At 56.7% G+C, this 57,671-nt stretch carries 40 protein-coding genes; 12 read left to right on the top strand and 28 right to left on the bottom strand.

The window, feature by feature from the left end; translation table 11 throughout:
• Positions 1-353: 353 nt before the first annotated feature.
• Entirely contained in the window at positions 354-1,928 is a 1,575-nt protein-coding gene (locus tag ACR0AG_RS17510; RefSeq protein WP_480841271.1) for an arylsulfatase, read from the bottom strand.
• Between the two features lie 142 nt (positions 1,929-2,070).
• On the opposite strand from ACR0AG_RS17510, the gene ACR0AG_RS17505 reads away from it, so the two are divergent.
• The gene (locus tag ACR0AG_RS17505) at positions 2,071-2,970 is read left to right on the top strand and encodes a LysR family transcriptional regulator (protein WP_480841269.1); all 900 of its coding nucleotides are present in this window, start codon (positions 2,071-2,073) and stop codon (positions 2,968-2,970) included.
• Between the two features lie 305 nt (positions 2,971-3,275).
• Here ACR0AG_RS17505 and ACR0AG_RS17500 read toward each other — a convergent pair whose 3' ends face one another.
• The 5 genes from ACR0AG_RS17500 to ACR0AG_RS17480 all read right to left on the bottom strand — a co-directional run bounded on the left by ACR0AG_RS17500 (position 3,276) and on the right by ACR0AG_RS17480 (position 12,376).
• Positions 3,276-3,455 (bottom strand): helix-turn-helix domain-containing protein, encoded by a 180-nt coding sequence (locus tag ACR0AG_RS17500; protein WP_480841267.1) that lies wholly within the window; start codon positions 3,453-3,455, stop codon positions 3,276-3,278.
• A 148-nt stretch (positions 3,456-3,603) separates the two neighbouring features.
• The gene (locus tag ACR0AG_RS17495) at positions 3,604-3,759 is read right to left on the bottom strand and encodes a hypothetical protein (RefSeq protein ID WP_480841265.1); all 156 of its coding nucleotides are present in this window, start codon (positions 3,757-3,759) and stop codon (positions 3,604-3,606) included.
• A 484-nt stretch (positions 3,760-4,243) separates the two neighbouring features.
• Entirely contained in the window at positions 4,244-7,522 is a 3,279-nt protein-coding gene (locus ACR0AG_RS17490; protein ID WP_480841263.1) for a hypothetical protein, read from the bottom strand.
• A complete protein-coding gene (locus ACR0AG_RS17485) occupies positions 7,519-9,594 on the bottom strand; it encodes a trypsin-like serine peptidase (RefSeq protein ID WP_480841261.1) in 2,076 nt (691 codons plus the stop codon). The genes ACR0AG_RS17490 and ACR0AG_RS17485 overlap by 4 nt, the downstream gene beginning before the upstream one ends.
• Before the next feature lie 10 nt (positions 9,595-9,604).
• Positions 9,605-12,376, bottom strand: a complete 2,772-nt coding sequence (locus ACR0AG_RS17480; protein WP_480841259.1) for a S8 family serine peptidase — start codon at positions 12,374-12,376, stop codon at positions 9,605-9,607.
• A 193-nt stretch (positions 12,377-12,569) separates the two neighbouring features.
• Between ACR0AG_RS17480 and ACR0AG_RS17475 the strand changes: the two genes are divergently transcribed.
• Both ACR0AG_RS17475 and ACR0AG_RS17470 read left to right on the top strand, forming a co-directional pair.
• Complete coding sequence (locus ACR0AG_RS17475; RefSeq protein ID WP_480841257.1) at positions 12,570-14,012, top strand: tyrosinase family protein; 1,443 nt, start codon at positions 12,570-12,572, stop codon at positions 14,010-14,012.
• On the top strand, positions 14,009-14,785 hold the full coding sequence (locus ACR0AG_RS17470; protein ID WP_480841255.1) for a copper chaperone: 777 nt from the start codon (positions 14,009-14,011) through the stop codon (positions 14,783-14,785). Before ACR0AG_RS17475 ends, ACR0AG_RS17470 begins: the two co-directional genes overlap by 4 nt.
• Before the next feature lie 298 nt (positions 14,786-15,083).
• On the opposite strand, the gene ACR0AG_RS17465 is transcribed toward ACR0AG_RS17470, so the two are convergent.
• The 6 genes from ACR0AG_RS17465 to ACR0AG_RS17440 form a co-directional block, all read right to left on the bottom strand.
• Positions 15,084-18,221 carry a toll/interleukin-1 receptor domain-containing protein gene (locus tag ACR0AG_RS17465; RefSeq protein WP_480841253.1) on the bottom strand — a complete coding sequence of 1,046 codons (3,138 nt, stop codon included), beginning with the start codon at positions 18,219-18,221 and terminating at the stop codon, positions 15,084-15,086.
• A 289-nt stretch (positions 18,222-18,510) separates the two neighbouring features.
• Entirely contained in the window at positions 18,511-20,220 is a 1,710-nt protein-coding gene (locus ACR0AG_RS17460; RefSeq protein ID WP_480841251.1) for a RyR domain-containing protein, read from the bottom strand.
• Between the two features lie 147 nt (positions 20,221-20,367).
• Positions 20,368-21,462, bottom strand: coding sequence for a patatin-like phospholipase family protein (locus ACR0AG_RS17455; protein WP_480841249.1), 1,095 nt, complete (start codon positions 21,460-21,462; stop codon positions 20,368-20,370).
• 156 nt (positions 21,463-21,618) lie between these two features.
• The gene (locus ACR0AG_RS17450) at positions 21,619-23,220 is read right to left on the bottom strand and encodes a hypothetical protein (protein WP_480841247.1); all 1,602 of its coding nucleotides are present in this window, start codon (positions 23,218-23,220) and stop codon (positions 21,619-21,621) included.
• Entirely contained in the window at positions 23,157-23,387 is a 231-nt protein-coding gene (locus ACR0AG_RS17445) for a hypothetical protein (protein WP_480841245.1), read from the bottom strand. Before ACR0AG_RS17445 ends, ACR0AG_RS17450 begins: the two co-directional genes overlap by 64 nt.
• Positions 23,388-23,541: 154 nt before the next feature.
• Positions 23,542-24,666, bottom strand: a complete 1,125-nt coding sequence (locus ACR0AG_RS17440) for a DUF1036 domain-containing protein (protein ID WP_480841243.1) — start codon at positions 24,664-24,666, stop codon at positions 23,542-23,544.
• Positions 24,667-25,011: 345 nt separating this feature from the next.
• Here ACR0AG_RS17440 and ACR0AG_RS17435 point away from each other — a divergent pair, with 345 nt between their 5' ends.
• Positions 25,012-25,803 carry an inositol monophosphatase family protein gene (locus ACR0AG_RS17435; RefSeq protein ID WP_480841241.1) on the top strand — a complete coding sequence of 264 codons (792 nt, stop codon included), beginning with the start codon at positions 25,012-25,014 and terminating at the stop codon, positions 25,801-25,803.
• Between the two features lie 15 nt (positions 25,804-25,818).
• On the opposite strand, the gene ACR0AG_RS17430 is transcribed toward ACR0AG_RS17435, so the two are convergent.
• The 3 genes from ACR0AG_RS17430 to ACR0AG_RS17420 are packed head-to-tail and all read right to left on the bottom strand — an operon-like array spanning position 25,819 to position 30,128.
• Positions 25,819-26,889: an ABC transporter ATP-binding protein gene (locus ACR0AG_RS17430; RefSeq protein WP_480841239.1), complete on the bottom strand. Its 1,071-nt coding sequence runs from the start codon at positions 26,887-26,889 to the stop codon at positions 25,819-25,821.
• Positions 26,886-29,102 (bottom strand): ABC transporter permease, encoded by a 2,217-nt coding sequence (locus tag ACR0AG_RS17425; RefSeq protein ID WP_480841237.1) that lies wholly within the window; start codon positions 29,100-29,102, stop codon positions 26,886-26,888. The genes ACR0AG_RS17430 and ACR0AG_RS17425 overlap by 4 nt, the downstream gene beginning before the upstream one ends.
• Positions 29,103-30,128 carry an ABC transporter substrate-binding protein gene (locus tag ACR0AG_RS17420; RefSeq protein WP_480841235.1) on the bottom strand — a complete coding sequence of 342 codons (1,026 nt, stop codon included), beginning with the start codon at positions 30,126-30,128 and terminating at the stop codon, positions 29,103-29,105.
• A 274-nt stretch (positions 30,129-30,402) separates the two neighbouring features.
• Between ACR0AG_RS17420 and ACR0AG_RS17415 the strand changes: the two genes are divergently transcribed.
• Both ACR0AG_RS17415 and ACR0AG_RS17410 read left to right on the top strand, forming a co-directional pair.
• Entirely contained in the window at positions 30,403-30,996 is a 594-nt protein-coding gene (locus ACR0AG_RS17415) for an HAD family hydrolase (RefSeq protein ID WP_480841233.1), read from the top strand.
• Positions 30,997-31,226: 230 nt separating this feature from the next.
• Positions 31,227-34,178: an NAD(P)-dependent oxidoreductase gene (locus ACR0AG_RS17410; RefSeq protein ID WP_480841231.1), complete on the top strand. Its 2,952-nt coding sequence runs from the start codon at positions 31,227-31,229 to the stop codon at positions 34,176-34,178.
• A 188-nt stretch (positions 34,179-34,366) separates the two neighbouring features.
• Here the strand turns inward: ACR0AG_RS17410 and ACR0AG_RS17405 are convergent, their stop codons facing one another.
• Entirely contained in the window at positions 34,367-34,984 is a 618-nt protein-coding gene (locus ACR0AG_RS17405) for a TetR/AcrR family transcriptional regulator (protein WP_480841229.1), read from the bottom strand.
• Between the two features lie 101 nt (positions 34,985-35,085).
• On the opposite strand from ACR0AG_RS17405, the gene ACR0AG_RS17400 reads away from it, so the two are divergent.
• From ACR0AG_RS17400 to ACR0AG_RS17385, 4 genes are read left to right on the top strand one after another with little or no spacing between them, the layout of a single operon-like run.
• Entirely contained in the window at positions 35,086-36,234 is a 1,149-nt protein-coding gene (locus ACR0AG_RS17400; RefSeq protein WP_480841227.1) for an efflux RND transporter periplasmic adaptor subunit, read from the top strand.
• Positions 36,235-36,237: 3 nt separating this feature from the next.
• Positions 36,238-39,366: an efflux RND transporter permease subunit gene (locus tag ACR0AG_RS17395; RefSeq protein WP_480841225.1), complete on the top strand. Its 3,129-nt coding sequence runs from the start codon at positions 36,238-36,240 to the stop codon at positions 39,364-39,366.
• The gene (locus tag ACR0AG_RS17390) at positions 39,363-39,782 is read left to right on the top strand and encodes a DUF2141 domain-containing protein (protein ID WP_480841223.1); all 420 of its coding nucleotides are present in this window, start codon (positions 39,363-39,365) and stop codon (positions 39,780-39,782) included. The genes ACR0AG_RS17395 and ACR0AG_RS17390 overlap by 4 nt, the downstream gene beginning before the upstream one ends.
• 6 nt (positions 39,783-39,788) lie before the next feature.
• On the top strand, positions 39,789-40,637 hold the full coding sequence (locus tag ACR0AG_RS17385; RefSeq protein ID WP_480841221.1) for an ABC transporter six-transmembrane domain-containing protein: 849 nt from the start codon (positions 39,789-39,791) through the stop codon (positions 40,635-40,637).
• A gap of 144 nt (positions 40,638-40,781) precedes the next feature.
• On the opposite strand, the gene ACR0AG_RS17380 is transcribed toward ACR0AG_RS17385, so the two are convergent.
• The 9 genes from ACR0AG_RS17380 to ACR0AG_RS17340 form a co-directional block, all read right to left on the bottom strand.
• Positions 40,782-41,651: a hypothetical protein gene (locus ACR0AG_RS17380; RefSeq protein ID WP_480841219.1), complete on the bottom strand. Its 870-nt coding sequence runs from the start codon at positions 41,649-41,651 to the stop codon at positions 40,782-40,784.
• Positions 41,648-42,790 carry a dTDP-4-amino-4,6-dideoxygalactose transaminase gene (rffA, locus tag ACR0AG_RS17375; RefSeq protein WP_480841217.1) on the bottom strand — a complete coding sequence of 381 codons (1,143 nt, stop codon included), beginning with the start codon at positions 42,788-42,790 and terminating at the stop codon, positions 41,648-41,650. Before rffA ends, ACR0AG_RS17380 begins: the two co-directional genes overlap by 4 nt.
• A 234-nt stretch (positions 42,791-43,024) precedes the next feature.
• Entirely contained in the window at positions 43,025-44,014 is a 990-nt protein-coding gene (locus ACR0AG_RS17370; protein WP_480841215.1) for a C45 family autoproteolytic acyltransferase/hydolase, read from the bottom strand.
• Positions 44,015-44,022: 8 nt separating this feature from the next.
• Positions 44,023-45,471, bottom strand: coding sequence for a biotin carboxylase (locus ACR0AG_RS17365; RefSeq protein ID WP_480841213.1), 1,449 nt, complete (start codon positions 45,469-45,471; stop codon positions 44,023-44,025).
• 22 nt (positions 45,472-45,493) lie between these two features.
• Complete coding sequence (locus ACR0AG_RS17360; RefSeq protein ID WP_480841211.1) at positions 45,494-48,220, bottom strand: aminotransferase class I/II-fold pyridoxal phosphate-dependent enzyme; 2,727 nt, start codon at positions 48,218-48,220, stop codon at positions 45,494-45,496.
• Positions 48,221-48,267: 47 nt separating this feature from the next.
• Entirely contained in the window at positions 48,268-49,236 is a 969-nt protein-coding gene (locus ACR0AG_RS17355; protein ID WP_480841209.1) for a carbon-nitrogen hydrolase family protein, read from the bottom strand.
• Between the two features lie 126 nt (positions 49,237-49,362).
• Complete coding sequence (locus ACR0AG_RS17350) at positions 49,363-49,713, bottom strand: hypothetical protein (protein WP_480841207.1); 351 nt, start codon at positions 49,711-49,713, stop codon at positions 49,363-49,365.
• Between the two features lie 70 nt (positions 49,714-49,783).
• A complete protein-coding gene (locus tag ACR0AG_RS17345; RefSeq protein WP_480841205.1) occupies positions 49,784-50,305 on the bottom strand; it encodes a VOC family protein in 522 nt (173 codons plus the stop codon).
• Positions 50,306-50,443: 138 nt separating this feature from the next.
• Positions 50,444-51,010 carry a cupin domain-containing protein gene (locus tag ACR0AG_RS17340; RefSeq protein WP_480841203.1) on the bottom strand — a complete coding sequence of 189 codons (567 nt, stop codon included), beginning with the start codon at positions 51,008-51,010 and terminating at the stop codon, positions 50,444-50,446.
• 150 nt (positions 51,011-51,160) lie between these two features.
• On the opposite strand from ACR0AG_RS17340, the gene ACR0AG_RS17335 reads away from it, so the two are divergent.
• Together ACR0AG_RS17335 and ACR0AG_RS17330 are read left to right on the top strand one after the other, a co-directional pair.
• The gene (locus tag ACR0AG_RS17335; RefSeq protein WP_480841201.1) at positions 51,161-52,438 is read left to right on the top strand and encodes a 4-aminobutyrate--2-oxoglutarate transaminase; all 1,278 of its coding nucleotides are present in this window, start codon (positions 51,161-51,163) and stop codon (positions 52,436-52,438) included.
• A gap of 2 nt (positions 52,439-52,440) precedes the next feature.
• On the top strand, positions 52,441-53,916 hold the full coding sequence (locus ACR0AG_RS17330) for an NAD-dependent succinate-semialdehyde dehydrogenase (protein ID WP_480841199.1): 1,476 nt from the start codon (positions 52,441-52,443) through the stop codon (positions 53,914-53,916).
• A gap of 71 nt (positions 53,917-53,987) precedes the next feature.
• Here the strand turns inward: ACR0AG_RS17330 and ACR0AG_RS17325 are convergent, their stop codons facing one another.
• The 3 genes from ACR0AG_RS17325 to ACR0AG_RS17315 all read right to left on the bottom strand — a co-directional run bounded on the left by ACR0AG_RS17325 (position 53,988) and on the right by ACR0AG_RS17315 (position 57,610).
• Positions 53,988-55,259 (bottom strand): type III PLP-dependent enzyme domain-containing protein, encoded by a 1,272-nt coding sequence (locus ACR0AG_RS17325; RefSeq protein ID WP_480841197.1) that lies wholly within the window; start codon positions 55,257-55,259, stop codon positions 53,988-53,990.
• A gap of 85 nt (positions 55,260-55,344) precedes the next feature.
• Positions 55,345-57,093, bottom strand: a complete 1,749-nt coding sequence (ggt, locus tag ACR0AG_RS17320; protein WP_480841195.1) for a gamma-glutamyltransferase — start codon at positions 57,091-57,093, stop codon at positions 55,345-55,347.
• A gap of 85 nt (positions 57,094-57,178) precedes the next feature.
• Positions 57,179-57,610 (bottom strand): universal stress protein, encoded by a 432-nt coding sequence (locus tag ACR0AG_RS17315; RefSeq protein WP_480841193.1) that lies wholly within the window; start codon positions 57,608-57,610, stop codon positions 57,179-57,181.
• Positions 57,611-57,671: the final 61 nt, after the last annotated feature.

The following is a 57,671-nucleotide window of genomic DNA, read 5'->3' as shown; positions in this document are numbered from 1 at the left end:
CAAATTCAGCTAAGGCCTCAATTGAGCTGGCAAAACGTGTCTGTGTTCGGTATTTTGTGTTCGCGGCTATTGATGCACAGTGCGCAATCGCAGCTTCGCTACCGGTGCTACCGAATGCGGGTGCTGCAATCAAAGATTCGACAATCCTCTGGCGCCCTTCATTCGCTTACACTGTATTATCTTCATGATGGCATGGAGCTGACATTTGGGAGCGGCGAACCCATGTTGACGAATTCTGCGTCAGGTCCAAACCGCACGTTAGATACGAAAACGGGGCCGCCTCAATATGTGACATCCCGCGAGTTTTTGTATGGATCGGGAGGCAAGGCTTGTTGCCTCCCGAGTATCGCTTGCTACTGTGACATTCTACCTTCGGTCGAGATTTGCTCTTCAACGTGAGACTGATTGGTGATGTCCGAGCCGCGTGGAGGATAGTCCTTGAACGTAGACAGGTGGTTTTGGACGATTTTGGCCGCAGGACCAAAGGCCCACATCTTGTTGCCCATCCAACGGGTATACATCCCCGATTCTTCGGCCGCTTTTTCATAAGGATCGCGACGCAGGTTGAACAGGAGGGGTGCGTTCAACTCCTCTTTAGGGCCCGCCCAACCTTCGGTTTGGACGGTGAAATGTGCTTTCCAATCACCATGGCGGACAGCTTGCAGGTCCGGACCTTCGTAATAGATGATTTCGTCCCGGTTGCTTTCGTCGTCGCCAGACAGGAATGACAATTGGTTATACCCATCCAGATGTACCTGATAGCCCTCGTAGCCCTCCAACAAAGACGCAGGCAGGTCATCAGGTCCCCCGGCAGCGGCGACAAGCGTGGGCATCCAGTCAAGACCGGCAAAAATCCCGTTGCTCACGGTTCCGGCGGGGACTTTGCCGGGCCAGCGAATGATGGCGGGAACGCGGAAGCCGCCTTCCCATGTCGTGCCTTTTTCGCCGTGGAATGGGGTCGTTCCACCGTCCGGCCAAGTCATGGTTTCCGGGCCGTTATCGGACGTAAAGACAACAATCGTGTTGTCTGCGACGCCCAGTTCGTCCAGTCGCGCCATGACTTTGCCCACGTTGTCGTCGAGCTCTTTCATGACGACATCCTGCAAACCGCGCCCGTCACCCAGCATGGCCTCATATTCGGGGCTCAGATGCGTCCAGACATGCGCCCGCGCCGGGGCCATCCAGACAAAGAACGGCGTATCACTGTCGACCGCGCGGTTGATGAAGTCCAGCGTGTGGGCCGTTACCTCGTCGTCCAGCGTCTTTTGGCGCTCAGGCGGGGCCGGGCCATCGTCGATGATGCGCTGCTTGCCAACCAGACCCCAGCGCGGGTCCACAGTTTCATCGATTGTATCCGTGGCATAGGCGTGAATGATGTTCCGAGGGCCAAATGTGTCGTTGAATTTCTGATCTTTTGGCCAGTCCGGGTCGGATGTGTATTCCATCGCGTTCAGATGATAGAGCCAGCCCCAATATTCATCAAAGCCCTTCACCGTTGGCAGGAATTTATTCATATCACCCAAGTGGTTCTTGCCGAATTGACCGGTCGTATAACCCAGAGATTTCAGCATGTTGGCCAGGGTGGGGTCCTCCTGGCTAAGGCCTTTTGCCGGATCTCCGGGCAGGCCGACCGTGTGCATTCCGGTACGAACCGGCAATTGTCCGGTGATAAAGGCCGATCGTCCGGCGGTACAGCTTGGCTGCGCATAGTAGTCCGTCAGACGCATACCATCGGCGGCCAGCTGATCAAGGTTGGGGGTTTTGATGCTTTTCATACCCTGATGATAGCTGCCAAGACTGGCCCAACCGACATCGTCGGCCATGATGACAAGGATATTGGGTTGGTCGGTTTGGGCCAAAACCGGCATGGCACAGACTGTCGCCGTGGCCAGCGTGGCAGAAGCCGCAATAGATCGAAAAATGAACATATGTACCTCTGTGGACGTAAAAGACGAAATCGAAGGGTCCATCAGGGATAGCGACTGAGACTTTCGCGCCGCAACAGAGCTTTACCATGATTTCATATTGTGAAAACTAAAACACGAAATTTGAAATGAGATCGCCCGAATGATGAACGAAAACGCTCTGACCGCTTTTCTTGCACTGGCCGAAACCGGCAGTTTCCAGACTGCGGCCCGTGCAATGGACGTGTCCAATGCGTCCTTGTCCCGCTATGTCGCGCAGGCTGAGGAGCACACTGGGCTTGTTCTGTTCCATCGCAGCCGCAACAGCAGCACGTTGACACGCGCGGGGCAGGAGTTCCTGCCAATTGCTCAGGCGCTGCGCGAAGACCTGGACCGCTACGCGACCCGTGTGGCTGGCCTGCGCGAAACCGGGCCGGGAACCTTGCTTATCGGTTGCGGGCCGCTCACCACTCGGACACTGATCCTGCCTGTCTTGCGTGCGGTGCGGCGAACGATGCCTGACCTGCGCTTCAGAATTCTGGTGAGCGCCTATGCGCGTCCACTCGATCTGTTGCAGGCAGGGGAGTTTGATGTGTTCCTGGGCGATCTGACCTATACGCCCGAAGCCGAAGATGTCGAGATCATGGTGATGGAGAAGCAACCCATTCAGTTCGTTGCTCATCGAGATCATGAGATTCACCAGCGTGGGCCACAAACCATGGCGGGTATTTTCGATTTTCCCTTTGCATCACCCCATCTCCACAAACATTGGAAAGCCGCTTTGACAAAAGCGCTTGGTGACGATGCTGACGCCGCCGAAAAAGTCAGCGCACAGCCGCATATCGAATGTGACGACTACAACCTCCTGACTGGACTGTTGGCGGAGCCTGATTTCATCGTGGGAGGGATGACGGACACATTCGCAGAGCTGGTTCGTGCAAAGATCGTAAAGCCCGTATTGATGAAACAGAACCTTACATGGAACATTTGCGCAGCACGCAAGTCGCAGAACACGTCTACCGCGGTTGAGTTGGTTTGGAATCAACTTGCCAAGTATCGAGCCTGATCGGTGCGGAGAGGTGCTACGAGACCTGTAATGAAACAGTTTCTGATCCGGGTTGGATCCTTGGGCCCGATACACCTGCCAAGATTTTAATTCACACCCGAAGCCGTTTTTTAGAATGCAAATGACCAATGTCAAAAAATGTAGTTGAGATTCCTCTGTCAGAGCGCCTTCGTCTTCGAGGAATTGCTCCCAAGGTTAACCAGTGCGCCTCTGAATTAGAAGTTTTAACATAACTAACCTTATCACGGTTTCCCGCTGTGTGGTTCGTCATCCAGATAACCGCGCAATGCATCGATATCGGAAATTTACGCGTGGTTGCGGTTGATCCGCACGCCATCCGTTTTGAATCCAGAAAACGCACGGCTGAGACTTTCGGAATTCATCCCCAAACGTCCGGCGATGAGTATCTTGTCATAAGGCAGCGATACATCGCAGTCACAAAGATTCAACAGGAACTCTGCAACCCGCTGTGCGCGATTGCACATTCAGTTATTCCAGTTGGGCGACCAGAGAATGTAGTTGCGTAAACGTGGCGGCCAGAATCGAAATTTCGATTTCTTGGTCCTCTTTTTTCAACGAGATCAGAATCGGACTATGGATATGCATCACGTCGCAGATCTACACAGTCTTGGCTCAACCGCAGGGTATCACGCGAAACAGTTTGACCCACCCCGCAAACAGGACGTGCACGGCCTTGGCGGTTTCTTCCTGCAAGAAAATCGCCTCGCCGCGATCATACTGTCGCCAAATCGCGTGGCTCAGCAGCGTTTCGACATGCTGTTCCGGCAAGCTGCGCAGCAGCAGCCATTGGCGTGCAATCGCTTTTGTGCTTCGTGCAGCACGAAAATACCTTCCCCGTATCCCTTTCGCGGTCGGAAAAACACACCCCGACCCTCCTGTCTTTATGCTTTGTCAAACCTGTTGCGCTCGCGGCGCAGTATCGGCGCCGCCTCAACTTGACAATAGTCATGGCGTGGTGCGGTGGCCTGACCGATCCTCGGTCCAAAGGCCAGTTATCCGGGTAGACGGGCTATCGAACACATTGTGCGTAACCCCGACCGAGCAGATCTCTTCGGTCATGTCACGGTTCCCGAACGCAAAACTTGAAATGTTGGTTTGAGAAACGGAGCGTAGCAAAGTTCAGCTGAATTCATTTCACCATTTGCGTGGCCGCGTCAGGTGCAGGAATTTTACCCATTGGATGGTTGCCGAGTGCCAGTCTATGAGTTTCTTAACACGATCTAAAATCAACTATATCCATGCGAAATCAATACTATAGTCGCGCTTGCAATCGACCAAAGAACCATCCGGAAATCGTTTCGTGGATCCTCTGAATCTGCTGCAATTCTTCGCTGACCGGGGCCAGGGATTGCAGGAAGGGTGCCATCAGCCCGACACGATCAGTTGTCTCGATAATCGTTGATAGAACTTCGGCAACCTCCTTGTCGGATCGCAGTTCTCTAAGTTCCCGCGGCCAGAACCGCGCCTTTTTATCGAGCATGGACAACACCGGCGAAAAATCCACCTCCGAAGCGTTGATCAGGACATTTTCCAACGGATCATACACCTCGGGTGTCAGCCCTCGGAACAACCGCGCAATATACTGGCCGGACCTTATCCGGGCAAAGGCACCTGCGCGCAGCTCAAAGTCCTGACGGTTACCCACGCTGTAAAGCGTATTGATGTTCCGCAGCGTGACCATCGGGACGTCAAATCCTTCCTCGATATCGTGCGGGACGTCGGCCAGTTCCCAGAAATCTTGCAAAATTCCGGCGATTTGGGGCCAGTGTTCAATAAGATGGTCTGACATTTCCTCGGGCCAACCGCTTGCGGCAAGTGACAATTGGCCAAATCGACCCCTTAGTTTCAACCCGGTGTCGACCGAGGCCTGAATTTTTGAATCCGACCTCCAGAACTCCGGGCTGCGAAACCTGTACCCATCCAGGGTCAGCGCTTCGCCCATGCCGGTGAATACCTGCGTGAAATCGTTGATGGGAACTTTGGTCCCCAATGCAATGCTGTTGGCGATGCGGTAGATCACATGGCTCAGGGGATTTTCCGCCACCGAAGGCCCCAAAGGCAGATCGCCTTTCTCTGGACGAGGCCCCAAAGCAGCCGCAGACAAAACAATTTGCCAGGCGGGTGTTTGCCACAAGGCTTCGGACGCCATCTGATGCAGGCGCATCTGTGCTTTCTCGTCTGCCGCCAGCGCCTCCAGATAGTTGGGTGCGGCAGCCATAACATCTGCGAAACGTGCTTGTGCATACAAACCGGAAATCATCCGTTCCTGAGCGGCCGCGGATTGAGCCGCAGCTTGTTGGGAGGACGCGTCCGAAAATTGAGCATCAAATGCTTTGCTGAATTCCGCTGAAAACGCGCTGCCGCGACCGGTCTTTGTTTCCGCCTGATAGGCCTTGGCCTGAACACTTTCATAAAGATCAGCAGACAGGTTTCGAAGGTCCTCTGGCCTGATCGGCCGGTTTTGCAAGCCGTCAATCTGGATACGCCACCTTGTTGGCATCAAAGAAATCTCCGCCGCTCCGAGTTCCTCGTCAAAATCACTGGCGATGTCCTTGCCAAATTCAGGGGGTGAGATTGGCGTCAGAAAGGACAAATAGTACATCGCATGCGTGCGCCTGAACCGCGGCGGTAAATTGGCCCAGCGGGCGCGTGCCTCTGCGTCTTCGGCTGGTGGACCTTCGGCGAAATAGGCATATGCCGCCCGACAGACATCAAGCGCTTTGTCGCGCAGATTCTTCTTGCGGGCGGCCTCTGCGGGGCCATCATCTTGTTGCGGTTCCGCCAGCAACGCCGGCAGCATCTTTTCGCGCAGATCGGGCCGGTGGTTCAGGTTTTCCCCTTGGTCAGAGGTTTCGACCAGCCAGTATTCCGACGCCAGCTTGTCGCACAGACTCTCAGCTTCCGCCTCAGACGGCGGCTCTTGGCGGTTCAGGCACGGGGTTGCCAGAACATATCGGATCATATCCGCGTTCACGGACCGCAGCATAAGGCCGGGGTGGGCCAGCGCACGCACCTCTTGGTCTTCGATCCGATCCAGAACGCGCTCGTACAAAAACACCTGGGCCACCTCGGCCGAAAAGGCACTTTGGCCGCCCAAATCGTCAACCAACTGGTTCAGGGCACCCGGGTGTGTATGGATAAACTTCACCGCCATCAGCAAGGTCATGGGATGATGTTTCAGGGCTTTGGTGATACTCTCGCAGACGTCCGTATCCGCCAATAACGGGGCAACCCCTTTGGAACTGGCATGGTTGCGATCTGCGTGTTGCAACAGTACGATCCCGTCCTCGGGCAAAAGCCCATCCAGTTTCATGCGCCGCTCAAGCGGGCCAAACCTCTTGGCCATGTCATCGGGTTTCAACGGTTCGGCGCGCCCCGAAAACACCGATCGCACATTTGGCAGGACATTCGGGCTTCGAAGCATGTCTTCAAACCCCAAAACGGTCTCGACATTGGTGCCACCGCGCCGGTCCAAAGCTTCGAAACTGTCGAAGATCATTGCAATCGGCAGGTCCTGCAAGGGTCTGGCCCAATCCTGCTGGAAGGCACTTCTGAGCTGAATGGTAAGCGTTTCAAGCTGGCTGTGATAATCAGCGGCTTGCCCGTCCGTTCCCACCGCACCAACGTCGCGGCGCAATGCCGACAAACCAGATGCAACCGTGTGGGCCTGTTCTTGCGCCAGGTCTTTGTGATGGATACCCGCCGCCATTTGTCGCAAAACTTCACGCATCATCTCGTCCGGTGACCCGGTGTTGAGCTGACGTCGGTCGAAATCCAGAACAATGGTCAGGGGGCCATCGCTGCGCCGCTGCCACCTGTGAAACAGGCGCGCCATCAGGGCCGACTTTCCGACGCCACCGATACCCGAAACAAAAACCGGCGACCCCAAATCGAAAGGTGGTTCATCACCTTTGGCACTGTCAGGTAAGACGTCAAAATCAGACTTCTTGCCACGCAGAAAAGCAGACAAGGCAATCCTTTGATCGTCATATCCAAAATGCTTGTCCGGCAGCACCACCAGCATGTCTTGTCTGCGCTGCGTCTCGATAATGAAATTCTTGGTTTGCAGAACCAGGTCTTCAAGACCGTCGCTGTCGAGATAGGGCACAAGCTGAGCGAATTGCAAAGCTTCAAGCAAAGACCCCGCCTGCGTCAGAGCCTCACGCAACCCGCTGAGAGAGTCGCTATGATCAAGGTGATCCGCGTGCAAGACCTCTTGTTGCAGAAGCTTCCGCAGCGCGATGGCAAAGTAGTCTTTGGCATGGTGGTCCGGCGCCTGTTCAATGGCCAGACGGGTGTCGCTTTGCGAAACCAATCGGCGCAAGACGGCCTTTCTGGTGTCCGGGCGCAAGCTCCAGCCATACCCGTTTGACAACCCTTCGACCACGCTCGTGCTCAGCTCTGCAAGCATCGCATCTTGTGCTTTGGGCAGATGGTTCGCCAATCCGACAGCCTGTGCCAGGGCCAGTGGATCAAAAACCCCGGATACGGCAGCCAGGCGACGTGCGTGGTCAAGATGCAGTTTGCTCATGTGCCATCCTCCTGCGGTGAGAGTGCGGACCCGAACATGTCCTCGGCGACATCCGACAGGTGATCCTGCGCAAATGCAGCGGCCCGCTCTAACGGAGTTTCATCACCGGCGTAAGAAACCAGCATCCTTTCGATCAGTTTAAACCCTTCGTCGGTGATATTTGCGTCCCGGGCCCCGCGTTGTTTCAGCCAATCCGTCAAAAGCGCGCCCAGATTGTCGATTTCGTCAGAGGTGATGAATGTCGTCATCACATCCTCATCTTTCATTCCGCTTATGGCGGCATCCGCAGGCAGGCCAATCAGGACGATGCGCAGGAAAGGCATGCTGGAAACCTGATTGTACAAGGTGGCAAGGAATTCCCTGCCGGACGCATCCGAAAGATCGTATTGATCCAGATCGTCCAGCACGATCCAGACATTGTGATTGGGCAGTCTGTCCCGCATCGCATTTGCAAAGAATGTCACAAGCCGACGCACATAAGCCGGTGACGTCGTATCCGGGTCCGCTGGAATGTTGGGCACAAGATCTTCGGCAAAAGTGGCAAGCGCATCGCTGGCAACGCGCAGGGCGTCCACTTTGATATCAGCCGCGCTAAAGCGGATATGGTGGTGCTCGGGGCCCTTGAAAACACCCTCCAGGATCGAGCCGGAAAAGGTCTTGCCTGGGCGGCGACCTTTCAGGGACTGATCCAGTAGATCCACGCGCAGAATACGGCGGTCATTCGTCCAGAACTCATGCAGCTTGTCGAGGAATTCAACCCGGCCAAAAACCGGTTGTTTGCCATCAAGACACCCGCGGTAAGGTCTGATTGCAGACACGTCTTCGAGCCGATCAAGAACACCTTCTTCCTTCAAGGCCTTCGCGATCAAAGGCAACGGGATTGCAACGTTTATCCTTTCGTTCTTCTGCCAGGATTGGTCCGGATCAGGTTCCGCCTCGGCTTGCAGCCCCAGATAGTGCAGCGCGGCGGGTTCGCCATTTTCGTTCAGTATCAATCCTCCCGAGGATCCGGTCGTGGTCGAAGCGGCATGAAACAAGCGCGCACCACCACCGCCCACCGAAGCCGAGATCGGAACCGGGCCCCGTGTGATCGTTTGCTCATCAATCGTGGGGTGGTGCATTGCCCAGACCCCGATGGGTTCGCTGATATCGTCGGTGGAAAGGCGATACCAACCCCGTTGCAAACCTGGTGTGCCGTCAATCTGCAAGACCGCATAATCCAGTGTATCTGCCACCAGTGACAACCACGCGACACGCTTCGTACCGTTGTCCCACCAATAGTCCTCTGCCGGGCCCTCATGGCTTTGGTCCCCCAAGCCCCCGCGCGCAAGGCACCAGTTTTCATGCAAATGGAAAGTCGAAGCGGTGTCTGTCTTACGTCCGGTTGTTTCCGAATAATCGAACCGCAAGCGCACGCAGGCTTTCCGAACTTCGGTATCCGGTATTGCATCGGGCAGGCTATCGACAACATGCAGGTTGGTCAGAAGCTTGGAGGGCCCGACCAGAAAACCGGTGCCGCGTTTGATAACTTCGAACGAGTTTTGATCGCAGATCTCGATCCGGCACAACCGCCGACGGGCCACCGTAATCGCAGGCAAAATATGCCCAAGGTCGGTCCAGAAATCCAACTTGTCGACAAGGACTTCGCGGCTGGACAAGGCTTGCCTCACCGCCCGCGGGCTGTGATCGCCGAATTCGGCAAGTACCCTTTGCGACAGAGATTTTCGCCAGACAGCCAAGCCGTCCTTTGCGTTCTCGGGATCAAATATCCCTGCCGCTATGGCCGCGACAACGCAGCCATAGGCGGTATCTTTGCTTCCCAGTGCTGCAAGCGCCAACCGAACCGCATCGGTCGTGTTCTCTAACCGCGGCTTTGGGTTCACCTCCGCGCAAAGTCGAGAGCTGGACCAAACCGCGTGAATGAAGTTTTTCGGCTGCTCGGATGCATCGACGGATGGCGTATCGAATTCCAGCCAATCGTTGAAAAAGGCTTCAAACCGACTGCGCGAGACACGCAGATCAGCCAGCGGTCTGGCAAGAAGCTCATAGATGGGTGCTGCTGTGTTTGACATTGACTTGAAGCTACTGATTTTGGCCCGGAAGCAAAGTTGTATCAAACGTGCCATCGGCCTCAGCTCTTACGCGCGTCAGGTCGTGCGCAAGGTTGCGTGTCAAAGCAGAACCGCCAAAATGAATACCCGCTAGCTGAACCGACCCATGCAGAGCAACCACAACAGATCCAGAATTCCCCCCCAGCGTGGTCGCATCATGCGAAAAGCTCCAGCCGCGGGGGTCATCCGTCAGCGTTCCCGGACGGCTCATGACATAGCCCGGGCTGATATATTTGACGCCATATTCTTCGCCGTAAATCTCGTCGATCCGATTCCAGAAGGTGCTTGAGTTCTGGTCTTCCTGGTCCGGGCGCACGGGCTCTGCCGGGTAACCTGCAACCAGCAAACTGCTGATCTGAGCGTCACCGGGGCTTACCAGGCCGCGACCTGGTGGCGGCGGCGCAGGATTTCCGGTCCCATTGTCCGGGTTGATCTGCAACACCGCAAGATCCAGGCGCGACATGTCCACAAAGCGACCAATCCGGCGCGCACCCGCACTGACAATCGGGCCAAGTGTGTAACGGCTGCTATCGTCCTGCGCATCCGGTGAGAAATTGATCGATACTGGCCGCCGAAGACGAAATTCCTGACGTCCATCCGGAGTTGGCAACGGCGCGGCGAACAGATCAATGACATGTCGGTTCGTGATGACATGCGTGTCCGAGATCCGAAAACCCGTTCCCGCATGGACCCATTCCTGCGGTCGCACCTCGACATCGATCCGACCGACGGCATTGACATAGGCGTTCCAGCGATTGCGGATCGGGCGCAGATCCTCAGCCCATGACCCAAGAAGCGGGTCATCCAGTTCGGACAAATTGCCTTGAACCCGGACCGCTGGGCGCCCTGTCAGGCGCACAAGGGCCTCAAGCGCCGCCCGGCTTTCACCGGTTCCAGAGGACAGATCGGGCCCGGTGTCCAAAATTTCACTGAGTACGGGCGCAAACCGGTCTAGGGCCTGTTGTTGAGTTGCCGTATCCACAAGATCAGGCGCGGCATCCGCGCGGCTGGTCAGGGCATCTGTCACGCGCCTGAGGATGGCGTCTTCTCCCGCGTTGCGTATCCGCTCCAGCGCGGCCTCTGGCGTCAGGGTTTCAGCGGACTCGCGCGTTGCGATATCTCCCGAGGCCAGCCGGCGAAACGCGTCGCTGAGCTGTTTCGGCGGCGTAGCGGGTTCCGCGATCAAGGCTGGGCTGGCAACCGGGGCCGGTGGGCTCGTATCCAACAGGGCAGCCAGTTGCGGGCTAGGTTGCGGGGCCAATCCGACCTCAAGCATCGCAACTGAGCCCGGCGTGCTGCGCAATTGCCAGTCCGTGGCAAGCATTCCAGCCTCGGTTTGCAGGTGCAACGGAATGTCTTCGGGCATCAGTCCGCTGATCAGCGGGCTTTCCGGTTTGTCCGCGGTGGTGGGAATTGCATTAAGCGGCATATTCAGCAAACGGTCGGCATCGACGATCCCGGTTCCCATATTCGCACTGTCCCATCCGGGCGGGGTTTCGGCGGTTGCCCTCAGGGCCGCGCGAAACAGCTCTTGAACGACGGTGCCGCGGCGGCGTGCCTCTGCGATCACATCATCGCGGCCATGTTTTTCCAACCACAAGGCCGCCACCCCTGCCGTCAGGGCCACAGCATATGAGGTGCCCTGGCTACGGCGTTCGACAGCGGACTTCGCCGCGTCTCCACCTCCGTCATCGGGCACACGGGTGGCGGTATGGACATTCTCGCCCGGTGCAGAGACGTCGACGGCGGAACCGCGGCATGATCCGCGCCACCGCTGGCCGTATTGATCTACCGCTGCGATGGCGATCACATCGCTGCGCGATGCCGGATAGGTGACCCTGCGCACGCAGTTCCCGGCCGCGGCCAGAACGATCAGATCTTCGGCCACAGCCTTTTCGATCGCGCGCCCAAGATTCCAAAGCGGCCATCCTGCGCCAAGGCTCATGGTCACCACAGGGAAGCTGTTCAAACGGGCGTGGTCGATCGATCTCGCCACCGCACGACCGCCCAGCAGAACAACGGCGTTCACCGCCCGCAGCGGCACAAGCTCGGCACCCGGTGCCGACCCGGTGACGATGTGTGAGGGACGGCTGATCACGGTGCTGCCGGTGCGTGTGCCGTGACCGGGCGCGCCCATGGACGGCTCAAGAGGGTCCGTCGGGTCGCTGGTTCCGTCAAGATAGTTGTGCCCCAGATCCTTGCGCACACCCTGCGCCAGTTCACGATGCTCTGCCACGCCCGTGTCAGGCTGCGCCACGCGCACACCCGATCCATCGACACCATGGTTTGACCAGGCCTGATCGACGCGGATCATCTGAATGGCCCATCGCGGATCGTCCGGTTCAGTGGCCGCAGACAGACAGACCGCCTGCATCACCTCTCCGAGCGATTCCGTTGTCTCGGAATAGGCCACGAACTCACCGTCGGAATATAACGGGGGGACCTCGGGCAAAACCGCAACCAGGTCGAGTTCCTGCCTCAACGCTTCCGCTTGTTCCAGAATATAGTCGGGGGGCTGCTCCAGGCGGATGCCCGGGAAATTCAGGATCAATTGATTTGGGTCCGCGTCCCCATAGGCAAAAAGATCAAATCCATCCGCACCCAATACTTGCTGCAGACGAATGCGTTCCTCGGCAAGATCGGGCGGCGTTTCATAAAGCAGGGAAAACCCAAGTTCATTATCCGGCAACGCCTCTCGGCCGGTTGGGACGGCGACCTCGGCCGCTGCGCGCAGCAACTCCATCAATCTGACTCCAATCAATACAAATTCAATGTTTCAATGCAGCGATCATACGCCGGTTGCTGGCTTTGACAAAGACCTTGCTTGATCCCCGGTTTGCGCCCCGGGCTTTGGGGTTCAGCAGAAGTGACGTATAGTAAACCATGCGCGGTATTTTTCGCGCAGTCGCTGCCTTTGCATTTTAGGAGATATTTCAATGACTGTTCGTATCCGACGTTCTGCCTATGATCTGCCCGCAGGTGACCAGACTTTGGATTGGTACCGTGCCGCCGTCGAAGTGATGCAGGCCCGACCGCTATCCGATCCGACCAGCTGGTGGTGGGTCGGGGCGGTACATGGAAACCCCAATTGGACCCCTGCCCCCGGGTCGGCTGGCTTTTGGAACCAATGCCAGCATCAGACATGGTTCTTCCTGCCATGGCATCGCGGGTATCTGGCCGCGTTCGAAGCCATCGTGGCCGAGGCGGTCGCCTCGCTTGGCGGACCAAGCGACTGGGCTTTGCCGTATTGGAACTATTCGGAAGACTTGAACACCAACCCGCAGGCACGACGATTGCCGCCCGCGTTTCGCGATCAGACTTTGCCGGATGGGCGCGACAACGCCCTGTTTGCGCCGCGTGGCGCGTTGCCCGACGGGGATGTGGGACTGCGCGATACTGATGTGTCCCTGCATGCCCTTCTTGAGCCCGAATTCACGCCCGCGTCAAATTTCAACCCGGGCTTCGGCGGCCCGGCAACAGGGTTCAATCCGTTCGGCACGCAGAACGGTGCCCTGGAAAGTGTTCCGCATAATGTTCTTCACGTGCGGATCGGTGGGAACGGCGGCTGGATGAGTTCACCCAGCACAGCGGCGTTCGATCCCATATTCTGGCTGCACCACGCCAATATTGACCGCCTTTGGGAACATTGGCTGTCAGCAGATCCGTCTCACTTCAACCCGGTTGATCCGGCCTGGCTGACACAAATCAGCTTTCAGCTGCACGATTCAAACGGGCAACCGTTCAGCTTTACCTCGGCGGATATGCAACAAACCACAGCAGTTCTGCACGGATATGTTTATGATAGCCTGCCGACACCCGCTGTGCCGCCTACGCCTGTAACTCCGGCAGGAGAGCTTGAAATGGCCGATCTTGACCTTGATCCCGAACTGGCCGGTTCGTCAGACGGACCCGTCACGCTGGACAGCGACATAACGCGCGCGCGCGTTGCGCTGCAAACTGATGGTCTGGAGCGTTCGTTTACCGAATCCGCTCTGCCCACCCCGATCCATGTCTATCTGCGACTGGAAGAGGTGACCGGCAACGGTGTGCCCGGCGATTTCGACATTTTGGTTGACCTTGTGGACGATGACAAACCGCCTGTTGCGGTCGGTATCCTGTCGACCTTCGGCATCGATGTCGCAAGCGATCCCGATGGCGACCACGGAGGCGCGGGTTTGACCCAGGTTTACGATATCACCTCGGCGGCGGATCGCTTGAACCTGACACGGGAAACCGCTCCGATGTTGCAAGTCAGTTTCGCCCGCGTCGCGGCACGCGCTGTGACCGAGGCCGCCTTCCCGCCGATTGAGGGCCTTTCCACCCCCGAGCCTGTGGCTCCGGAAATCAAAGTCGGGCGCATCAGCATCTATTTCTCATGATCACACACATCATGGCCCACGCCCGCCGCGGTCAACCGATTTTGCGGCGGGCTACTTTGGCAAATCCAGGTATTCTCTGGCCGCTATTGGCAACTATGGCCGGCTGGGTCTTTCTGGCATTTTTGCAAAAATCCGGTGAGCTGGCCTTGTGCCTGTCCGCTGGTCCCGGTTCTCTTGTGACGGCGGTAGATGCGGCATTCTACTATGCAAATCCCCGCGCCTTGGCCCTGGAGTGGATCGCGATGGTCGCAGCCATGATGGTGCCATTGACAATGGTGAGCTTTGGTCAATTGGCAGCGCATTCGGCACCACAGTGCAAGGTGCCGGTAATCGCGACAGCCTTTTGCGGGTATGGGTTGGTTTGGTTAACGCTCGGCCTGATCATCGCACCCGCGCTTCTGGCGTTTCAGAGCGTCAGCAACGCGTTTGGATCATTGCCGGTCCTGACAATCGCGCTTGCTTATGGTCCTGCATATCTCTGGATCGGTTCCAACACCCGAGCACGATATCTGGCCAGACTTCATCGCGTCCCCATTTTTTATGGGCGGCGGCAATCACAGGCATCGGCTTTATACGGTGCAACAATGGCATTTCGATGTGCCTACACTTGCCTTCCCATCATGGTCGCGCCCATGCTGGCCGATCAAGGATTGATGGGCATGTTTATTGTCACAAATCTCCTGCTGGCCGAACGCATCTCGCACATCCCCAAAGCGCTCCCGCTCAGAGCGATACTGATAGCACTGGCGGGTTTGGCAGCTCTGCAAAGTTGAAACCCGGGTTAATCGGCGTTCTCGTAATACCGGCTCCGAATGGTTGGACATGTCAAACGCAGCGTGCGTTCGTGGTATGTCGAACCCTCTGTAAAAGGCGGTATCGATCCATCAATAGTTCACAAGTAGAACGGAATGCTCGGCGCGAGTTGCCAACGGCTTGGGCGTAATGAACAAAAGGTCCGATACGATGCCGTGCGAAAAGGCTCAGCCTCTTCGCAAAATAGTACGATAAGCGTAATCAAATGTTGTCTGCAACCAAACCATTCATCTCATTCAAGGCAGCTTCAAACACGTATCAATTTCCAATTAAAACCAGTTCGTTCACCAGTGCCGTTCGGGATAGTTTCTCATGGGTAGTGGAAATCAACTCCAAAAGATTCTTGGGGTAGCTCCAGACGCGTATGCGCCCATTTCGGGATCCGGCTGCGATCAGATCTCCGCTGGGTGAAAACGCCGCTGCGGTTATACCATTCAGCTCTGAATTCTGGGTCGAAGTCACCATTCCGCTCAGTCTCGCGACAAACGCGCCTTTTTCTATGTCCCAAATGCGCAGGTGCTGTTCAGTTAAATTATAGATCGCTACTAGCGTTTCATCGGGAGAGATGATCCAACCAGACATGTCCCTGGGCGCGATTCCGTCAACCAGCGTTTCACCTGTTTCAATGTCAACAATCCGTCCAGTTCTGTTCGAGGTCAGCAGCAGGCGGCGGTCATCTGAAAACAGATATGTGCCTCTGGTTTTTGGGCCAAACCCAGGTATGATTTCTACCGCGTTCTCATCCACTTTTCCCACTATTTTCCCTGTTTCGGTGCTCCAGATACCAAAACCCTCGTTTGTAGGGATAATCAGTCTTTTGCCGTCGGATGTTATCTGAGTTCGCCATGTCCCGATGGTCTCTTCCAGGTTTTCAAGCGCAACAAGCTGCCGCTGGTCGAGGTTGACCAGAACCACACCGTTATTCTGACCGCTTTGCGGGGTCATCATGGCAAAGCGACCGTCCGCGGAAAACCGGATCTGGTTCATGAATGCAGTGTCGGCGGGTAAAAACACGGTCTCAATTGCGCCAGAGGTGGATTGCAACTCGACCCCGTATTTGGCGGTGCGCGAATGCAGCCGCACAATGGTATTTCCGCTGGGCGAGAGTGCCATGAATGGACAGGCCCATCCCTTATCCACGCCATCCTCTGGACGGTCGATCCCACGTTGTTTGATCACGTTATCCAAATACCGCTCGGCCCCACATCTGTCGTCTGGCGGCACGTCAAGGAAAAACTCAGACGGCAATCCACGGACACCCCCCAGATAGGCCCCCCGTCCATCCGTCGGAGGGTGACTGACATCTGCCACAACCAGGTTTTGGTGACCTCCGGTATGTGCAAAAAGGGTCGAACCGTCTGAAGAAAACGCCACGCCTCGGATCTGAGAATCGAATGGGCTGGTCAGGCGCGTGAACCGGTTGGCGAGGCTTGTTGGCCTCGATATGAACTCGGGGATGTCCCAGACATGAACAGATCCGTCATACCCAAGGGCAACCAAACGGCTGTAGTCATCCGTGAAACTGATTTGTTGCAACGAAAGCCCCAGCGCCCAAACCCGGTCGAGAAATCCGGACTGCGACAGCCCATGGAATTCGATACCGGTCGACGTACCGCCAATTACTACAAATGTTTCCGACCCCGGCAGAATTGCTATTCTTTGGTCTTCGCCCAGCCGGTGCAACACCTCTCCGGTGTTGATGTCAAGAATGACCTGTTCTTCATCGACAACCGCTGACACGTGACCTGCATCCGGGGACAGGTAAATATTGCCCACGTTTCCAGAGGTGCCGGACAAGATCGTTTTGGCAGGAGCATCATAAGGCGCCTCCCAAAGCTCTATGGTCTTTTCTTCGTCAACGCCGACAAAATTTGAGCTGAGCAAGGTGGTCCGATTCCCAGCCCAACGCACGCCTTGAGACAACAGATCGAGTTGTCGGATCGTTCCGGTCGGTAAGTTGGCAAGATAGGAACCCTGCGTATCGGCCACATCAAGGCGGCCATTCATCAACAGCCAATCACCGGTTCGGTCAAAGGAAAAATTGTCCATAGACTGGACGTTTTCGGCCAGTACTTGCCGCGTTTCGTGAGTGGCGGTATCGAGGATAACGATCTGATAGTTATAGCTTTCGCCCTTTAACACAACTGCAAAGCGCCCATCAGGCGAAAGGGCCTTGTAGAAGCCGTCAAATGAAGAAATTTGGGTTTTCCGCTCAAGGTCCCACAATTCGGTAACGAATCCGTCTTCGCTGTTGTTGCCCTTACGACGCGCGATCCGCAGGATGCTGCTGTCCGGGGTAAATGCGTAACTTATGTCTTTGCTTGGCGCCTTTCGGTCAATCACCGTTTCCAGGCTGCGCAGGTCGGTAACGACGGCGCGGTCGGTCATGTTGGATTGTACGGCGTAGGTTCCGTCCGGCGAAATCGCCCCATTAGAAAACCCATCACCTACTGGCGCCAGAACGGCAACTTCCGTCATGTTGCTAAGCGCATTCCTAAGGGCGCTTTCCGCCGCAGGTGTGACCGGACGATCACGATCTGGTGCCGGTAGCGCCTTCAACGCTACCTGTGCGGCGGCGGTGAAATCACCCATTTCGACAAGCTCGGCGGAGCGCTTCGCCAGAAACCGGGACTCGTTTATCTGTGCCGCTCTCAGCTGGTTTTCGGCTGCAATGCGCTGCGTATCCGCCTCAATGCTTTGTAGCCAAGCGAAGGCGGACAGAGCCAACGCACCCACAAGGCCAACAATCGAACCGACCACGACCATTCGTTGACGGCGGGCCGTTGCCCGAACGCTTTGTGTGATGAGGTCAGCCTGCAGGCTCGTAACCGCCGGTGCTTCGGCTGGACGTGTATCGCGCCAATTCTCGGCATCCGAAATATCCTGACCGCGTAACAGCAGGTGGTTGGGTCGCCCAGCTTTGTGCCACCTGAGAGACAAGCCACACAGCCGTGTATGTTCGCGAATCCAATCTATGTCCAAGTTGAGTGCGGACACCAGTGATTTGATTGCGTTTTCAAAAGGGTCGCGGTCTGTGGCGAAGATAAAGTTCAGGCGCGCCAGCTTAGGGGGGATCAGGGTCGGCTCGACGTCTGTGATGACTATTGGTGCGATGCGTTTGCCCAGTGAGACTGCATACTCAATTTCCCAGGCACACACTTCGGAAACCGCCGAATTCGGGCTTAGCAAAAACACGACTGTGTCCGCCTCGGCAATCAGCTGCTCAAGACGCGTTTTCCACTCTTCGGTGGGCAGAATGTCTTCAGTGTCACGAAACACAGAAAATTGGCGTTCGCGCAATACATCTGAAATGCGTTGGGCTTGTTCCCGGTCACGTCTGGAATAAGAGACGAAAACCTTAGAGATCTCACTTTCTGAGGACTGCTCTTCGTGCAAAATTCAACACCGTTAAACTTAATGTTTATGGCAACTTATCAGCGCTGACCCAAATCACAAGGATGCGCCGAAACCCCAAACACATTTCAATTTTGCGACTTGATCATCTGGTCCCAGATACCGGGGCAGGATCTATTTCGTTCTGAGGGGCATCGTGGCTTCCCTATCGAAAACGCGTTGGGAAGATGTCTGATTAATTCTGTCTGGAACGCCCCAGATTATAACTGACCTGGCCGGCATAGCGGTCGCTGATGATTGCCGCATAGTCGCGCTGGTTTTTTACGGCGTCCTAACCCCGCTTGAGGCCATCGGATCGGCGTGGCAGGAAGCTGTCAAGCCACTCGACCAGACGAATATCGTAGGATTGAATTTCAGGGGTCAGCGCATCATAGTCGATCAGGTTTGGATGACGCAATGTCGCGTCATCACGAACTTCACCGAACCGCCAGCCATCAAGCCAGCGATCCATCATCCAGCGCAAATGCTCCAACCGAGCAAGCTGATCTTTTATTTCGGGCGTTTCACAGAGCTTTTCATCAGGGCCAAGTGCGGGAATCGAATGCAAACCCGTGTCTGCACTCAGGTTCAGATCAAATCCGGCACTCGCCAATTTCGCCGGCAGATGCTCGATCGCGCGGCGGTTTGAAGTCCGATAAAGCTCAGGCAGCGTGTTCCATGGAGTGGCCGCCGGGCGTTTGGACATAAAGGTCTGATATTCTTCGTGATGGGTACGCGCAGCTTTATCCGGCATGGCATCCAGAACACCCGTCGCTGTCATAACCGCCATCGGCGAGCCAAATGGGACCAGTTGCCTTTCGTGCAGGCGCGCTCCGGGTGCAACCGGTTTTAGTCCTGCCCCATCCGGCGCACGAAAGAAAATCGGAGCATCAAATAGGTTTTCCCGGCGCGCTGCCGCTGCAAGGATCAACGCGTCCGCCATAGGCGTGCCCTGACGGCTTGTCGCGATATACACACCGGTAATCGGAGCCGCGTCGCTGCGGCGTTTCAGTTCCGTAAAGTCCTGAGGGCTCAGACATTCAACATCCGCTTCGATAAAGAAGATATCAACGTGTTCATCCAGCCCGGGATGGCGCGCCAGAAAAGCCGATCTGCGCCGCGCTGCGTCACGTTCGATCACCGTAAAAACCGGCCTCTCCAGAAAGCTTACAAGACTTGAATTCAGCATATCCGTTACAAGCGCGGCGCCCAACCCATCAAACCCGACGATCAGTGCATGGATTTGCCTGGCTCCCACGCAGCGCGCCTGCAGAAAGGGCGGATGCGCGCTCAGTACTGCGCGTGCCGCGCCCGCGCTTTCAGATATGCCAATCAACAAATCCCCTTGCCGGTCCGGATCGTCCGAAAGCTGAAACGCGTGTCCGACATGCCGGGACATCCAGGGATCCTTGAAAAGAGCAAAGACCGGAATGTCGCTGTGTTCCTGGGCAAGGGTAAGGGCAATTTGTGCGGTCGCGGTATCGCTGTCTTCGGCAACCAGAATGCGGTTTGCCCCGCGCAGGCTGTCTTTCATCGGGCCTGTCAGCAATCCTCTGCTATAAGGTTGCGTGAGAATGCCATCCCCGTTTTCCACGGTGTCGCTGCGGTGATGGGTGACCTTGTGTCCCTTCTGGGCCCAGGTTGCTGTAAATGTATGGGCAAACGGGGCGTCACCGATAACGGCGGCGTGGCCGGTTCGCAACGCGGCGCGCAGTCGGGAAATCGGCTTGCTGAACAACAGGACCGCTGCACGCAAAACCGCTGTGAAAGCGACGAAGGTCCCACCCCAACGCGCCAGATAAATCCGCCAACTGTGGTTCCAATCGTTTGGCGTCTCATAAACGCCGTTCAGCGTAAACGCCGTAAGCGCGCGGTAAACAGCCTCTTGCACAGGATAAGGCGAATGGTTCGGGGGCGTTGTGAGAAAGCTGTACCACCCGCTGAAACCCGAAACCAAAGTAACAAGCGCCACCAGCAGAATTAGCAGCGTTGTCTTTTCCATGCGAAGCACAGACAACAATCGGATCAACACCTTCATTTCAAACTCTCCGACTTTTGTCCGACGGCTTCGACAACCACGCTGTGTTTGAATTTTTGCCTATAGAACAGACGCTTGCCAAGGGTTAATTCTTGATTGCCGCATTGTTGGCTAAACCGTCCAGTCATCGCCCATCTGAATCTCGGCGGCCTTTGCGCCAACCTCGTAAGCCAAAGCCATTCCGTCGGGGTTGGTAAAGTCGCGTACCAGATCCAGATCCTTGTCACTCAGGCGAATTCCAAGTTCTTGGTTCAGCCAGTCATGTTCAAGCGAGACATTGAAACGCGAAAAGGTGAACAATGGCTCTTTGCCCAACTGGAACCCTGCAAGATCTCCTAACTCGCTGTTGATGTGCCAGGCGCGGTGGCATCGCCCCAACGATTGCATGATGCTCAGATTTGACGCTTCGCAATCGTTGATCACACTGGAAACGGCTGAGATCGCCAAAGTGGCAGCGGGTGTCATACGGATTTTGCCGGGGTCCAGTCTTTGTCTGAATGTACCCGTTCCAATGGCCACAAAGTTCAACGCCTCGGCGCCGGTTTCCCAGCCAAAGCCATAGTTTGGTACGGTTGCCAGCAACAGCATCGCCATAGCTGGCATGTTATGAGGCGACACCCCGCCATCGACAAACAATCCAGGAGCTTCGCTTTTGGCGATTTCGATCAATTCCGGTTGAAAGAAAAAAGGGGCCGCAGTCGACGCGCGGACGATTTCCGCCAAGCTGTAGTTGCGGTTTCCGATGAAGCTACCATCTGGCGGATCATTCCAGAATGCCCCGTTTGGATTGTTATGAACAATCCATGGGCTACCGGTATCCATCCGTTTTGCAACAATGACCAGGTTTGTCAGGATCTCATCACTGTCCAAGCGTTTGTCACCGATGATATTGGCCAGCTCTTCGCGCAACATCCGGGCGTCAAAAACAGATTGCATCCCGATCAGCCGGAATCGAGGCTTGCGGAACACGCGCGGCCCCAGATGCGTATAAAATTCCAGCAGCTTGGATGGGCTGATGCCCAGGCTAAGGCCGGCAGCTATTATTGAACCGGTTGAGGTTCCTCCGATCATCTGAAAATGATCACATAGTCGACCGGCTCCCTGCGTATCGAGTTTCGCTTGCAACCTTTCGAGAAACGCGAGTGTGATAATTCCACGCACGCCACCGCCATCAAGACTGAGTATGTTCTTGGTTTTTGAAGTCATCGGCTTGAAGCTCCTTTTCCGCCGCGTGGATTTGAGACGCCGACCCAAATCCTGCAAACAGTGTTCTCAAGTCCTTTGCCCGCCTGTTCAGCAAATTCCTGTTGATCGCGATAGCCAATAAAATATGTGACCAAGAACTTTGCAGCAGAACCAACGCTATGTGTTTGGAAAGCTAAGTGGCTCGTCAAGGAACACATCGCCCTGTTGCCAGGATGCCGAGATGTCTCTCTCTGCGGCTGACAGGCTATAAATCCGGGCAAGAATTGTGACCAGAAGCAAAACGAACAGATCAGCAAAAAGCAGCATTACTGTACCAAACCAGAACAGAAACTCCGGCATTCCAAGTTCGTCCAGGACCTGCAAATCGGGTCCCGCGGTGAAATACGGCCAGATAAATCCGCCATAAGCAGTTTGGTAGAACGCCACCAACGCTGCGATGCTGGAAACGATGTAAATGCGTGCTCCGGGCAGCCGGAGCCATCCACCCATCCATCCCACAAGTACACCAATGATCAGGACAGCAGCCGGAAAGAAGACCGAGGTGACAGCCAGTGTGAAAAAGAACACGGCGTCCACACTGACATCGTCTCCATCCAGCACCTTATTCAGCGTCCAATCCAAAGAAAAATCTATCAGCGTGGTTTCAAGGCTTACGTTCAGCAAACCAAGGGCCGCCCCAAACGCAATACTAATGAGGAATAACAAGACAGCCTTGGTGGTTGAGGGTTGCGCATCGGCGATTTTGTCCACTTTCGGGCTGCGTAGCCAGCTTGCGCCAGGCGCGGCGCTTTTGGCTAGGGGCAACATGTCTCCTCGCTCGGCGGGGTGACCGTTGTTGGCCAGGACTTCTGAAAGACTATGGCTGTGCCCGGACCATGGCTTGCCGCCAACCGGTGTAAAAATAAAACGTTTCAGCGGGTCGAAAGGCGGCAAATCGACATCATAGCGTGCCCGGATCATGTCGGCGTATTTCTGATACCTTGCGCGGCGCAGATCATCATCGTCGGTACCGTCAAACTCGATATAAAGGACGGTTTTGGGGGCCAATTTGTGAAATGCGATTTGGTCGAGTTCCCACAGCATTCCCTCGCCTTCTTTCGATGTGGCCCGGATGATGATGACAGCGCTTTTGTCCATCAGGTCCAGAACAACATCTTTCCATTCATCACCGAAAGGCGACAGGCGCGCCGCACCGCTGTAATATTCGTTGCGATCTGTCGGGTGGCCAAGACCAATAAACGGTCCCACCTGTTCACAAACAGCAAGCAGCTTTTCTTCGAACCGCACATTGCCGATGATGCCCTGAAAAGCGACCAGGACCGGATTGGCCCATTTCGCGATTTCGGCGGTCGGATCCCGGCGCAGGTATTGCTTATCGTCCTCAAAAGTCCGCAGGTAAAGAACCGGCTTTCTGACATCCCAGGACAGAACGTCTTCTGCACTGGAGATCGCAAATCGCCGAGAAATTTTGAGAACGACAAAAAAGACGCCAGTAGAAGCCAGAACAACTAGGGTCGCCGCAATATTCAAAACGTTTGATGCCGCGCGATCAGTGGCAAGTTCGGGATCAAGCTCGAACACGAGGCTCATAATATTCAAAAGCATGAACACGACCAGCGCCGACACTGGGCCCCAAACCAAATGCCGAACACGAGATTCCCGAATGAAAAATGGCTTCTTCAAAGAAACTGAGCTTAGATGTTGAGGAACAAAATCAAGAACCCGACGCACGCAACGGCAGCAATGCCGGACAACCAAAACCAGAATTTTGACTTCCGGCTTTCTTTCTCGGCCTTCTCGCGAAGGGCCGCTGCCAGATCCGTCGAAGATTCTCCTTCTGCTTCGACCATCAGCTTTTCACCACGTTTCTTGTGCGAAAAAGCAATTATGAACGCCATCAAGGTGCCGAACCCAAGTGCAAGCATTTCCCGTACCTTCCTGTTTTTTGAAGACCTTAGGTCGTGCATTGATTAAATCAATAGAAAGCATGCAGTTACGGGGAAGTGTTGCAAAAAATGCGCGCATCTATGTCGCGTCTTGAAGCTTTTCTTTGCGGCTTCGTTTTTTGAGCAAGTTCAATCAGTCACAAGATATGTTGAGCCTATGATCCGAATGGTATTGCGGAAAGTCGAGGCGCTTAGCGTTCTCGGTGCGTCCACGCACAACGATAGGGTGGGCACCCTCCCAACCATACCGGCCGTCGGTTGAAATCGCATAGTAAAACAAGTGATCGCCTTTGATCTTGTTGGGAAAGTGATATTCGGTTCCCGATGCGATTGTATAATATCCATCCGAGATCCACTGATCGTCAGTATCATAGTAACGCAAAGCAACCTGAATATCTTTTCGGCACGAGTTTCTTAACCTTAATCGCCCATAGGACGGGTCAGACCAGTCGAGCAACCGAAACAAATCAAGATCGTCATACTCAAAACGAATGATCCGTTTTATCTCCGCCAATACATCCGTGGTCAGCAATGCGGCCGAGTTTACTGCGCCGCCTGTGGCCCCCCCGGTATGAATGCCAACAAGGGTGTTTTTGTTTATCACCATTCCGATACCGGCAGAGCCAACAGATGTATCGCAATCATGGGAAATGGCCGACAAACCGTCTCGTTTGCCCAGGGCTTGGCATAGGCCCGGTTGGTAATATTGAGAGCCCTCAATGTCGCCTTCACCCCCGGCATAGCCGATCACCTGAAAAACCTGGCCTTCAAAATCGATCTGCGTTCCATCACCGACATCGATGTCGGGGGATAGATCTGAAAACCGCGTGTTTCCTTCAAATTCTCTTATTTGCACGATGGCAATGTCTTTTGACGCAGCATAGGTAGAAAAGCCGCGGAAGTGCACCTCTTCAATGAAGTCTCTAAGGACAAAGGCGCGCTTTATGTGGAATCGTCGAGTCAGCCTTTTGTCACCATGTGTGTGAAGGCCGGGAATAACGGTTATTCCGGATTTCAAAACGCCTCTTTCATAGTCGAAAATACATTGCGCGGCCGTGATGACATGGGCAAGCCCAATGGTTGTTCCTGTGCATGTCACGACATCCCTACGTCCAACAACAAATGCCACTGTAGAAGGGTCGATTTCTTCAGCGGGCAATACCTTTCGATCATCGGTACCCACTGTCACGGCCAATGCCGGAAACGATAGAAAAAGTGAGCTAACGGACGCAAAAAACGGGAAAAATCGGATTGACATACCTTTAGGTAGCAGAGTTGTTGCAAATGGAAAAGCCGCAAGAGGTGCCGTCGCAAACATATTGCGAACCGTAAGGTGGCAGGCAGGAGGGGGTTGGTTTACAGCCTACTAAGGATCCCCATGCGGTCTGCTGAGTACTCAGCCTCAATCGACCCCAGTGGCGATAGTTTTTCTGGCAGAAGCAAGAAGACTACCAGAAAAAAATTTCACAGATAGTCAAAACAGCTCATACCCTACCCTAAGAATTTGAACTGGTACTCCAGCAAATGAACTGTCAATTTCGCAGGGTTCGGGTGCTGCATCAGTGTCCAAGTTGACTATTCGGGTCAGAGGCGGAGTAATTATGTGAGTGGAACCAGCGATAGAACAGAACGCGCCATAGAAATTTGCAAGGCGGCAGGGGAATTGGCTCTGGGGTACTTTCGAGATCGCGACACTTTGGTTGTCGATGTCAAAGGCGCGCAGGACTGGGTCAGCGAGGCCGATAGAAATGTGGAAACGTTCATTCGGCAGGAGATCTCCAAGGCGTGGCCCGAGGATGGGATTTTTGGCGAAGAACATGGGGCCAATAGCGGCACCAGCGGGTTCGATTGGGTGATCGATCCGATCGATGGGACAACGAATTTCGTCAACGGCATACCCGCCTGGACCATTGTTTTAGCAGGCGTTTCGAACGGCAAGACGGAAATCGGTATCATTCACGACCCAAATGTCGCCGAAACCTATGTGGGTGTGCGGGGGCAAGGCGCGGTGCTAAATGGCAAGCCCATGTCTGTTGCGACAGGCGTCCCGCTGAATGCCGGAACCGTATCCGTCGGTTATTCAAACCGCGTGGAGGCCAAACATGTCATCCCGATCCTCGAAGCTCTGATCAAGCGGGGTGCAATGTATCACCGGAATGCAAGTGGCGCACTCTCGCTGGCCTATGTCGCCGCCGGGCGCCTGTTGGGATATGTTGAAGAGCATATGAACGCCTGGGATTGCCTTGCTGGCCAGTTGCTGGTGCACGAGGCGGGTGGCGTCATCGAGGACCAGGATGCCAACGACATGATCCGCAATGGCGGACGGGTGGTGGTTGGAATACCTGACATATTCCCCGAGATAAAGTCGATCGTTGACGCTGCCTGGATTGAATAGTTTGCGCCCGCGCGATCAGTCCGGAAGCAAAACCGGCCCTTTGGCCGAAAACGCCATCCTGACCGAGGCACCCGGTTCCAGCGGATCATCTACGTCGTCCTGAACAGCAAAGACCTGACCAAATTCTCCGCTCAGCGTGTATTCCATTCGCACACCGACATAAGTCGCCTTGGATATGGTTGCCGGGATACCTGCATCCTCGCCCAGGATAATGCGCGAGGGGCGGACGGCCAGGGTGGCATCGCCAGTTGGCAACCCACGCGCCGGCAACCGGTGCTGATACCCTTCAATCTCGATCGTTGCGATATCGCTTTCGACCGAGGTGATCTTGCAGGACAGCAGATTGGCCTCTCCGATGAAGTCGGCCACAAACCGGTCATTCGGCGCATCATAGAGGTCGCGCGGCGTGCCCTTTTGCGCGATTGCGGCGTTTCGCATTACCACGATTTCATCTGAAACGGCCAATGCCTCTTCCTGATCGTGGGTCACATAAACCACGGTCAGGCCAAGATCCTGCTGAATGGCACGGATATCCTCGCGCACCTGTCGACGCAGTTTCGCATCAAGGTTGGACAGTGGCTCGTCAAACAAAAGAACCTGTGGTTCCAGCACAAGGGCCCGGGCGACGGCAACGCGTTGCTGCTGTCCGCCCGACAATTCCGACGGCAATCGGGTGTCAAACCCTTTGAGACCGACCAGCTCCAACCCGACCAGCGCCCTGCTGCGTGCCTCGTCCTTGCCGAAACCCGAAAAGGTCAAACCATACATGACATTTTCCAGAACCGTCATATGCGGGAACAACGCATAGGACTGGAAAACCATGGACACGTCCCGGTCTGTCGCAGGCAGCTTGGTCACGTCCTTGTCGCCAATCAGGATGCGACCCGAACTGGCCATTTCGAGGCCGGCAATCATTCGCAAAGTCGTGGTCTTGCCGCAGCCTGAAGGGCCCAGGAGGGTGACAAGCTTGCCCGCATCAACGTGCAGATCGATCTCATCCACAGCAACCACGTCTTTGCCGAAGATTTTCGAAACCTTCTCGAACCGAACCGGGGCCGCCTTTGAGTTGATGGTGGCTTCGCTCATGCCTTTTTCTCCGTAGAAAGCTGTGTTCGTCGTCCGATCTGGACGCGACCTACAAGAAATTGCAGCAACCCAACCGCGCCAAGCATAACGAAGATCAGCGTGGTCGAATACGCAATTGCCAAGCCGTAATCGTTGTTCTCAACCCGTCCGATAATATAGCTGGTGGCCATGTCGTATTTGGCAGAAACTAGGAATATGACCGCTGAAATCGCAGTCATTGCACGCACAAAACTATACACCAAGGCGGCAAGAATAGCGGGGCGCAACAGGGGCAGGATCACACGCCTGAATGTCTGCCATGAATTCGCACCAAGGGTCAGCGAGGATTCGTCCAGCGACTTGTCGAGCTGACTCATCGATGCGATCCCGGCGCGGACCCCCACAGGCATGTTTCGGAAGATGAAACTGACGACAAGAATGACGCCGGTCCCGGTGATCTCGATCGGGGGGACGTTGAAGGCGAGAATATAGCTAACGCCGATCACCGTGCCGGGGATGGCAAAGCTGAGCATGGTTCCAAACTCAAACGCGTCCTTGCCCGCAAAACTCTGCCGGGTCAGAAGATAAGCGGTGACAAGCCCCACCGCAGCCGTCAAAGGTGCGGCGATTGCGGCAATGGTGATTGTTGTCCAAAAACTGTCCCAGGCAGCGCCGGTCCACCGAATGCCTTCCGCCTCGAAACGCACGCTGAACGCAGTCACGTAATGCTTGAATGTGAGCGCGTTGTTGACACCCCACAGTTCAACCACGCTGCCATAGATGATCATCGCGTAAACAACGGCGGTGAAGAACGCCCAGCCAAGTGCAATGGTCATGACGGGAACCGACAAACCGGTCGGCATCAGGGGATGAACACCGGCATCGCCTTTGCCGGTCACTGTCGTATAGCTCTTTTTTCCCAGCCAGGCGCGTTGCGCATAAAAGGCCGACAGGGTGAAGAACAGCAGCACCATGGCAAGGACCGCGGCGCGCCCCTGATCGTACTGCGCCCCGACGATGGCAAAGAAGATTTCGGTTGAGAGCACATCGAAATTTCCGCCCAAAACCAGCGGATTGCCGAAATCGGCCATCGACTCGATGAAACCCAGCAAAAAGGCGTTTGCCAGCCCCGGGCGCATCAACGGAAGGGATACCGTGCGAAATGTTTGCCACCGGTTGGCACGCAATGTCTGGGCGGCCTCCTCCATTGACGGAGAGACCCCTTCGACCACACCAATCAGGACAAGAAACGCGATGGGTGTGAAGGCCAGAGTCTGCGCCAGCAGAACGCCGGGCATACCGTATAACCAGCGTGTCGGCTGCAATCCGAACAGGTCCGCAAGAAACACGGTCACCGAACCGGACAAGCCGAACAACAGGATCAGCGCCAGCCCGATCACGAAGGGCGGAGTAATGATCGGCAAAACCGTCAGCGCGCGGATGGCGCGTTTGTACCGGAACCCCGACCGGGTCACGACCAAGGCAAAACACAGGCCAAGCGCGGTGGTGATCAACCCGACCAGAATGGCAAGGAACAACGAATTCCACGCCGCGCCGCATTTCGCCCCTGCAAAGCAACCCAGGCCCCAAAGCCGATCATCGAAGAACTTTGATGCAAACACGGTGGCGGAATAGGCCCCGTCTTCGGTGACGAAGGCTGAAAACAGCATTTTGGCAATCGGGAAAAAGACAAATGCGGTGACAATTGCGATGACACCACCGATCGCGCTGACCACAAAAACGTCGCCATTGATCGCGCCACGCGCGGCAATGCCCTGGGTCAGCAGGAACAAAAACGCCGACGCGCATATCATGGCGCCATAGCCCATGCCAAACTGGCGGATCTTGGGTTCTCCAAAAACGGCCTTGAGCCAGTCGAAATTGAAACCGCGAATACCGATGCCAAAGCCTTGCGCAATCAGCCAGCCAAACCCGAGTACGCCCGCCAGTATGAGTATCTTGGCGTAAAGCGGATCAGACTTGGGCCGCTTGAGAACAAGCAAAGGCAGGGCCAAAGGGATCAGCAGTGGCGTCAGCCACAGCTTCTCGCCCTGCCCGATCAGAAAAGCTGCGGGTGCGTAATCCTCATCAAACGGGTAGCCATCGACAAGCCATTGAAATGACCAGAGACCTCCGTCCACCATGTACCATGGCAGGACGAAGTAACCGACCCACCCGGCAACGATCCAGAAGATCAGAACCGGATAGGTCGTTATTTCCTTATTATCAGACACTTACTGAGGAAGAACCGAAACCTCTTCATCCCATTTCTGCAACAAGCGCTTACGCTCATCCGATGAGCCATAAGTCTTGAAGTCATAGTCGATCAGCTTGATGGTCGACATATCGGGCGCGCTTTCCGAGGTTTCCGCACCTTTGTTCGACGGCACCTGGAAGGCGTTCACTTGCAAGGCAAGGTTTTGCGCCTCAGCGCTCAGAGCCCAGTCATAAAAGGCCTTGGCCTCGTCTTCGTTGCGGGCCCCATCGATAATCGACATCGATCCGATCTCGTAGCCTGTGCCCTCGCATGGTGCCACGACCTTCACCGGAAAGCCGGAAACCGCCTGCTTCACCGCGTCGTGCATGAACACGATTCCAATCGTGTTTTCACCCCGGCCCGCCGCCTTGATCGGTGCAGAACCAGATTTGGTATACTGGTTGATGTTGGAATGCAGGCCCTTCATGAATTCGAAACCGTCATCCTCGCCAAAGATCTGCACCATCGAGGCCAGCGTCGTATAGGCCGTGCCCGATGAGTTGGGGTTGGCCATCTGGACGTGGCCCTTGTATTCGGGCTTCAAAAGGTCTTTCCAGCACGCGGGTTCAGGCAGGTTGTTCGCCGCCAGAAGATCGGTGTTATAGCCATATCCCAGCGCGCCGGAATAGATTCCGATTGTCTTGTTCCCCGCGCTTTCGGCCTGGCTGATCGCCCAATCATGAAGCTGGTCACGCATCGGCGACACATATTCCATTGTCAGCCCTTCTTCGGCCGCTTGCAGGTGCGGGTCACCGGTGCCACCCCACCAGACATCCCCTTTCGGGTTCGACGATTCGGCGCGAATCTGGGCAAAGGTTTCGCCTGAGGATTTGCGCGTCATATCGACATCGATCCCTGTCGCGTCCTCAAAGCTGCGTGCCATCAACTGGCACCAATCTTCCTGAGCCGAGCAATACAGAGTGAGACTATCGGCATAAGAAACACCCGCCGAGGTCGTAAGCGCAAGCAGTGAACCCGCGAGTTTGACAGTGACTTTTTTCATGAATTCCTCCCTTTGTATTTTAGGCAAGCTGAACACCGCTTTGTTATTTTGGCAACAAAATTCGGATGCCACACAGATTCGCTGCCCCCAGTCTTAGTTAAAATCGGTTACGCCATGGACGCAAACAATAAATAGAAATCAGCAGGTTAAGCAGGTATGATCTTGACACCACCCGTGATCGCATTTCATTTGGTTTGCGTTTCGATCACCCCGATGCAGCTATTCCGAAGACAATATGCACGCCATTCACCAAACCACTCAGGGCAGCCAAAATGTGGCCAGCGCTCTTTGGCAACAATTGGTTTCCGACCATGAGTATCAGGCGCTGATCTTCGACTGCGACGGAACTTTGGTCGAAAGCTCTCAGGCGCATTTCAATTCGTTTCGCGATGCCGTCTGGGCACAGGGGGAAAATTTCGATCAGGACTGGTACCACCAGCGAACGGGGCTGGATCGTGTGTCGTTGCTGTCCGAATTCGCCCAGAGCGCGGGCCCCGAATTCGATGTCGAACAAGCGGTTTTGCACAGCATCTCGGCGTTCAAGGACCATGTGGGCCTTGTCCGTTCCATCCCCGAAACTTCGAACCTGCTCCGCGCGATGTGCTCACGCCTGCCAATCGCCGTCGGAACAAACGCCGAAGGCGAAATTGCCACGGCATCTTTGACGGCGACGGGGTTGGTCAGATCCGTTGACCATATCGTCAGTATCTCTGATGGCCTGCGACCAAAACCATCCCCGGATGTGTTCCTGTCGGCGGCCACAAAGCTGAACCGCCCGCCATCTACAATTCTGGTCATCGAGGATTCAGAGCAAGGCGTTCTGGCCGCCAAAAGAGCGGGGATGAGTGTCCTGTATCTCAGCCCGTAATTTCGGATCGGGCCTGCAGTGACAGGGGCCCGGGAAACTACACCATTTTCGGCGTGTATCAATGTGATCCCAGTCATCAGATGCTGCGATCAAGCACCCGAATTCGGCTTCACTAACTGCAACTGTGCCGCAGTTTGCGGCTGTTTTGTCGTAAATCCTAATCATTGGTTTTTCATCGAGTCTACAAGTGGCCGTCGAATCGAAGACTTGGAACGACGAAAGGCCTGAGGATGAGTGATCTGGAAGCGCAGCGCACAGCGTCAGTAAATGCAACGCAGAATGGGGCGCCCAAGCGCACTGTGAACCCGTTTTTCGGGGTCGGGCCAATTACCGATGTCATTCGGGACGAAGCCGACGGTCGTCAGAACCGGTTCGAATTCGATGCATGGTTGGAAGCGACCTATCGCAAGCTTGACGACCAGGGCAACGATCTTGGGCCGTTCACCACAGCCGAGATCGGCCGTTCGATGCACCGGGGATATCCGGCTGACGCGATCCTGCTGGACATGATGCACCACATTCACCGCTATTTCGGCTTTCCAAAGGCCAACAAGATGGCGGTTGGTCTGGGTGGCGGACACAGCGGCTTTACCGTCGCGGTCATGCACCTGATGAACCCCAATCTTGAGGGGCAGAAGGTGTTTGTCGATACGCCGAAACCGGAATCCGCAGCGGCACAGGCCGGCGGCTTTTTCCGTCAGAGCTGGGGCACGCAGATCCTTGAGCTGCAGCAATTCGCGGCCAACGGCAATGAAGACAAAGTGGTGTTTGCAGGCGATGAGGGAACGATCCCGTCCGCGGATGAACTGGCGGCGATGGGCATCACGCTTTTTGTTGGCGTTGGTCACGAGACCACCGGGGCCACAACCTATACCGAAGCCGAGGTTCAGTCGCTGCTGGATTGGATCGACGGTGATCCGCAAAACCGGCATGCGATGATTGACGCGACCTCGATGCTGGGGGCCATGCCATGGAACCCTGCTGTCGTCGAAGCGTTCATGCAGAAATGCTGCATCTTCACCCCGTTCCAAAAGGCAATCGGCGGCGTGTCCGGCTATTTCCTGTTTTCAGTTACGCCGCAGGCGATGCAGCTGATCGACGACAATCAGAAGAACCCGGCCTGGGCCATCGCACGTCAGTTGAAACTGGTCGTGCCAACCGATGCAAAGAAACCGATCAGCGGCGACAAAACAGTTGGTCTGGGGCCGTTCTATGACGCTGAAGCCAACAAGATGACCGGCGGGGTGATCAACACATTCTCGTCGTTGGCCTTTGCCGAAACCACCTATTGCCTGTTGCGCGTCGAGCGTCTGATCGGGTCGGTGGCAACGATGAACGAGCGCTCATCCGCCAACCGCCAGCGAATTGCCGATTGGCTGGCAGGTCAGGATCTGCTGGTTCCCGGCGTGGCCGATGCCGACAAACGCGGCGCCGCGGTGACGCTTTTGGCCATCAACGACCCTGATGTGACCGATCCCGCGCTGCACGCCCGCATTATCGCCAGATCGAAGCAATTGTTGGGATATGAGGGTCTGACCCATCCGAATGGCGACTACGAGCCCGGCCTTGACGCGGCGAGGTATGTCAACGCATTCCCCGGCACCCCGGGCGACTATCGCGCCTGGATCGGTGGCATCCGCGAGACCAGCGATATCGAGCGTTTGCTGGAAAACATCTCTTACGCCTATCACCGCGCCAAAATCGTGGTGCTTGAGGAAGAGCTGGCCGCCGCTGGCACAACCTTTGAGGCCTCGTCGGTTGCGGATGGCAACACCCGGCAGGATGACCCGGATCGCGCCTATCGCATCCTGATCGCCGATTTGGTGGGCCTCAAGTTCGGCGCTGACGGCCAGCCCGACCCGTCCGAGGTAAAAGCCCATATCGAAGCGCACGGGGCCACATTCAGCATGGGTGCCTGGGACGGCAGCGATCTGCCTGCAGGTCAGCACTTTTTCTATCAGCCGGACCTGTCCACCCATGAAGAGCTGACCGCAACCTGTTGCGCAGGTCAGTACGACGCCGTTATCGCGGCGGCGACGTTCTTCCCGGAAAACGCCACCTTCCCCGAAGGCGGCGTGCGCATCGGAGCCGGAACCGGCAACATGGCCTGCGCCTGCTGGGGTGGCGGCGATGGCACCGGCGGAGCCGCACCGTTGATGAACACGCCCAGTTTCAACAGCCGCGCAACCGCGCAAACGGCGATGAAAGCCCTGCTGCGGGTCCTGCCCGATCTCGACGTGATCGGGATGCATGACCGTGTGGTCAAAGGCGATTTCGACACCGGCAAGCACCTGCGCGACTACCCGACCGAAAAGCTGGAAGGCAAACGGATGGGTGTCATCGGCTACGGTAATATCGGCCGCGAGGTCGCGAAGCTGGCTCAGGCCTTTGGCATGAGCGTTGCCGTCTACGCCCGGGAAAAACACCGCAAATGGATCGAGTCCGAAGGCTTTGTCTATGCCGCGACACCCGAAGACGCCGCGGCCGGGGCCGATGTGCTGTCGCCCCACACGGGGCTTGGCGCCAAAGGCAGCGACGGTACATTTGCCAATGCCGGTCTGGTCGGTGCGTCGGTGCTGAATGCGCTCAATGACGGGGCGGTGCTGGTAAACTACGACCGGGGCGAGGTTGTCGATGCGGATGCGCTGCACGCCGCTCTGGCCAGTGGCAAGGTGCGTTATGCAGCCATCGACGCGGATCTGTTCGTGAACGAGGATGGCAGCCTGTTCGGCCCGATGGTCCCCTACCGTCCGCTGATCGAAGCTTTCCCCGGCCAGCTTGAGCTGTTGCCACACGCGGCTGCGGATACCGAGCACACGTCGCGCGTCGAAGGTGCAAAACAGGCGGTCGATCAGATCCTGTCGGCGATCCGCTATCGTAAGGTGATCAACTGCAAAGGCGATCTTCCCGAGGGTTATACCAGCGGTGGCCCACAGACAGTTCCGGGCGTCGGCAAGGTTTCGGGCGCAGATATTGCTGCTGCCGCCCAGGACCCGGAAACCGTCGCGCGTCTGCGTCAGTCGATTGAAACCCTGGCTTCAATCTGGGGTGCCATCGATACAACGCGTGACCCTGGCCGTCGGGCAGAGTTGATTGACCAGCACGGAGAGGCTTTGACGCTGGCGTCCAACCTGCTCAAGCGCGACCTTGATGCGCTGGGGTTGGTCGGCGGGTACAGCTAAGCCGTCAACCCAGACTATCACAGGCCCGGCCAAGGTGTTCGAAACTGCCACCAAGCGTTTCTAATGACCTGGCTGGGCTGATAACATGAGACTGTAGCGCCGTGTCTCTGATCGAAAGGGGCAAAAGACCCTTGCGGCTTGCCCTCAGTCGGCTTTCATAGGCTCTGGATCAACACGAACTGCATGCGTCATCGCGGTGCCAGCAGCGCGCTTAGAATGAACTCTTCCGTGTTTCCGATGATCTTTTTCATCGGTAACTCGGACAACACGCTGCGATACGCGCTGCCTTCCAGAACCTCTATCACCAGTTGCGACGCTTGAAGCGGATCCGGAACAGCGCGCAAATCGCCGTCGGCGATCCCGCGTCGCACAACGGTTTCCAGAGCATCGATCAAGCTGGAGCGGTTTTCGACAAACAACTGCGCGATGTCCGGTTGCCGGATGGCCTCGCTTGAAATTTCCAATGTGAGAATAACATTTTCCGGCACGGCAAGGTATTTGGCATAGGCCTTGATGAACTTTTTCAACACTTTAAGCGCGGGCGTATTCGAGTTCAGGATCTTCAGAAACGGCTCCATCTCGCGGCGCTCCAGCACCGCGATTTCCACAAGCACATCATGTTTGCTGCGAAAATGGTTGTATAGGTTTCCAAGGCTGACACCTGCCCGCGCCGCGATATCACGGACACCGGTCTGATGATAACCGCGTTCAAGAAAGCACATAATCGCGGCTTCCAGAATCTGGTTGCGTCGCTTGGCGGTCGCCTTTTGCCGGCTTGAACCGGGCGGATTGGTGTCTTCGGTCATTTTTTCGATTTCATATTGAACGAACGATCGTTCATAGTATATGACAATTTACTGCATATCACAAGGCGCAATGGATTCGGCGGCACGGGAAAGATGGGTCAATGACGGACAAAAGCTTGGAAACGCGGCAAAGACCGGCCCGGCGATGGCTGTGGATCGGGCTCTCACTGGTGCTTTTGATCCTGATCGTCATGCTGTTGTTCGACACCGAGGACACAATTGATGTTCAGGCCACGCGCGTGCCAGCGCCTCTGCCGGTTGTCTCTGTTGTCAGCGTTGAATCGGGCACCGTTCAGGCCCGGGTTTCGGCCTTTGCCGAAGTGCGGCCCCGTTGGGATGCCGAGCTGCGATCCGCGGTGTCCGGGCGCATTACCGCAGTGCATGCCGCCGCTTTGGCAGGGACACAGGTGAAACAGGGCAACCCTTTGTTTTCCATCGAAAAAGCACCTTACCAAAGTGCCGTTGCAACCGCTGAGATGGAGCTTGGGCAGGCGGAGCTGGCGTTATTGCGCGCGCAGAACAACGTGACCGTTGCACAGCGTCAGTTTGACCGGGATGAGACGGAACCGCCAAACGAACTGGCAATAAACTTGCCACAACTGCGCATTGCCGAGAAAACCGTTGCAGCAGCTCAGGCGCGTCTGAATGCGGCGCGTGCTGAGTTGAAAGACGCAGAGGTTGTCGCCCCGTTTTCGGGCTTTGTCACCCACCGTTTTGCCAGCCTTGGTCAGACGGTCAACCCAGGCGATGCCCTGATACATCTTTCGGATGACCGGCACTTTGAACTGGTGGCCGAGTTCAGCCAGGCGGATTGGTCTCTTTTGGACCATCCGATCTCTGGCGCCACCGCGGATCTGACACACCGTTCAGGCAGAACTCTGGGGCAGGCCCGGGTCCGGCGCGGTGGGGGGTTTCTGGATCAGAACACGCGGCAGGTGCGCGTCTTTTTGGACGTCACCAACCCCGGCGAAGGTATTCTTGCCAGAGATTTCCTGCAGGTTCACATTCCGGGCCGCCCGATTGCAGACACAGTGACCTTGCCGGAAAGCGCGCTGACCCGCGCAGGCATCGTTTGGTTGGTGGATGATGAGGACCACCTGCAAAGGCTCAGCCCGGACATTTTGTTCCGCAGCGAAGGTACGGTCACGATCGCTGCTCCCGAAGGGACCGGCCCATGGCGCGTGGCCAAAACACCGCTGGCCTCGTTTCTGCCGGGTCAGCGCGTTGCACCGCGCGCGGATGAGGGCTGAGCCATGCATGCGCTGACATCCTGGTTTATCCGCAACCCGGTTGCTGCCAATCTGATGATGGCGCTGATCCTCTTTCTCGGGGTGCAGACGCTGTTGAATATTCGGATCGAAGGCTTCCCGCGCATTCCGCCGGAAAGCGTGACAATCGCAATCGAATTCCCGGATGCCACGGCCGAACAGGTCGATGAGTTGGTGACTCAGAAAGTCGAACAGGCGCTTGAAGGGTTGGAGGGCGTGCGCAGCGTGACCTCTCAATCCCAAAACGATCTGAGCGTCGTGACCGTTCGCCGCGCGGGCGGGCAGAAACTGCAAGCCGTTCTGGACCGGGTCCGCATTCGCATCGACGGCTTGACCGATTTACCCGATACCGCGCGCCGCCCTGTGATCGAAGCATCGGGGTTCGACTTTCCGGCTCTCTATCTGAACCTCTACGGCGAAACGGACCCGGCCACATTACAGAGCCTTGCGCAGCGCCTGAAAGAAGAACTGCTGGCACAACCGGACCTGTCTCGGCTGCAAATCTGGGGCCTGATCCCGCGAGAGCTGCGGATCGAAATCGACCCGGCTCTGCTGCGCCATTACGGTCTGACCGTGTCGGATGTGACCCGCGCCATCGAGGAAAACTCGCTGACATTTCAGGCAGGCAGATTGCGCACCGAAGGCGGCACGATCTTTCTGCGAGCCGATGACCGGGCGAAATACGTGCCCGAATACGTGGCCCTGCCGATCATTGAACGTGGCGACGGGTCCTTTGTGCCCTTGGGGGATATCGCCAAGATCGAAGACGGGTTTCAGGACGGCGAGTACCTGTTCCGCCTGAACAGCAAACCAACCGTCGGGATGGAGGTTCTGGTCGGGCAGAAAGAAAACCTGCTTGAGATCAGCAATGTAGTGCGCAGCACAGTGGACAATTTCAGCCGCCAGCTGCCATCGCAGGTCCAGGTCGAGATCTGGGGCGACAGCGCCGGCTATATCGCGGACCGCTTGGCGCTGTTGCGCTCAAACGGGGTGCAGGGGCTGATCCTTGTCACCTTGATGCTGTCGGTGTTCCTGAACGTGCGCCTGGCGTTCTGGGTGGCGATGGGTATTCCCGTTTCGGTCATGGGCGCGATTGCGGTCTCGGGCTCAAAATGGATCGACTATTCGCTGAATGATGTCACGACGTTTGGCCTGATCATTGCGTTGGGTATTCTGGTCGACGATGCCGTCGTGGTCGGAGAAAGCGTATTTGAGGAACGCCGCAACGGCAAAGACCCGATCAAAGACACGGAACGCGGTGTGCATCGTGTGGCCGTTGCCACCGTCTTTGGCGTCTTGACCACCATCGCTGCGTTTTTTCCGATGCTGTTGATCGACAATCCGCTGGGCAGGGTTCTGGCCGGGTTTGCAGGGATCGTGATCCTGACACTGATCTTCTCGCTGATCGAAAGCAAATTCATCCTGCCGGCCCACCTGGCGCAGATTTCGATGGGGCAAGAGCGTCGTTACCTGCTGACCCGCCTCTGGGGCCGGGTACAGGATACGGCACAGGGCGGGTTGAACTGGGTGCGGGATCGCCTCTACCAGCCGCTGCTTGTTGCGGCGGTGCGGCAGCGTTACGCCGTGCTGATCCTGTTCATCGCCGCAGCAACCCTGGGGCTTGGCCTGATGGTCAAGGGCAAGGTCAAAACGGTGTTCTTTCCAGAGGTGCCCGGCCAGGTTATCACGATGAACCTGGAAATGGACGCCCGCGCGCCCTTTGCCCTGACCCACGCCAACGTGGATCGGATCGAAGCCGAGTTGAACGCCCTGAACACCGAACTTGCCGCAGAGGCGGGCATGGCCAGGCCGCCTGTCCAGACGGTGTTTGCCATCATCAACAGTGCAGAAAACGCGCAGATCTACGCCGAGATGATCCCGGTGGCCGAGCGCCCCGATGTCCCGATCCTGACCGTGGTCCGCGCATGGCGCGACCGGGTGGGTGAGGTCGAAGGTGCGACCGAGTTGGAGTTCACCGGATCGGAAACGCTTGCCGGCGGCTTCCGCATCCGCCTGGCATCAAAAGACGAAGACCGGCTGCAAAAGGCCAGCGCCGAGATGAAAGACTTTCTGTCGAAGATCGATGGTGTGGCGAATGTGCGGGACGGGCTGGCGGGGGGACAACCTGAACTGAAACTCCGCCTGCGTCCGGACGCGCGGCACCTTGGATTCAACGCCGAGGCCCTGGCCAGGCAGATCGGCTATGGCTTCGGTGGCGCCGAGGTGACCAAGATCAGGCGTGATGGGTCCGAGCTGCGCGTAGTGGTGCAAAACGCGCGGGAAAACCGCGATACGCTCGCCGATCTGATGCAAACCCATTTGCGCAGCGCCTCTGGCGCCTGGGTGCCGCTTGAAACGGTTGCGGAAATCGAGGGCACCTATGCCGCAGGCACCATCGATCGTCGTGACGGAAAGCGCATGAATATGGTGGCCGCCTCCATCGACCGCGATGTTGTCGCCCCCGAAGAGGTTGGGCAAGCGGTGTTCGAACAGCTGGTTCCCGCGCTTGAGGCCAAGTTTCCCGGTGTGGCTGTGTTGCCTGCGGGCGAGTTGGAAGAAATGGCCAATATCAGCGACGGTCTCAAACGCGCACTGCTGCTGGCGGCTGTGTTGATCTATGTGCTGATGGCCGTGCCGCTGAAAAGCTATTGGCAGCCCTTCATCATTCTGGCCATTGTGCCCTTTGGCTTCGTCGCCGCCGCGGTCGGGCACCTGATCATGGATGTCTCACTGTCGCTGTTTTCGTTCTTCGGCATGCTGGCTCTGACCGGTGTGATCGTGAATGACAGCCTGGTCATGATCACCCGCTATAATCAGGCGCGCGACGAGGGCCAGCCGGTGAACCTTGCGCTCAAAAGTGCGGGCATCGGACGGTTCAAGGCGATCTTTCTGACCACCGCAACAACAGTGATCGGCCTGCTGCCGTTGCTGACCGAGACGTCCGAGCAAGCACAGTATCTGATCCCCGCGGCCATTTCACTTGCTTTCGGAGAACTCTTCGGCACCGCTCTCATGCTGCTACTCGTACCCGTGCTGATTGCCATCACCGAGGATTTTCTGGCCGTTTTCAAACCACCACTGCCGCACCCTTACGAAGAAAGGACAAAGCCATGACACGGCCCCTTCTGGTTCCCGCATTCGCCCTGATGACGCTGGCAACACCTGCCACCGCCGAAGGTTTGAATGTAACCGTCAACGGTATCCGCAACGACACAGGAAACATCGTGATCCTTGTATTCGATGACGCCCGCGCTTTTGACAGTATGGATGCCTGGGGCGCGATAGACTACGCCCAAATCCCATCCCGCAAAGGCAGCGTCAGCCACGAATTTGCCGACCTGAACGCGGGACCCTATGCGGTGCTGCTGTTTCATGACGAGAATGAAGACCAAGATCTGGCCATGACCGCCACGCACCTGTTGGAAGGCTTGGGATCAACTGGTGCCCCGACCTCTCAGGACGCGCCTGATTTCAAGGCTGCCTCGGTCTGGCCGGGTGATGTCCGCATTCGTATCCATTATGACCAGTAGCGCCACATGCTGACAGACCAAAAACTGACCATCAGCACGCTATTGTGCGTGTTCCGCTGGCGCGTCGGGCTTACATGGTTCCTGATCCTGTTAGAAACGGCCCTGACGGTTTTGATCCCGCTGTTCATCGGCTTCGCCATAGATGGCTTGCTGAACGGAGAGTTTCAGCACTTTGTGCATTTGGGTGCTCTGATGATCGCCCTCACGCTGATCGGCGTGATCCGGCGGATCTATGACACGCGCGTCTATGGCACCATCCGCGTCGAGTTGGGCAAGGTGCTGGCCACACGGTTTTCAAGCCTGCCCACATCGTCGCTGAACGCCCGGATCGGAATGGGGCGGGAACTGGCCGATTTTCTGGAAGAGATCCTGCCCTCGGCGCTTGCTGGGGTCGTGCAATTCGCCGTCTCTGCGGTATTGTTGTTTTATTTCTCACCCGCTCTGGCCCTGTCAGCCTGTGGAGTTCTTGTCGGAATGATATCCGTCTACGCCGTCTTTCATTCGACGTTCTGGCAATGGAACCGCGCATTGAATGAGCAGATGGAGCAACAGGTCAGCGTTTTGGAGCAACGCCGCACCCGCCCGGTGCTGGTTCATCTGAAAAAACTGCGTCGGTTCGAAATAAAGCTCTCGGATACTGAAGCCATTCTGTATGGCGTGATCTTTGTTTTGCTGATCGGTCTGATCCTGTTCAATCTCTGGTATGCAACGCAAAACCTGGACGCCACACCGGGAATGATCTTTTCGATCGTCAGCTATTCATGGGAGTTTGCCGAAGCCGCACTTGCCTTGCCGGTCACGCTCCAATCCTGGTCTCGTCTGTCCGAAATCACCGTTCGGTTGCAGAGCGGCTGAGATAATAGACTCTTGGTAAGAAGGTCTTAGATCAGGCGACCCCGAACCTGAACAGACGGTCCGTTGCAGCTATGAATAGTCTTTTCTCATCAACGCCGTTGCCGGCCAAGAACTATCCATCCCGTTGGCTCCCGCGGTCACCTCTTAATCGATGCAAAAACGCTCTCGCGTCAAATGAACAAAGTTGCGAACGGTTTCGAGGCTTTCTTCTTCCCGTGCATCTAGCATGTCCAGTACTTTGTCGCGCGTGGCACGGGCGTGTTCTAAGTTTTCAAACCCGTAAGCCACACCGTATTTTGCCAAGGGATGTGCGGCCTGCCATGCATCCTGATCGGCAAAGAATCCCGGTACAATGATGCTGTCACAGCCACAAATTGCCGCAAATTGCGAGTACATTGTGGCTTCATCATAAGAAATAAACGTCTCAACGCGGTTAAAGATATCATTGATCTCCACATGGCTGAGACGGTCAATCGCTATGGCTTTCGGATCTTCAGTTTCCGGAAGTCTTTCCTTAGCCCGCCCTTTCTTAACGATATAGGCCGTGCCTTGGCGATCTGCGCGATGTTCGTTTTTGTAGATCCGGTTCCGCCGCCACATGGTCAGCTCTGGTGCACCACCTGTCAATTCAGGAAGATCGAACATCTCGCCACAATGAAAGAACATCTCGTTTTTGGTAAACTCATATGGATGCAGGACGCCGGGTTTGTATAAGATCCAGCGCACGATGTTTCGGGCTTTAAGCGGGTTACGCAAAACCAGTTCGGGATAAACAACGATGGCATCGTTTGGCGCCGATTTGCCTTCAAAAACAGGAACGCCCAGCGTCTTATACTCAGGTTTTGGCCGGAAAAACTCGGCAATCCGCCGGCGCTTCCCTTTTGGATTCTGGTTCGGCATAGGCCACATCTCAGCAGTTTCACCAAATGAAATCAAAGTTTTACCAAGTTGATGAAGAAAGATCGCGCCCCCATTGTTTTCGTTGTAAGAAGGCGCGCAGATAATATATTTCATTTGATCTTCTCAAAATAGCCGTGCGCGACGTTTATGACTTCGTCGAGCTGTTCCGGCAACGTGTAATACATTGGCAAGCGCACCAGGCGCGCAGATATGTCATCGGTAACTGGCAAAACATCGCCATGAGTACGGGCCAATCGCCGCCCGGCCGGGGCTGAATGCAACGGGACATAGTGAAAGGGTGCGTTGATGCCATGATCCCGCATGTGCTGAATTAAGGCGTCACGATCGTTAACATCGCGCGTCAAAAGGTAAAACATGTGACCGTTTCCGACCGTATCTTTGGGGATTACCGGACGTTTCAGACGACCTTTTTCTTCGAGGTCCGCAAACGCGTTGAAATAGCGGCTGAACATTTGGATGCGCCGATCGTTAATCTCTTCCGAGTTTTCCAACTGGGCATAAAGGAAAGCCGCGATCAATTCTCCGGGCAGGAAGGATGATCCGATATCAACCCAAGTGTATTTATCTACCTGACCTCGCAAGAAATTCGAGCGGTTTGTGCCCTTCTCGCGGATAATTTCTGCGCGTTCTACCAGGTCGGGGCGATTTATAGTGATCACCCCGCCTTCGCCCGAAATGATGTTTTTGGTTTCATGGAAGCTGAAAGCCGCCATATCACCCAAAGAACCACATTTTCGACCTTTGTAGGTTGAACCAAGCGCCTGTGCGGCATCCTCGATCAGCAAGAGATCATGGACACGAGCGATCTCGGCCAGGCTATCCATATCGGCGGCAAAACCAGCGTAGTGAACAGCCACAATCGCACGCGTATTTGCCGTCACAGCGTTTTGAACCTGAACTGGATCGATGTTAAGAGTCGTGGGATCAATATCGACAAAAACCGGAGTTGCCCCCCGAAGGGCGATCGCATTTGCTGTCGAAACAAAGGTGAATGACGGTAAGATTACTTCATCACCCGGTTTCAGATCAGCCAGAATGGCTGTCATCTCAAGCGCAGCAGTACAGGAATGAGTCAGAAGTGCGGTATGCGAATCTGTTAATTTGACCAGAAGTTCATTGCACAGTCGCGTGTAGTGCCCATCTCCCGACAATTGCCCCCGTTCGATGCAATCGCGGATATAATTGAGCTCCTGCCCAACCATAGATGGGGTATTAAAAGGTATCTTGAACATGATTTCTCAGAGCCTGAAACTCGCTCAGCCACACTAGCTAACGGTTACGGCAAAATACAACAAACTTTGGAGCAAAAAGTGAATTCAATGCCAATTTAGGCATTGTCGCTCGGGTTGTTGGACGATCGTCTAACTCAAAATCGCTTTCCGCGTCGTGAAAGGCGTATCTTCAATGATACCTATTGTTGCGAACTAACAGAATGCCTGAAAAGCACGCGAGCAAAGCATATTCTATCAATAGGATGTCTCCGCCGTTTCAGGGAGCCACAGGCTCAGTTCATCTTCCAGATACCGGTCAAATGACAAATCCCACGATGTTCCGGGCCAGAGAAGTTGTAGCTGCTTTTTCCGGGGCCGGTAGACGGCGGTGTAGAGCGTGCCAAAGCCCGATTTGAACGCCGTGGAATAAAGCGGCGGGCGCAGGAAGGCGTCGATAAAGCGTTTTTCGCTTTCGGGGTGCTGGTTGAGGCGGTTCAGCAGGAAACGCTCGCGCTCCACGGTGGCGGTAAAACGCGCGTGTTTGGACCATTCCACATGGCCCTGATGATTGGTCGCCACCGGCACGTCCGAGATTTGCGGATGTCGGTCCGGCGCCAGGTACACGGTGTTGTGGGTGTGTTCAGCGTCCAGAACGGTGACGTTATAGCTCATGTGGCAGGGAATGCGGCACAGGGTATCGACCGCCTCCTGCGTCGTTTCGCAGGTTTGCAGCACATAGCGCAGGATCAGCGGTACGCCGAACCCGTCGCCCACCTCGCGCCGTCCGCCGAAGGTCAGCGAGACCGTCAGGCCAGCATCGTTAATCCCGTCCAGCAAGCCCAGAATACCGTCGCTCATGCCGATCACACCGCGCCCGTCCCAACGGGTTTTCAGCAGGGCGGCATCAAATGTTTTCGGATGATAGTCATAATTGCGCACCAGAAACGGAGACTTTCCACGCCAAACAGCCTGGCTGCAGCCCGACAGATATTTCGGCGGGCAGTAAAAGCTGAGAAACCGCGCCTGGCTGTCTTTGCCGCCCACAAGCTCAACCGCTTGTTCATAAAGCGGCAGAATCTCTGGCATGTGACGCTCTAATGCCCGCAGGCATTCGCGATAGGTGGGGCGCGCCGCATACCCCTCTTGCGCCCACCATTTGTGGTAGGCGGGCCAGTATTCGGCAAACAGCCCGGCCAGCTTGGGGCCGGGCTGTTCTTCGTCGATTGAGCGAAAAACAAGCGCCATTGGGCTTTCTACATGATTTTGAACGCAGGGTCTTCCATCGGCTGCGCCGCTGGCAGCGGCTCTGCCGCATAGGCCGAGGTGATGCCGTGGATCCATTTCTTCGACTTGTCAGTCAGCTTGAAGCCTTTGGTCATCGACCGGCCCCGTGTCACCAGTATGCCCAGATCGGCCCCCTCATAGCGGTAGTCGCCGACATTCGAGATGCGCAGGAAAAACGCCTCATTCTCGCCCACCGCGCGGCGGTGATAGTCGAACCGGTCAAACACCACACGGCCATCTTCGAGCATCTTGTAGATGCCCGATTGCGGCGCCTGGGTGATACGATCCACGCTGTCATCGGTGTGTTTGATCACCATCTGCGACCAACTGTCGATCATGTCCGGGTCGGCCCAGCGGGCGTTCAGTTCCTCGACATCCAGCTTGAAGGGTTTCTTGCTGAACTCCAGGAGGTGGAACAGGAACAGCGGCGCATCGGCGTGGGCAAAGGCCGCGTGATTGGTCATCGAACTGGCCCCGGTGATACGCGGGTTCAATTCTCCCAACCAAAGCTCACCGGTCTTTTTGTCGATCAGGAAGTCGAGCTCGAAATAGCCGCGATAGCCGGATTTGCGCAGTTCCTCGCCAAACTGGAAGGTCAGTTGCCGCGCCTGTTCGCGGGCTTTGGGCGGGAATGCGGTCGAGAAGATCTCATTCCCGCACCAGCCGCCACGATAAGGGGTCAGTTCCTTGAAGCCCACAAGCTCGGTCATCAGCGGGCCAACGATGGTGCCCTCGGACGTGGCACAGGCCTCGATCGCCGCACCACGACAGTCGATCCGCTTCATGATCTTGATCTCGCCCTCGCCGACGATCTCATCCTTGTGTTTGTTGAAATCCGCCTCGGACTTGATGAAGAAAGTGGTGTGGCCGCTGTCGCCAAAGGCCGATTGCAGCACCAGATCGTGCCCCAGCCCGGCCTTGTCGCAGATCTTCTGCAGATGGTCATAGCTTTTGACCACGCTCAAAGTGTTTGGCACCGAGGGCACGCCGGCTTTGTTGCCGATGCGGACCGTTTCGATCTTGTTGTCGCATTTGGTGCGCAGTTTGGCCTTGGGGAACCACAGCTGGCCGCCCAGTTCCTTGACCAGCTTTTCGGTCGTCTCATCGAACATCAGGAAGACAAACTTGGGCTTGCCACCGCGCCGTTTGACCAGATCGATGACCTCTTTGTGCTGCAGCAGATAGTTGTTGATGTCCTCGATGGACTGGAACTCATCATGCGGCATTTCAGAAGGCACAAACACGTTCGGATGTCGCCCGTCAAAGCAATCCATGTAGCAGATATAGGTGAAATTCATCACCCACTCATCCAGCCCCAACAGGTTGAAATTGGTCGCCGATACAAAATAGATCGGGTCCTTGTTGGTGTGGAAATACCGGCGAATTTCCGAGATGTTCTTGAGCACCTTCTTTGGCATGATTGTTGTCCTCCCTGACCCCTTAGGGGTTCTTGACTGATTTCAAAGCGTCTTCGGTAAAAATGCGCAGGCCCAGATCGGCGCGGAAACCGTGGATTTCCGACACGTCAAGCTCTTGCATGAATTTCAGGATTTCCGGGCTGATCACCTGCCCCGGCACCAATATGGGGAACCCTGGCGGATACGGGATCACAAACGTGGCCGAGACCATTTCCTCGCCCGCTTCCAACCGTTCCAGCATGTCCTTGTCCGGTTCCACGTAATCGCAATTGTCCTCGTCATAAGACAGGAAAAACGCGGTGCGGATGTCGCCCGCTTCGGTGCCTTTTTCACAGCGGAACGCATCGTGGAAGCGGCTGAAATCCGGCAAGGGCGGGACATGTTCACTCAGGTTCCGGACGCGTTTTTCAAAGGCGCGTTTTTCCATCTTGGACGCATCGTCCATCAGATCGTCAAGCTCCTTGGCGATCTCGACCAGTACCTCGATCAGATAGGCGACAGAACTGCGCGTGGTGCCGATATTGGTCATGAACAGCACGGTATTGCGCGAGGTCTTGTTGATCTGGATGCCGTATTTGTCCATCAGGATCTTGGTCTTGAACGTATCGCCATCCCAACCTGTCGCACCCACATGCAGGGTGATGCGGGTGGCATCCAGAACGAATTCGTCTTTGGCCCAGCAATCCCAGACATCAGCCCAACCCTGATCGGGATCGAAATAGCTGGTCATGCCGCTTTCGCGATATTCTTCAGGGATCATGTCGCCCGCTGTGACCAGCTTGAAGTACTTTTTCAGCAACGGATGGGTCGTCACCGCCCGCCGGATCGCCATGGCGCTTTCGACCTGGCGCTGCACAAACTCGTAGCCTTCGATCTCGACCTGCCGGCGCCCCACATCCAGCGAAGCGATGATCTGATAGTTGGGCGAGGTCGAGGTGTGGGTCATATAGGCCTCGTGAAACGCCTCTTCGACCGCGCCTTTGAACTGCTGGTCGTTGACATGGATCATCGAGCCCTGCCTGAGCGCGGTCAGCGTCTTATGCGTCGATTGCGTCGCATAGACCCGCACTCGGGCATCGGGGGGTGCAATCAGGCGAGTATCTAGCCAGGCCTCATCGTCCTTGCCGTCCAGATCCTTTTGTTGGGCCGCGTAGGCCTCGGCATGGTCAGCGGTTCGGAACTCTTCTCGCAGGATATTGGCCGAACGCATCGCGGTACGCACGCGGGTGTTGGGCGCAAATCGGGCATAGCCGAACCAGGCCTCATCCCACAGGAACACAAGGTCTTTTTTGATCGCCAGACATTCCTGCATCACGCGCTGCACGTTATAGACAATGCCGTCAAAGGTGCAGTTGGTCAGCAAGACCATGCGGACCTGATCCAACTTGCCCTCTGCCCGCAGGGCCAGCAGCTTGTGCTTGATCTCTCGGATCGGCACCGCGCCATACATCGAGTAGTCATGCAGCGGGTAGCTGTCCATGTAGACCACGCTCGCCCCGGCCAGCACCATGCCGTAATGGTGCGATTTGTGGCAGTCGCGGTCGACCAGCACGATATCACCGGGCCTGACCAGCGCCTGCACCACGATCTTGTTGCAGGTCGAGGTGCCGTTGGTGGCGAAATACGTCTGCTTTGACCCGAACGCCCGCGCGGCAGCCTCTTGCGCCTCTTTGATCGGGCCTTTGGGTTCCAATAGTGAATCCAGCCCGCCCGAGGTGGCCGAGGTTTCCGCCATGAAGATGTTCGAGCCGTAAAACGCCCCCATATCCTGAATCCAATGGCTGCGGCTGATGGACTTGCCGCGGCTGATCGGCATCGCGTGGAACACGCCAGTGGGCTGTTTGGAATATTCCTTGAGCGCGGTGAAGAACGGAGTTTTGAACCGCCGCTGCACCCCGCGGAGGATGTTCAGGTGCAGTTCCAGAAAGTCTTCCTGATTATAGAACACCCGTCGGCACAGACCCAAATCCAGCCCCGCAATATCCTCGGCCGAACGGTCGGTGATCAGATAGGCATCCAGCTCCGGGCGCAACATACCGATGCGGCGGCAGGTTTCAGGGCCGTATTCCGACGGCGACAGCGCATCCAGATCGGTGCCCTCGCCATACAGGCTGACATAGCGGCCCAGCACATTGGTTTCGTTCTTGGATTTCAGGCTCAGGCCCGGTCGCACGATGACCGCCTGCACATTCTGGTTGAACAGCACCCCGATCAGCGCGTCCTCGACGCTGGGAACCACGACGGTTTCGTAGATAAACGGGTCTTCGCTGCGGCGCATGCGTTGCAGGCTGGATTGCAAAAACCGTTCCTGATGCTCATTCACTTCGTCAACGATCATGACCTCGAAATAAGGTCGTCCCAGGGCACGGGCCTCGTGGGACTGGGTCGATTCATCCTCAAACTCATCGATATCGGTTTCGTCCGAGATCAGCGGAATGGACCGGCGTCGAAACGCGCCCGAGGTTAGCGCCCGCGACACGCGCCTGACCGCTGTCGAAAAATCCGTGAAATTTCCATGATCCAGCAACCGGCGCAGATAATCAAAAGCAGAGGCGCCGGGAAAAGCAAAATACTTCTCGATCGGCGCCAGGGCTTCCATCAGCGCGCGGGCGCGCTGAATCTGGTCGCTGTCGCGATGCAGCGCTTCTGCGGTTTCACGCAGTGCGCTCCATCTGTCGGCCCTCAGCTGTGATCCGCTGAAATAATCTGAAACTGACGGAATGGCTTCGGTCTTGGATGTGCTTTTCATTGTGTAATTGGTCCTCCCTACCAATACCCATCAAAAGTCCGACGATATCAGTCCGTTCCAGAACGCCCTTTGTAGACATAGAAATTGTCGGGTCTCGTCATCTCGGTTTCGGCATATCCCAGCGCGGTTCTGGGGTCGGAAACGTCGACACCCGCTGAATCGCCCCTCTGCGGAATGCGCAGCGGACCCAGCGTGTGCAGATAGGCGTCCGCCCCGCTGGTGCGGTCATAGACCGGGAATTCCGCCTCGCGGTCGCGGAAGCTTTTGAGAACCTGCCCCAGACCCTTCAGCCCGACCTCGCGCTGTCGGCGGACCTGATCCAGATCGACTTCAATGGGGAAAATGTCTTCCTGACCGGCGGATTGGTGCAGCACCGTGGCCGAAGGATCGACCACCAGCGACCGGCCCACGCCCCCCGCAGCCAGCCCGTTCACATCGAACACATAGCACTGGAACTGCGCGGCGGTGGCTTTGGCAATCGACAACTCGGCCTCGCGGTCGGTAGTGCCGGTCAGAACCGGGTGCAGCAGAACCTCGACACCCTGAGATGTCAGGTGGCGCGTGGTTTCAGGGAACCAGATGTCATAACAGATCGACAGGCCGAACCGACCCACATCCGGCACGTCGAAAATGCAGAACTCGGTGCCGGACGCGATGCTTTGTTCGTAGGGCTTGAACGGGAACATCTTGGAATATTTCGAGACGATCTCACCATCGGGGTTGATCACCACCGAGGTGTTGAAGATCCGCCCGTCCTCGTGTTTTTCAAACATCGAGCCGGGGATGAGCCAGATGCCATAGCGGCGCGCTGCGTCCTGAAACCGCGACAGGTCATCATTGGGGAACGGCTGTGCAAATCGATCCAGCGGACCATAGGGGGCCAATTCGCTGAAAAGCGCCATCTGGGTCCAGGGAAACCGCGCCATCATCACGTCAATTCGATGCAGCATGGCCTCAACATTCGACTGCAGGGCGCCGACATGCATCTGAATTCCGGTTATCGCAAAGGGTGTCATTGTATGTCTTCTTCTCTTATTTCCACCGATTGCAGCGACCGGCTTGGGCCGTCACATTTATCGGAACACAAAATCGGCAGCTTGCGCAAGCTTGGTCAAAGCGGGACCGAGGGGCGATGACATTCCTCAACCCGCCGCATCCCCGGTATCTTCGACACCTGCTGGTTCGACAAAATCAATGTCGTTTCGGACCCAGAAGAACCGAAAGCCGCAGCTTCGCAGCCATTTTTCCAGACGATCCAGGCTGGACCATTCCCGTCTGAGACCGCGCGTGGATTCAACCAAAGCCCATTGCCCGTCCACCAAGAAGTAGACCGTCCAGGTGTTGGGATGTGCCGAGTGGTTGGCAAAACCGCCGCTGACCACTTCGCGCGCGGTGCGTACGGCAACCGGATAATCGCCGATCCGGTTTTCGGCTGCGAGGATAGCCAGATCATTCTGGCGGATCGTGAAAGTTGGAAAAGGTGCGTCGTTCATGGTTTGCCTGTCAAAGAACACACCCATTCCGGTACCTCACGATCCGCCTGTATGACAACCTCGGACAGGATCACGCGGCTTCGGTCTGCTCTGCTGTCTCGGCAGCTTCGACCACGGCCTCGGCTTCGTGATCGTGAATGGCGCGCAGCAGCGCTTTGCGGCGTTCGCTGATATCCTCGGATTTCAGGTTCTCGATCCGGGTCGCCAGCGTCCAGATATGACCGAACGGATCCGCCACGGTGGCGCAACGTTCACCCCAATAGGTATCGGCAGCATCGGCAACCAGTGTTGCGCCCTTGTCCAGCGCGGTCGCCAGCGCGGCGTCGGCATCTTCGACATACATGTGGTGGCCCACCGGGATGACCGTGCCGGGAATGGTCGGAACATGCGTGCCCCAACCCGCAGTGACAAACAGCATCGAGTTGCCGATTTTAATGGCGGCAAAGCCGGGGGCCTCTTCGGCGTCATAAACCTGGATCTTGGCATCAAAGGCGTTTTCATAGAATTCCAGCGCAGCCGGAACGTCAGCAACCGCAAGCGATGCGGTGCATGTGCGATAGCCACGGGGCAAAGTGGCAGGCTTCTTTTTCATCTCCGAAATCTCCGAATTGGGCGCGGGTCGCCCGATGGAACATGCGGGGAAATTCCCGCACTATGGACTATACTGTGGATCAGATTCGCATTTTTGGCAACACTATGATGCATAGTGATGTGTCGCCCCGGCAACAGCTTAGAATGTCGGCGGGGTGCAGGCGCTGATGATGCGGCATTTTTCCGGACCGACCTGCCGGAACCTGTGCGGTGTGCGGCTGTCAAAGTAATAGGCATCGCCCGGCCCCAGCACCTTACGCCGATCACCGACGGTGACCTCGACCCGCCCCGAGACCACGATGCCGCCCTCTTCTGCCTCGTGCCCATACATCACGCGACCCGTGTCTGCGCCCAGGTCATAGGTTTCCTGAAGGATCATCATCGCGCGGCCATGCAGGTTTGACCCGACCTGCCGCAGCGACAACCCGCCCTTCCCGATCTCGGTCAGGTCTTCGGCGGCGTAGAACACGGTTTGCTCTGTTTCGATCTCGAAGGAAAAGAAGTCGGACATGCTGATGGGAATGCCCTGCAATATCCGGCGCAGCGCCCCGACCGAAGGGTTCATCTTGCCCGACTCAATCAGCGAAATGGTCGAATTCGGCACGTCCGATTTTTTCGCCAGCGCCCGCTGCGACAGGCCCGCCCGTTCGCGCAGGGCACGCAGGCGTGGTCCAAGGGTCAAATCATCCTGATCGGCGTTTTTCATGTTCACTATCCGCAACACTTTCTAGTGCCGGGACCGTAGATCAAGGGCTTACGATGGGCAAGAAACAGGCTTTCGCCTGAGGCTGTGGGCACTACAGTCACGCGGTCAGATTTACGGGCGCGCGCGCCCGATAACCCGAAAGGACGCAAGATGCTGAATGCTCAGATTGCTGAACGCCGCACCACCTCGATCGCGCAGGGCGTGGGTATGCAGACGCAGGTCTATGTGGACCGTGCCGCAAATTCCGAGGTCTGGGATGTCGAGGGCACGCGCTATATCGATTTCGCCGCTGGCATCGCCGTTGTGAACACCGGGCATTGCCACCCCAAGGTGATGGAAGCGGTGCAAAAACAGGCCGCGCATTTCACCCATACCTGCCATCAGGTTCTGCCTTATGAGACATATATCCGTCTGGCCGAGCGTCTGAACGACAAGGTGCCAGGGGATTTCGACAAAAAGACCGTCTTTGTCACGACCGGCGCCGAAGCGGTTGAGAACGCAGTTAAAATTGCCCGCGCTGCCACTGGACGCCCCGCCGTGATCGCCTTTGGCGGTGGCTTCCATGGCCGCACCTTCATGGGCATGTCGCTGACCGGCAAGGTACAGCCTTATAAGGCAGGCTTTGGGGCGATGATGCCTGACACCTATCACGTGCCCTTCCCGGTCGAACTGCATGGCACCTCGGTCGAGGACTCGCTGGGCGCGCTGACCAAGCTCTTCAAGGCCGATCTGGACCCGGGCCGCGTGGCCGCCATCATTATCGAGCCGGTTCAGGGCGAAGGCGGTTTCTACCCTGCCCCGGCCGAGCTGATGCGGGGTCTGCGCGCGCTGTGTGATGAACACGGCATCGTGCTGATTGCTGACGAAGTGCAGACCGGCTTTGCCCGCACCGGTAATCTCTTTGCGATGGACGCCTATGACGTAGCTGCCGACATCACCACCATGGCCAAGGGTCTGGCCGGTGGCCTGCCGCTGGCGGCGGTCACGGGCCGCGCCGATCTGATGGATGCGGCGCAGCCCGGCGGTCTGGGCGGCACCTATGGTGGCAACCCGCTGGGCATCGCCGCCGCCCACGCGGTGATGGATGTGATCGAGGAAGAAGATCTGTGCGCCCGCGCCAATGAGCTGGGCTCGCGCCTGAAACAGCGGCTGGAATCCATCCGCGCCTGCACACCCGAAATCGTCGACATTCGCGGCCCCGGCTTCATGGTCGCGGCCGAGTTCAACACCACCGACGGCAGCGCCCCAAACCCGGAAATGGCCAACGCGGTGCGGGCCGAGGCGCTGAAACGCGGATTGATCCTGCTGACCTGCGGCGTATATGGGAACGTAATTCGTTTCCTCGCGCCGCTGACGGTGCAGGATGAAATCTTTGCCGAGGCAATGGACATTCTTGAGGCCTCGGTCGATGCGGTGAAAGGAGCCTGAATATGCTGGATACCAAAGTGACCAAGCTGGATCTGAAAGATCCCGGCCTGCTGGAAACCCGTGCCTATATCAACGGTGAATGGGTTGACGGCGCGGCGACTTTTCCCGTGTATAACCCCGCCACCGGCGATCTGATTGCCAATGTAGCCGATATCAGTGTCGAAGGCACCGCGCAGACCGTTGATGCGGCTTATGCGGCGAAGAAAGAATGGGCCGCGCAAACCGGCAAGGAACGCGCAGCGATCCTGCGCAAGTGGTTCGATCTGATGGTCGAAAACGCCGATGATCTGGCCACCATCCTGACCGCCGAGATGGGCAAACCTTGGGCCGAGGCGCGCGGCGAAATCCTCTATGGTGCGTCTTTCATCGAGTGGTTCTCGGAAGAGGCCAAGCGCGTCTATGGCGACGTCATCCCCGGCCACCAGCGCGACAAGCGCATCGTGGTGCTGAAACAGCCCGTGGGCGTGGTGGGTTCGATCACGCCATGGAACTTCCCCAACGCCATGATCGCCCGCAAGGTCGGCCCGGCGCTGGCGGTGGGCTGTACATTCGTGGCGCGCCCCGCGACGCTGACACCGCTGTCGGCATTGGCGATGGCAGTTCTGGGTGAACGTGCGGGCATTCCGGCGGGTGTGTTCAACGTCATCCCCGGCACCGACAGCTCGGGCGTGGGCAATGAGCTGTGCACCAATGACAAGGTGGCCAAGATCACCTTTACCGGATCTACCCGTGTGGGTCAGATCCTGATGCGTCAGGCCGCAGGCACCATCAAGAAGATGTCGCTTGAGCTGGGCGGCAACGCGCCCTTTATCGTGTTCGACGATGCCGATGTGGATGCCGCCGTGGACGGTGCGATGATCGCCAAGTTCCGCAACAACGGCCAAACTTGCGTCTGCGCCAACCGGATCTATGTGCAGGCGGGCGTCTATGACGCATTCGCCGCCAAACTGGCCGAAAAGACCAAGGCGCTGAGCGTCGGTGACGGGTTCGGCGACGGCGTGACCACCGGCCCGCTGATCAACGACGCCGCGGTCGCGAAGGTCGAGGAACATATCTCGGACGCGGTCTCAAAAGGTGCAACCGTCACTTTGGGTGGCAAGCGATCCGATTTGGGCGGCACGTTCTTTGAACCCACCGTCCTGACCGGCGTGACCCGCGACATGGTGGTGGCCAAGGATGAAACCTTTGGCCCTGTCGCGCCCCTGTTCAAGTTCGAGGACGAGGACGACGTCGTCGCCATGGCCAATGACAGCGAGTTCGGCCTGGCCTCGTATTTCTACAGCCGCGATCTGGCGCGCGTCTGGCGCGTGGCCGAGGCACTGGAATCGGGCATGGTGGGCATCAACACCGGCCTGATCTCGACCGAGGTTGCACCCTTTGGCGGTGTCAAACAGTCCGGTCTGGGCCGCGAAGGGTCCAAATACGGCACCGAGGATTTCCTTGAGATCAAATATCTCTGCATGGGCGAGATATCCTGACCCCCCGGCCTTGGGGTCTGCCTCCAAGCGCCACGATAAGGACCGGGCTTCGCACAAGCCCGGTCCTTTTTTTATGACATGTTCGACACCACTTCGCTGAGCGTTTCTGCCCGACGGATCAGTTCGATGGACAGCTCGCCCGACTTGGTGCTGACACCATAAACGGCGATGCGCGGCAGGCTGTTATAGTCAAAATGATTGCTGAAGTAATACGCGCCGGTGTCATAGATCGCCACGTAATCATTGGGATCAAGCCGCGGGATCAGCACATCCTTGGCCACCAGATCAGCCGCGAAACAGCAGGGCCCCGCCACGTCTGTTTGCACCTTGTCCTCGGTTTTTAGCGTGCCATCCGGTGTGAAGCCTTCGACGCGAATGGGCCATGCCGCAGGCAGGAAAGCGGTGCGCGTCATGATCTGCGCGCCCGCATGGGTGGTCGCGATATGGCGCCCTCCGGCGTTCTTTGTGTATTCCACGCGGGTTGCCATGAACCCGTTCTTGGCGGCAATGGCGCGGCCAAACTCGGTTTTCACGGTGTATTTCCCGGTGAACAGCAATGGCACGTGCTGTTGCAGCACCTCGGCATATTCGGCAAAGGTCGGCTTGACCTCGGGCGAGGCAAAGTTGACCGGCAGCCCGCCCCCGATATCCAGCCGGGTGATCTGCTGTTCACCCTTGCGGGTGTTGATCTCTTCGGCGACGGCCACCAGTTCCCCGATACCCTGCGCCATCAGCTCCAGCGGGCAGCCTTGCGATCCTGCATGGGTGTGGATCGAGGTCAGCCAGGGGTATTTCAGATAGTAGTCGATCAGCGTCTCGCGATTGCCCGCATCACCAATGGGATAGCCGAATTTCGACGTGTTGGTCGCGGTGCTGGTTGATGAGATCGCGCCCGAGCCGATCTGCGGGTTGATACGAAAGCCGATGATGGCCTCGGAATTTGGGTAATCCTCAATCAGGCCCGCAACACGCTCCAATTCCTGTTCATTGTCCAGATTGAAGGCGATGGAATGTTTCAGACATTGCCGCAGATCGTCCATCGTCTTGGCCGGCGAGTCGAAGATAATCTTGGGGATATCGAACCCGGCGGATTGCGCCATGGTCAGTTCACCGGGGCTGGCAACCTCGGCCCCAATCCCGCATTGAGAGATTTTCATCAGTACATGGCGCAGCGAATTCGCCTTGACCGCGAAGGTGTGTTGAAAATTATCGGGAAACGCGGCGATCAGATCATTGATCGACTTTTGCAGACCATCAAGGTCCATAAAGCCCAACACGGTGCTTTCACTGTCCAAAAGCCGGTCTTGGATTGCGCGTTGCAGGATCTGATGCTCTCGGTTCATGGGCGGCTCCGGTCTTGATGGGAATGACTGTGCTTGAAATGAAAGCGGCGGCTCGATTGAGCCGCCGCGATCTAGGTCTTTTGGGCTACTGCCCCAGCGCCACACCTTCGCGGCGAGGATCGGCCGCTCCGATCAGCTGACCATCCTTGATCAGGATCGCATGCAGGCCCGAGTTCAGGTCGACCGTCTTGACCTCATGCCCCTTCGCGGACAGCGCCTCGGCAAAGTCCGCCGCTGCGGTTTCCTGCTCGACATCCATGCTGGAACCGTTGCGGTGCACGAAGTGACCGGTCTCGATGGCGTCCTGCGGATCCATGTCCCAGTCGAGGATCGCGATGATGGTCTTGGCCACATAGTTGATGATGCGGCTACCACCGGGCGAGCCGATCAGCAGATAGGGCTCACCATCCTTCATCACGATAGTCGGCGACATCGAGCTGCGCGGGCGTTTGCCGCCTTCGACGCGGTTGGCTACCAGACGGTCGCCATCCTTGGGCGCGCGGTCAAAGTCGGTCAACTCGTTATTCAGCAGGAAGCCCCGCACGAAGACACGGCTGCCAAAGAAGGTCTCGATGGTCGTGGTCATCGACAGCGCATTGCCATACTGGTCGCGGATCACGATATGGCTGGTGCCGGGACGATCCGGGTTCTGCGACGGCGCAAACAGCGCGGTGTGATCGCGCGGTGGCTCACCTGCTGACCGCTTTTCGCTGGCCGCAGCCGGGTCGATCATTTCCGAGCGCAGTTTCAGGTAGTCCTTGTCCAGCAGACCTTTGACCGGCACGTCAACGAAATCGCTGTCAGCCATATAAAGCGCGCGGTCGGCATAAGCCAGTTTGGCCGCTTCGGCGTACAGGTGCGCCAATTCGGCGTTCCAGCCGGTGCCCTTGAGGTCAAAGTTGTTCAGGATACCCAGAATCTGACCCACGGTCAGACCGCCCGAGGTCGGCGGGCCCATGCCGCAGACGTCATAGCCACGATAATCGGCACAGACGGCAGGGCGGATCTTGACCCGATAGGCGGCCATGTCTTCCAGCGTGATGTTGTTTTCCACCTTGGACGTGGAATCCGCTGCGGCCACGATATCCTCGGCAATCGGGCCGTGATAGAAGGCATCCGCGCCCTGATCGGCCAGAATACGCAGGGTTTCGGCAAAGGCAGGGTTCTTCAGCAGGGTGCCCTCGGTCAGCGGGCTGCCATCTGCGTTGAAGAAATATTCCTTGGCGCCGGGGAACACGTCCAGATAGCGTTCACGGTCGATGGTCGACTGGATCGAATTCGCCATACGTGGCGAAACCTCGAACCCGTTCTCGGCCTGTTCGATGGTCGATTGGAACAGCGAGGCCCAGTCTTTCTTGCCATAGAGGTTGTGGGTCACTTCCATCAGACGCAGAATGCCCGGCACACCCACGGCCTGCCCGCCCGAGATCGCCTCGGCAAACGGAATCTTCTCGCCCTCGGCGTTCAAGAACCGTTCGGGCGTGGCTTTGGCAGGCGCTTTCTCGCGCGCGTCAAAGGTGGTCAGCGTCTCGGATTCCGCATCCCAATACAGCATGAACGCACCACCGCCGATACCCGAGGATTGCGGTTCGACCAGGTTCAGCATCAGCTGGACGGCGATCATCGCGTCTGCGGCTGTGCCGCCTGCGGCCAGAACGTCATAGCCTGCCTTGGCGGCAATCGGGTTGGCCGCCGAGACCATGAATTCAGTGCCAGTGACCGAATCTTTGTCTTCCCATCCATAGCCATATTCCGGCGCAGGATCCTGCGCGCTGGCTGCGCCTGCGATGGCCCCAAAGGCCAGCGCCGCGCTGGTTCTCAAAAATGTCCTCATCAAAAATTCCTCCGTTTGATGACGAGAGTATTCAAAAACTTATTCACTGGTACTTTTGAACATTGCTGCCCCGATCCCAGAGGGATCAGCGCACCACATAAACCGAGACATCCGAGTGTCTGACCACCCGCGCTGCGTTCGGACCCAGCAGGTAATCCTTGAGGTCGGGCCGGTGCGCGCCGATGACGATCAGGTCGCTGCCGGCGGATTGCGCGGTATGCAAAATCTCTTGATAGGCGGTGCCGGTGGCCACGACATGGCGGACCTTTGCATTCCGCGCATCCCCCAGAACGGATTTGCTCAGCGCTTCAAGCGCCTCCTGCGCCTTTGCCACCGCCTGTTCATGATGTTCAGGCTCAAAGAAACTGCCGACGAAAGATTCACCAAAATCCGGCAATACGGTGACAATATCCAATTGCGCATTGTCGAGTTCCGCCAGACGCCCGGCCTGGCGCAGCACTTCGGCATCGGTCTCGGGTTTACCGGCATCCACGGCACAGAGGACGGATTTTATCATGGTGTTACCTCTTGTTCATTTGTGCGGGCTGCGCGGTTTTTTTGCAGGAAGGCGATGAGGG

Source organism: Ruegeria sp. H6 (assembly GCF_056532975.1).
This window is presented reverse-complemented; position numbering and strand designations above follow the sequence as displayed.

Excerpts from the sequence above, each read along its gene's own strand:
- ACR0AG_RS17370 (WP_480841215.1), bottom strand. The coding sequence starts at position 44,014 with ATGGCGCTTGTTTTTCGCTCAATCGACGAAGAACAGCCCGGCCCCAAG.
- ACR0AG_RS17460 (WP_480841251.1), bottom strand. The coding sequence starts at position 20,220 with ATGGAAAAGACAACGCTGCTAATTCTGCTGGTGGCGCTTGTTACTTTG.
- ACR0AG_RS17410 (WP_480841231.1), top strand. The coding sequence starts at position 31,227 with ATGAGTGATCTGGAAGCGCAGCGCACAGCGTCAGTAAATGCAACGCAG.
- ACR0AG_RS17475 (WP_480841257.1), top strand. The coding sequence starts at position 12,570 with ATGACTGTTCGTATCCGACGTTCTGCCTATGATCTGCCCGCAGGTGAC.
- ACR0AG_RS17360 (WP_480841211.1), bottom strand. The coding sequence starts at position 48,220 with ATGAAAAGCACATCCAAGACCGAAGCCATTCCGTCAGTTTCAGATTAT.
- ACR0AG_RS17505 (WP_480841269.1), top strand. The coding sequence starts at position 2,071 with ATGAACGAAAACGCTCTGACCGCTTTTCTTGCACTGGCCGAAACCGGC.
- ACR0AG_RS17380 (WP_480841219.1), bottom strand. The coding sequence starts at position 41,651 with ATGAAATATATTATCTGCGCGCCTTCTTACAACGAAAACAATGGGGGC.
- ACR0AG_RS17330 (WP_480841199.1), top strand. The coding sequence starts at position 52,441 with ATGCTGGATACCAAAGTGACCAAGCTGGATCTGAAAGATCCCGGCCTG.
- ACR0AG_RS17350 (WP_480841207.1), bottom strand. The coding sequence starts at position 49,713 with ATGAACGACGCACCTTTTCCAACTTTCACGATCCGCCAGAATGATCTG.
- ACR0AG_RS17395 (WP_480841225.1), top strand. The coding sequence starts at position 36,238 with ATGCATGCGCTGACATCCTGGTTTATCCGCAACCCGGTTGCTGCCAAT.
- ACR0AG_RS17420 (WP_480841235.1), bottom strand. The coding sequence starts at position 30,128 with ATGAAAAAAGTCACTGTCAAACTCGCGGGTTCACTGCTTGCGCTTACG.
- ACR0AG_RS17510 (WP_480841271.1), bottom strand. The coding sequence starts at position 1,928 with ATGTTCATTTTTCGATCTATTGCGGCTTCTGCCACGCTGGCCACGGCG.
- ACR0AG_RS17455 (WP_480841249.1), bottom strand. The coding sequence starts at position 21,462 with ATGACTTCAAAAACCAAGAACATACTCAGTCTTGATGGCGGTGGCGTG.
- ACR0AG_RS17390 (WP_480841223.1), top strand. The coding sequence starts at position 39,363 with ATGACACGGCCCCTTCTGGTTCCCGCATTCGCCCTGATGACGCTGGCA.
- rffA (WP_480841217.1), bottom strand. The coding sequence starts at position 42,790 with ATGTTCAAGATACCTTTTAATACCCCATCTATGGTTGGGCAGGAGCTC.
- ACR0AG_RS17385 (WP_480841221.1), top strand. The coding sequence starts at position 39,789 with ATGCTGACAGACCAAAAACTGACCATCAGCACGCTATTGTGCGTGTTC.
- ACR0AG_RS17480 (WP_480841259.1), bottom strand. The coding sequence starts at position 12,376 with ATGGAGTTGCTGCGCGCAGCGGCCGAGGTCGCCGTCCCAACCGGCCGA.
- ACR0AG_RS17430 (WP_480841239.1), bottom strand. The coding sequence starts at position 26,889 with ATGAGCGAAGCCACCATCAACTCAAAGGCGGCCCCGGTTCGGTTCGAG.
- ACR0AG_RS17440 (WP_480841243.1), bottom strand. The coding sequence starts at position 24,666 with ATGTCAATCCGATTTTTCCCGTTTTTTGCGTCCGTTAGCTCACTTTTT.
- ACR0AG_RS17485 (WP_480841261.1), bottom strand. The coding sequence starts at position 9,594 with ATGTCAAACACAGCAGCACCCATCTATGAGCTTCTTGCCAGACCGCTG.
- ACR0AG_RS17405 (WP_480841229.1), bottom strand. The coding sequence starts at position 34,984 with ATGACCGAAGACACCAATCCGCCCGGTTCAAGCCGGCAAAAGGCGACC.
- ACR0AG_RS17365 (WP_480841213.1), bottom strand. The coding sequence starts at position 45,471 with ATGCCAAAGAAGGTGCTCAAGAACATCTCGGAAATTCGCCGGTATTTC.
- ACR0AG_RS17490 (WP_480841263.1), bottom strand. The coding sequence starts at position 7,522 with ATGAGCAAACTGCATCTTGACCACGCACGTCGCCTGGCTGCCGTATCC.
- ACR0AG_RS17400 (WP_480841227.1), top strand. The coding sequence starts at position 35,086 with ATGACGGACAAAAGCTTGGAAACGCGGCAAAGACCGGCCCGGCGATGG.
- ACR0AG_RS17340 (WP_480841203.1), bottom strand. The coding sequence starts at position 51,010 with ATGAAAAACGCCGATCAGGATGATTTGACCCTTGGACCACGCCTGCGT.
- ACR0AG_RS17315 (WP_480841193.1), bottom strand. The coding sequence starts at position 57,610 with ATGATAAAATCCGTCCTCTGTGCCGTGGATGCCGGTAAACCCGAGACC.
- ACR0AG_RS17470 (WP_480841255.1), top strand. The coding sequence starts at position 14,009 with ATGATCACACACATCATGGCCCACGCCCGCCGCGGTCAACCGATTTTG.
- ACR0AG_RS17345 (WP_480841205.1), bottom strand. The coding sequence starts at position 50,305 with ATGAAAAAGAAGCCTGCCACTTTGCCCCGTGGCTATCGCACATGCACC.
- ACR0AG_RS17335 (WP_480841201.1), top strand. The coding sequence starts at position 51,161 with ATGCTGAATGCTCAGATTGCTGAACGCCGCACCACCTCGATCGCGCAG.
- ggt (WP_480841195.1), bottom strand. The coding sequence starts at position 57,093 with ATGAGGACATTTTTGAGAACCAGCGCGGCGCTGGCCTTTGGGGCCATC.
- ACR0AG_RS17355 (WP_480841209.1), bottom strand. The coding sequence starts at position 49,236 with ATGACACCCTTTGCGATAACCGGAATTCAGATGCATGTCGGCGCCCTG.
- ACR0AG_RS17445 (WP_480841245.1), bottom strand. The coding sequence starts at position 23,387 with ATGCTTGCACTTGGGTTCGGCACCTTGATGGCGTTCATAATTGCTTTT.
- ACR0AG_RS17500 (WP_480841267.1), bottom strand. The coding sequence starts at position 3,455 with ATGTGCAATCGCGCACAGCGGGTTGCAGAGTTCCTGTTGAATCTTTGT.
- ACR0AG_RS17325 (WP_480841197.1), bottom strand. The coding sequence starts at position 55,259 with ATGAACCGAGAGCATCAGATCCTGCAACGCGCAATCCAAGACCGGCTT.